Source organism: Actinoplanes sp. NPDC049668 (assembly GCF_044465445.1).
GTDB lineage: Bacteria > Actinomycetota > Actinomycetes > Mycobacteriales > Micromonosporaceae > Actinoplanes.
This window is the reverse complement of sequence record NZ_JBITLR010000005.1, coordinates 1-50,745: the sequence shown is the minus strand read 5'-3', so window position 1 is coordinate 50,745 and position 50,745 is coordinate 1. Positions and strand designations below refer to the sequence as shown.

Annotated in this window: 39 protein-coding genes; 19 read left to right on the top strand and 20 right to left on the bottom strand. The window is 72.6% G+C overall.

The window, feature by feature from the left end:
- Window positions 1-158 precede the first annotated feature (158 nt).
- Together ACIBSW_RS21480 and ACIBSW_RS21475 are read right to left on the bottom strand one after the other, a co-directional pair.
- A complete protein-coding gene (locus ACIBSW_RS21480) occupies window positions 159-1,175 on the bottom strand; it encodes a polysaccharide deacetylase family protein (protein ID WP_354723002.1) in 1,017 nt (338 codons plus the stop codon).
- A 195-nt stretch (window positions 1,176-1,370) separates the two neighbouring features.
- Complete coding sequence (locus ACIBSW_RS21475; RefSeq protein WP_354723000.1) at window positions 1,371-2,225, bottom strand: P1 family peptidase; 855 nt, start codon at window positions 2,223-2,225, stop codon at window positions 1,371-1,373.
- A gap of 130 nt (window positions 2,226-2,355) precedes the next feature.
- Here ACIBSW_RS21475 and ACIBSW_RS21470 point away from each other — a divergent pair, with 130 nt between their 5' ends.
- From ACIBSW_RS21470 to ACIBSW_RS21460, 3 genes are read left to right on the top strand one after another with little or no spacing between them, the layout of a single operon-like run.
- Window positions 2,356-4,026, top strand: a complete 1,671-nt coding sequence (locus tag ACIBSW_RS21470) for a DUF4331 domain-containing protein (RefSeq protein WP_354722998.1) — start codon at window positions 2,356-2,358, stop codon at window positions 4,024-4,026.
- A 56-nt stretch (window positions 4,027-4,082) separates the two neighbouring features.
- On the top strand, window positions 4,083-5,390 hold the full coding sequence (locus ACIBSW_RS21465) for a hypothetical protein (RefSeq protein WP_354722996.1): 1,308 nt from the start codon (window positions 4,083-4,085) through the stop codon (window positions 5,388-5,390).
- Window positions 5,387-6,814 carry a sulfite exporter TauE/SafE family protein gene (locus ACIBSW_RS21460; protein WP_354722994.1) on the top strand — a complete coding sequence of 476 codons (1,428 nt, stop codon included), beginning with the start codon at window positions 5,387-5,389 and terminating at the stop codon, window positions 6,812-6,814. The genes ACIBSW_RS21465 and ACIBSW_RS21460 overlap by 4 nt, the downstream gene beginning before the upstream one ends.
- A 73-nt stretch (window positions 6,815-6,887) precedes the next feature.
- Here ACIBSW_RS21460 and ACIBSW_RS21455 read toward each other — a convergent pair whose 3' ends face one another.
- Entirely contained in the window at window positions 6,888-7,175 is a 288-nt protein-coding gene (locus ACIBSW_RS21455) for a hypothetical protein (RefSeq protein ID WP_354722992.1), read from the bottom strand.
- Between the two features lie 145 nt (window positions 7,176-7,320).
- On the opposite strand from ACIBSW_RS21455, the gene ACIBSW_RS21450 reads away from it, so the two are divergent.
- The 3 genes from ACIBSW_RS21450 to ACIBSW_RS21440 all read left to right on the top strand — a co-directional run bounded on the left by ACIBSW_RS21450 (window position 7,321) and on the right by ACIBSW_RS21440 (window position 11,707).
- A complete protein-coding gene (locus ACIBSW_RS21450; protein ID WP_354722991.1) occupies window positions 7,321-8,709 on the top strand; it encodes a transaminase in 1,389 nt (462 codons plus the stop codon).
- 9 nt (window positions 8,710-8,718) lie between these two features.
- Window positions 8,719-9,741: a 5'-3' exonuclease H3TH domain-containing protein gene (locus ACIBSW_RS21445; RefSeq protein WP_354722989.1), complete on the top strand. Its 1,023-nt coding sequence runs from the start codon at window positions 8,719-8,721 to the stop codon at window positions 9,739-9,741.
- Between the two features lie 70 nt (window positions 9,742-9,811).
- Window positions 9,812-11,707: an endo-1,4-beta-xylanase gene (locus tag ACIBSW_RS21440; protein ID WP_354722987.1), complete on the top strand. Its 1,896-nt coding sequence runs from the start codon at window positions 9,812-9,814 to the stop codon at window positions 11,705-11,707.
- A 7-nt stretch (window positions 11,708-11,714) separates the two neighbouring features.
- Here the strand turns inward: ACIBSW_RS21440 and ACIBSW_RS21435 are convergent, their stop codons facing one another.
- On the bottom strand, window positions 11,715-12,080 hold the full coding sequence (locus ACIBSW_RS21435) for a hypothetical protein (RefSeq protein WP_354722985.1): 366 nt from the start codon (window positions 12,078-12,080) through the stop codon (window positions 11,715-11,717).
- A gap of 276 nt (window positions 12,081-12,356) precedes the next feature.
- On the opposite strand from ACIBSW_RS21435, the gene ACIBSW_RS21430 reads away from it, so the two are divergent.
- Together ACIBSW_RS21430 and ACIBSW_RS21425 are read left to right on the top strand one after the other, a co-directional pair.
- Entirely contained in the window at window positions 12,357-13,106 is a 750-nt protein-coding gene (locus ACIBSW_RS21430) for a DinB family protein (protein WP_354722983.1), read from the top strand.
- Window positions 13,107-13,232: 126 nt separating this feature from the next.
- Window positions 13,233-14,357 carry a hypothetical protein gene (locus tag ACIBSW_RS21425; protein ID WP_354722981.1) on the top strand — a complete coding sequence of 375 codons (1,125 nt, stop codon included), beginning with the start codon at window positions 13,233-13,235 and terminating at the stop codon, window positions 14,355-14,357.
- An 825-nt stretch (window positions 14,358-15,182) separates the two neighbouring features.
- On the opposite strand, the gene ACIBSW_RS21420 is transcribed toward ACIBSW_RS21425, so the two are convergent.
- The 3 genes from ACIBSW_RS21420 to ACIBSW_RS21410 form a co-directional block, all read right to left on the bottom strand.
- Complete coding sequence (locus ACIBSW_RS21420) at window positions 15,183-15,359, bottom strand: ribosomal protein L7/L12 (protein WP_354723079.1); 177 nt, start codon at window positions 15,357-15,359, stop codon at window positions 15,183-15,185.
- Window positions 15,360-15,584: 225 nt separating this feature from the next.
- A complete protein-coding gene (locus tag ACIBSW_RS21415) occupies window positions 15,585-16,046 on the bottom strand; it encodes a GNAT family N-acetyltransferase (RefSeq protein WP_354722979.1) in 462 nt (153 codons plus the stop codon).
- Window positions 16,047-16,106: 60 nt separating this feature from the next.
- Window positions 16,107-16,823, bottom strand: a complete 717-nt coding sequence (locus tag ACIBSW_RS21410; RefSeq protein WP_354722977.1) for a TetR/AcrR family transcriptional regulator C-terminal domain-containing protein — start codon at window positions 16,821-16,823, stop codon at window positions 16,107-16,109.
- A gap of 24 nt (window positions 16,824-16,847) precedes the next feature.
- On the opposite strand from ACIBSW_RS21410, the gene ACIBSW_RS21405 reads away from it, so the two are divergent.
- A complete protein-coding gene (locus ACIBSW_RS21405) occupies window positions 16,848-17,999 on the top strand; it encodes an FAD-dependent monooxygenase (protein ID WP_354722975.1) in 1,152 nt (383 codons plus the stop codon).
- On the opposite strand, the gene ACIBSW_RS21400 is transcribed toward ACIBSW_RS21405, so the two are convergent.
- Together ACIBSW_RS21400 and ACIBSW_RS21395 are read right to left on the bottom strand one after the other, a co-directional pair.
- Complete coding sequence (locus ACIBSW_RS21400; RefSeq protein WP_354722973.1) at window positions 17,960-22,189, bottom strand: WD40 repeat domain-containing protein; 4,230 nt, start codon at window positions 22,187-22,189, stop codon at window positions 17,960-17,962. The genes ACIBSW_RS21405 and ACIBSW_RS21400 overlap by 40 nt on opposite strands.
- A 54-nt stretch (window positions 22,190-22,243) precedes the next feature.
- Window positions 22,244-23,350, bottom strand: coding sequence for a glycosyl hydrolase 53 family protein (locus ACIBSW_RS21395; RefSeq protein ID WP_354722971.1), 1,107 nt, complete (start codon window positions 23,348-23,350; stop codon window positions 22,244-22,246).
- A gap of 159 nt (window positions 23,351-23,509) precedes the next feature.
- Between ACIBSW_RS21395 and ACIBSW_RS21390 the strand changes: the two genes are divergently transcribed.
- Entirely contained in the window at window positions 23,510-24,190 is a 681-nt protein-coding gene (locus ACIBSW_RS21390) for a GH12 family glycosyl hydrolase domain-containing protein (RefSeq protein ID WP_354722969.1), read from the top strand.
- 15 nt (window positions 24,191-24,205) lie between these two features.
- Here ACIBSW_RS21390 and ACIBSW_RS21385 read toward each other — a convergent pair whose 3' ends face one another.
- Complete coding sequence (locus tag ACIBSW_RS21385; RefSeq protein WP_354729162.1) at window positions 24,206-26,161, bottom strand: beta-galactosidase; 1,956 nt, start codon at window positions 26,159-26,161, stop codon at window positions 24,206-24,208.
- Window positions 26,162-26,206: 45 nt separating this feature from the next.
- Here ACIBSW_RS21385 and ACIBSW_RS21380 point away from each other — a divergent pair, with 45 nt between their 5' ends.
- Window positions 26,207-28,363, top strand: a complete 2,157-nt coding sequence (locus ACIBSW_RS21380; RefSeq protein WP_354729160.1) for a glycosyl hydrolase family 95 catalytic domain-containing protein — start codon at window positions 26,207-26,209, stop codon at window positions 28,361-28,363.
- Here ACIBSW_RS21380 and ACIBSW_RS21375 read toward each other — a convergent pair.
- The 3 genes from ACIBSW_RS21375 to ACIBSW_RS21365 are packed head-to-tail and all read right to left on the bottom strand — an operon-like array spanning window position 28,353 to window position 31,923.
- Complete coding sequence (locus tag ACIBSW_RS21375) at window positions 28,353-29,264, bottom strand: carbohydrate ABC transporter permease (RefSeq protein ID WP_354729158.1); 912 nt, start codon at window positions 29,262-29,264, stop codon at window positions 28,353-28,355. The two genes, ACIBSW_RS21380 and ACIBSW_RS21375, sit on opposite strands and share 11 nt — an antisense overlap.
- Entirely contained in the window at window positions 29,261-30,271 is a 1,011-nt protein-coding gene (locus ACIBSW_RS21370) for an ABC transporter permease (RefSeq protein WP_404799416.1), read from the bottom strand. Before ACIBSW_RS21370 ends, ACIBSW_RS21375 begins: the two co-directional genes overlap by 4 nt.
- Window positions 30,268-31,923, bottom strand: a complete 1,656-nt coding sequence (locus ACIBSW_RS21365) for an extracellular solute-binding protein (protein ID WP_354729156.1) — start codon at window positions 31,921-31,923, stop codon at window positions 30,268-30,270. The genes ACIBSW_RS21370 and ACIBSW_RS21365 overlap by 4 nt, the downstream gene beginning before the upstream one ends.
- Before the next feature lie 233 nt (window positions 31,924-32,156).
- Between ACIBSW_RS21365 and ACIBSW_RS21360 the strand changes: the two genes are divergently transcribed.
- The 5 genes from ACIBSW_RS21360 to ACIBSW_RS21340 all read left to right on the top strand — a co-directional run bounded on the left by ACIBSW_RS21360 (window position 32,157) and on the right by ACIBSW_RS21340 (window position 40,104).
- The gene (locus tag ACIBSW_RS21360; RefSeq protein WP_354729154.1) at window positions 32,157-33,332 is read left to right on the top strand and encodes an ROK family transcriptional regulator; all 1,176 of its coding nucleotides are present in this window, start codon (window positions 32,157-32,159) and stop codon (window positions 33,330-33,332) included.
- A gap of 157 nt (window positions 33,333-33,489) precedes the next feature.
- A complete protein-coding gene (locus ACIBSW_RS21355) occupies window positions 33,490-36,315 on the top strand; it encodes a glycoside hydrolase family 3 C-terminal domain-containing protein (RefSeq protein ID WP_354729152.1) in 2,826 nt (941 codons plus the stop codon).
- A gap of 87 nt (window positions 36,316-36,402) precedes the next feature.
- Window positions 36,403-37,806 (top strand): pectinesterase family protein, encoded by a 1,404-nt coding sequence (locus tag ACIBSW_RS21350; RefSeq protein WP_354729150.1) that lies wholly within the window; start codon window positions 36,403-36,405, stop codon window positions 37,804-37,806.
- 15 nt (window positions 37,807-37,821) lie between these two features.
- Window positions 37,822-39,231 carry an RICIN domain-containing protein gene (locus ACIBSW_RS21345; RefSeq protein WP_354729148.1) on the top strand — a complete coding sequence of 470 codons (1,410 nt, stop codon included), beginning with the start codon at window positions 37,822-37,824 and terminating at the stop codon, window positions 39,229-39,231.
- A 126-nt stretch (window positions 39,232-39,357) separates the two neighbouring features.
- Window positions 39,358-40,104: a hypothetical protein gene (locus ACIBSW_RS21340; protein ID WP_354729146.1), complete on the top strand. Its 747-nt coding sequence runs from the start codon at window positions 39,358-39,360 to the stop codon at window positions 40,102-40,104.
- Window positions 40,105-40,107: 3 nt separating this feature from the next.
- On the opposite strand, the gene ACIBSW_RS21335 is transcribed toward ACIBSW_RS21340, so the two are convergent.
- The 3 genes from ACIBSW_RS21335 to ACIBSW_RS21325 form a co-directional block, all read right to left on the bottom strand.
- Window positions 40,108-41,163 (bottom strand): pectinesterase family protein, encoded by a 1,056-nt coding sequence (locus tag ACIBSW_RS21335; protein WP_354729144.1) that lies wholly within the window; start codon window positions 41,161-41,163, stop codon window positions 40,108-40,110.
- A 124-nt stretch (window positions 41,164-41,287) separates the two neighbouring features.
- Window positions 41,288-42,361 (bottom strand): VCBS repeat-containing protein, encoded by a 1,074-nt coding sequence (locus tag ACIBSW_RS21330; protein ID WP_354729142.1) that lies wholly within the window; start codon window positions 42,359-42,361, stop codon window positions 41,288-41,290.
- Window positions 42,362-42,552: 191 nt separating this feature from the next.
- The gene (locus ACIBSW_RS21325) at window positions 42,553-43,059 is read right to left on the bottom strand and encodes an RICIN domain-containing protein (RefSeq protein WP_404799415.1); all 507 of its coding nucleotides are present in this window, start codon (window positions 43,057-43,059) and stop codon (window positions 42,553-42,555) included.
- Between the two features lie 148 nt (window positions 43,060-43,207).
- On the opposite strand from ACIBSW_RS21325, the gene ACIBSW_RS21320 reads away from it, so the two are divergent.
- Window positions 43,208-43,903 carry a TetR/AcrR family transcriptional regulator gene (locus ACIBSW_RS21320; RefSeq protein WP_354730347.1) on the top strand — a complete coding sequence of 232 codons (696 nt, stop codon included), beginning with the start codon at window positions 43,208-43,210 and terminating at the stop codon, window positions 43,901-43,903.
- Between the two features lie 39 nt (window positions 43,904-43,942).
- Here ACIBSW_RS21320 and ACIBSW_RS21315 read toward each other — a convergent pair whose 3' ends face one another.
- The 3 genes from ACIBSW_RS21315 to ACIBSW_RS21305 all read right to left on the bottom strand — a co-directional run bounded on the left by ACIBSW_RS21315 (window position 43,943) and on the right by ACIBSW_RS21305 (window position 46,777).
- Window positions 43,943-44,818 (bottom strand): hypothetical protein, encoded by an 876-nt coding sequence (locus ACIBSW_RS21315; protein WP_354730349.1) that lies wholly within the window; start codon window positions 44,816-44,818, stop codon window positions 43,943-43,945.
- 34 nt (window positions 44,819-44,852) lie between these two features.
- Window positions 44,853-45,509 carry a DUF6230 family protein gene (locus ACIBSW_RS21310; protein WP_354730351.1) on the bottom strand — a complete coding sequence of 219 codons (657 nt, stop codon included), beginning with the start codon at window positions 45,507-45,509 and terminating at the stop codon, window positions 44,853-44,855.
- 77 nt (window positions 45,510-45,586) lie between these two features.
- Entirely contained in the window at window positions 45,587-46,777 is a 1,191-nt protein-coding gene (locus ACIBSW_RS21305) for a helix-turn-helix domain-containing protein (protein WP_354730353.1), read from the bottom strand.
- A gap of 146 nt (window positions 46,778-46,923) precedes the next feature.
- Between ACIBSW_RS21305 and ACIBSW_RS21300 the strand changes: the two genes are divergently transcribed.
- Both ACIBSW_RS21300 and ACIBSW_RS21295 read left to right on the top strand, forming a co-directional pair.
- Complete coding sequence (locus ACIBSW_RS21300) at window positions 46,924-48,153, top strand: YncE family protein (protein ID WP_354730355.1); 1,230 nt, start codon at window positions 46,924-46,926, stop codon at window positions 48,151-48,153.
- Window positions 48,154-48,209: 56 nt separating this feature from the next.
- Complete coding sequence (locus tag ACIBSW_RS21295) at window positions 48,210-49,568, top strand: serine/threonine-protein kinase (protein WP_354730357.1); 1,359 nt, start codon at window positions 48,210-48,212, stop codon at window positions 49,566-49,568.
- On the opposite strand, the gene ACIBSW_RS21290 is transcribed toward ACIBSW_RS21295, so the two are convergent.
- Entirely contained in the window at window positions 49,560-50,570 is a 1,011-nt protein-coding gene (locus tag ACIBSW_RS21290) for a LacI family DNA-binding transcriptional regulator (RefSeq protein ID WP_354730359.1), read from the bottom strand. The genes ACIBSW_RS21295 and ACIBSW_RS21290 overlap by 9 nt on opposite strands.
- Window positions 50,571-50,745 lie beyond the last annotated feature (175 nt).

The window sequence follows — 50,745 nt, the reverse complement described above, 5'->3', positions numbered from 1 at the left end:
CCCGTGCGGCGCACCGGCCGCGGATTGCGGCTAGTGCAGGGTCGAACACCCCTCCAGCGCCGGCGTCGGGGTCTCCGCGGCGGCCGCCGCCGGCGGCCGGGGGGGGGGGGGGGGGGGGTGCCCGCCGCGCCCCGCGACCGGTGACCCGCCGGGCTGGGCTACCCGACGCGGCAGGACAAGGACGGCCAGGCCCAGTTGCCGCCGTGCTGGACGGTGAAGCCGAAGGTGTTCCCGCTGCCGTTGGGCCGCGCGGTCATCACGGTGGCGCTGCTCCAGCTGACCGACGCGTTCCAGGTTGCGATGATCTTCTGGGGTGACTGCAGGGTGACCGTCACGACCCAGTTGTTCGTGCCGGAGACCGCGACCTGGCCGTTGAAGCGGTCGCTCCACTTCTGGCCCTCGGTGTAGGTCGTCGTGCAGGTGCCGCCGGGCGGCGGGGTGGTCGGGCCGGTGGTCGGGGGTGTCGTCGGCGTGGTGCCGTCGGGCGCGACGGCCCGGCCCGTGGTCGGCGAGATCATGCCGGCGCAGAGGCCGCGGTTGCGCAGGCCGGCGGCGATCTGCGGGATCGCGGCGACGGTGGTCGCGTACTGGTCGTGCATGAGGATGGTCTGCCCGTTGGTGAGGGTCGAGGCGGCCTGCACGATCTGCGCGGTGCTGGCGCCGTTCCAGTCCTGCGAGTCGACGTCCCAGGTCAGCGTCCGCAGGCCGAGGGCGGAGGCCGCCGACTGCAGCGTCGCGTTGGTCTCGCCGTACGGCGGGCGGAACAGCCTGGGGGTGCCGCCGCCGGCGTTCTGGATGGCGGTCTGGGTCCGGGACAGCTCGGAGGACATCTGCGCCTGGCTCAGGGTGAGCATGTGCGGGTGGGTGTAGCTGTGGTTGGCGATCCACATGCCGGCGCTGCGCTCGGCGGCGACCAGGCCGGGGTTGGCGGCGGCGTTCTGGCCCGTGTTGAACATGGTGGCCCGCACGCCCGCCGAACGCAGCGCGTTGAGCAGGTTGTTGGTGTTCGACGGGTTGGGCCCGTCGTCGTAGGTGAGCCCCACGTAGCCGTTGGCGCAGTCGGCCGCCGCGTCGGCCGAGGAGGTCACGGCCAGCACGCCGGCCGCGGCGAGGACGCCGGCCAGGGCGGCGCTCAACAGACCGGCTCGCCGCCGTCCGCCAGGTTTTCCGATCATGTGGTCACCCTCCTGGAAACAATCGACGTCCGTCGTTCCCTTCATTGTTGAGAAGTGATGACAGCACAGTCAACAACAAATTTCCGGAAGTTTTCCGGTACGTACGGAGGCGCTCACGACCAGTGCAGTTCGACCATCGATGATCGCAATCGCGGTGTCGGCGGGCCGAATTACCGAAACTTCCGGAGCCCGCGATCAGGCGACGGCGGCCCGGATGGCGTCCGCGACCACCTCGGCGGCGACCGCCCGCAGCAGGTCCAGGTTCGCCTCCGCGCCGGCCTCGCCGGTGGCCAGCGCGACCACCGCGTCACCGTCGTAGCGCGAATGCGCCGGATGCAGGGCCCGCGCGAAGCCCGCGTGTCCGCTCTGCGCGAGCAGGAAGCAGTCGGACTTGGACAGCCGCGCGTCGGTCAGCACCACGGCGACGGTGGTGTTCTCCATGCCGAACGCGGCCGCCGGGCCCGCGGCGCCGTCGGCGGCGCCGAAGAGCGGCTCGCCGTCGCGGCCCAGCACGTCGCCCCAGGCGTTGACCACGACGAGCGCCGCGACCCGTACCCCGCCCGCGTCGCGCTGCGCCCGGCCCAGGCCGCCCGGGTCCGTACGGCCGCGCCACTTGCCCGTCGACGCGCCGGCGCCCGCGCCGACCCGGCCGACCGCGAGGTCCCCGCCGGACAGCGCCGCGAGCGCCGCCGCGCGCCCGCCCTGCGCGCCGGGCGGGCCGGTACGCACCGACCCGTCGAAGATCGACATGCCGACCACGATCGGCACCGGCCCGGCCGGGGTCGGAAAGCCCGCGCCGCGCTCGCGCAGCAGGGCCATCACGCCGTCGGCCGCGGCGAGCCCGAACGCCGAGCCGCCCGACAGGACCACGGCGTCGACGCGGTCGACCAGCCGGACCGGGTCGAGCAGGGCGAACTCGCGGGTCGCCGGCGCGCCGCCGCGCACCTCCCCGGACCCGACCGTGCCGGCCGGCGGCAGGATCACCGTCACCCCGGTGCCGTCGCCGGTCCAGTGCCCGGCCCGGGCCGAGAACAGGTCCGCGGTGCTCATCGGCCCATTCTCTCCCGTTCGGAGCCGCCGGCGCCGCGGATGGGTCACTGACGGGAACCCGACCCACACCCAGCCGCCACCGCCGGTGGTCCGAAGCCCTCTCGCACGGCACCCCATCGGGAGGACAGAGATGACCACGCAACCCCTGCACAAGCGGCGCAGAGTCGCGGCGGCAATCGCCGCGGCCGGCACCGTCCTCGTCGGCTCCCTCGCCGGCCTCGGCCCCGCGGCGTCGGTGGCGTCCAGCCACCGCGAGGCCCCGCTGATCGCCAGCGACCCGGCCGCCGACAACACCGACCTGTACGCCTTCGTCAGCCCCGAACGCCCCGGCTACGTCAACCTGATCGCCAACTGGATCCCGTTCGAGGAACCGGACGGGGGCCCGAACTTCTACCCGTTCGCCACCGACGCCGCCTACAACATCAACGTGGACAGCGACGGCGACGCCAAGGCCGACGCGGTGTTCCGCTGGACGTTCAAGAACGTCGACAAGCGCGGCGGCAACACCTTCCTGTACAACAACGGCCCGGTCACCTCGTTCAACGACAAGAACCTGCTGTTCAAGCAGACCTACACGCTGGAGTCGTCGTTCGGCGGCGCGCCGTTCAAGACCCGGATCAAGGACGCTCCCGTCGCGCCGTCCCGGATCGGCGCCGCGTCGATGCCGGACTACCAGAAGCTGCGCGACGAGGCCACCATCCAGCTGCAGGGCGGCTGGAAGCTGTTCGCCGGCCAGGCCGACGACCCGTTCTTCCTCGACCTGGAGGTCTTCGACCTGCTGTACGGCGGTGACCTGAGCGAGACCGGCAACGACACGCTCGCCGGCTACAACGTCAACACCCTGGCGCTGCAGGTGCCGTTCAAGGACGTGGCGCTGGGCGGCGACGCCAAGCGCAACCCGGTGATCGGCGTCTGGACCACCACCGACCGCAACCGGGTACAGGTGACCGGGCAGAGCAACCCGAAGCTGACCGACGACCGGGTGCAGGTCTCGCGCCTGGGCAACCCGCTGGTCAACGAGGTGGTCGTGCCGGCGAACCTGAAGGACGCCTTCAACTCGATCTCGCCCGACAAGGACGCCGGCATCCCGGCCGTCGTCAAGCGGGTCACCGACCCCGAGCTGCCGAAGCTGATCGAGGGCCTCTACGGCGTGCCCGCGCCGGCCACCCCGCGCAACGACCTGGTCGAGATCTTCCTGACCGGCATCACCACCAAGGCCGGCGGCCCGATCAAGGCCGACCTCAACTCGCAGCTCAACAACAAGGACGTCGACCCGAAGCGGTTCCGCCCGTCGGAGATGCTGCGGCTCAACCTGAGCGTCCCGGTCACGGCCCAGCCGAACCGGCTCGGCGTGCTCGCCGGCGACCTGCAGGGCTTCCCGAACGGGCGGCGCCTGGCCGACGACGCGCTCGACATCGCCGTGCAGGCCGTCGAGGGCGCCGCGCAGACCGGCAAGCTGGTCGACGCGCTCGCCGCGGGCGACAAGGTCGACAGCAACGACAACATGTTCGGCGGCGTCTTCCCGTACGTCGCGCTGCCGAACCAGGGCGCCGTCAACGCCCGGGCCGGCAACACCGCCGCCGCCGCACCGGCGCAGCTGTCCGCCAGCGGCCCGGCGATCGAGAAGCCGGCGCCGGCGCTGAGCCCCGCCTCGGCGCAGGCCTCGGACGACCGGGGACTCTCCGCGGTGGTCCTGGCGTCCGTGATCGGCGGAGGCGCCGTGCTGGCACTGCTCGGCGCCTCGTGGATGTGGCGCCGCCGGACAGTTCCGTCGCGCGGCGACGACACCGTCGCCTTCTGACCGATACCGGCTACGGGCGCGCCCACCGGGCGCGCCCGTACGGAAGGGAAGCTCCCATGCGTCATCCAGTTCGGACGGTCCTGGTGGTGTCCGTCTCCGCGCTCGCCCTGCTCGCCACCGGCGCCGTCTTCGGCCTGCGGGAGCAGCCCGCCCCGGCACCGGCCGCCGCGCCCGCCCGGGTGCGCACCGACCGTCTCGCCGACAGCATCACCCGCGCACAGGACCGGCTCCGCGAGCTGCCCCGCGACCACCAGACGTGGGCCGCGCTCGGACTCGCCTACGTCGAGCAGGCCCGGATCACCGCGGACCCCGGCCTGTACCCGAAGGCCGAGGGCGCGCTACGCCGCTCGCTCGCGGTGCGCGGCAAGGACAACCCGGCGGCCCTGGCCGGCCTCGGCGCCCTCGCCAACGCCCGCCACGACTTCGCCGCCGCGCGCCGGTTCGCCACCGACGCGCTGCGCGACAACCCCTACGACTCCTCCGCGTACGGCGTACTCGCCGACGCGCACACCCAGCTCGGCGACGCGGCCGCGGCGACGGCCGCGGTGCAGCGCATGCTCGACCTGCGGCCCGGCCTGGCCGCCTACGCCCGCGCCTCGTACGACCTGGAGCAGCGCGGTCGGCTCACCGAGGCGCGCGACCTGATGCGACGGGCCCTGGACGCGGCCGTCGACCCCGCCGACATCGCGTTCTGCCGCGCCCAGCTCGGCGACCTGGCCCTCTTCGCCGGCGACCTGCCGGGCGCGAGGGCCGAGTACGCCGCCGGCCTCGCCGCGGACCCCGGCTACCAGCCGCTGCTGCGCGGCCGGGCCCGCGTCGCCGCCGCCTCAGGCTTCCCGGCCGCGGCCCTCGCCGACGCCGCGGCCGTCGCGGCCCGCACGCCGACGCCGGACACCCTGATGGAGTACGCCGAGCTGCTGCGCCTCGCCGGGCGTACCGCCGAGGCCGACCGGCAGCTGACCCTCGCCGACGCCGCGCACCGGATCTTCGTGGCCAACGGCGGCCGCGACGACCTGACCGCCGCGCTGCTCGCGCTCGCCGAAGGCGACGCGAGCGCCGCGGTCACGGCCGCCCGGGCCGAGTGGCGGCGCCGGCCGTTCGCCGAGGTCGCCGACGTGCTGGGCCGCGCGCTGCACGCCGCCGGCCGCGACGCCGAGGCCCTGCCGTACGCCCGCCGCGCCGTCGCGCTGGGCCCGCGCAACGCCGCGTACGCGTACCACCTCGCCGTGCTGTCGCTCAGCGCCGGCGACAGCGCGGGCGCCCGGGCGCAGCTGCTGCGGGTCCGCGAGCTCAACCCCTACTTCTCCCCCGCCGACGGCCCGACGGCCGCCCGCGCGCTGTCCGCATTGGAGGCCCGGCCGTGAGGCGTACGCTGATGATCCTCGTGCTCGCGATCCTCGGGTTCGCCGCATGGCCGGCCGCCGCGGCGAGCGCGCACCCGCTGGGCAACTTCTCGGTCAACCGCTACGCGGGGCTGACCCTGTACCCCGACCGGATCGACGCCGTGGTCGTGGCCGACCTCGCCGAGCTGCCGACCCTGCAGGACGCGCCGGCGTCGTGCGACGAGGCGGCGGCCGCGCTGGCCGTGACGGCCGGCGGCGCCGCCGTGCGGTGGAGTGTCGCGGGCTCCTCGCTGGTCTACGCCGAGGGCGCGGGCGGGCTGCGGACCAGCCGGCTGGACTGCCGGCTCTCCGCGCCGGCGGCGCTCGGGCGGTCCGCCGAGGTGACCGTGGTCAACTCCTTCCGCGACGACCGGATCGGCTGGCGCGAGCTCGCCGCCGCCGGGTCCGGCATCGCGCTGACCGGCTCGTCGCTGCCGACGGCGAGCGTGAGCGACGAGCTGCGGGCGTACCCGGCGGACCTGCTCGCGTCGCCGTCGGACGTGCGGTCGGCCACGTTCACGGCCGCGCCCGGCGCGGGCTCCGCGCCGGCGGCCGACGCGCCGCGGGCGGCGTCCGGCGTCCGGCCGGCCGGCCTGACCGGGCCTCTCGCGGGCGCCGAGCGATGGCTGGAGGACGCGGTCGGCGGGCGGCGGCTCACCCCGCTGGTCGGGCTGCTGGCGGTGCTGTTGGCGCTCGTGCTGGGCGCGGGCCACGCGGCGCTGCCCGGGCACGGCAAGACGGTGATGGCCGCCTACCTGGCGGGCAGCCGGGGCCGCACGCGCGACGCGGTGGCGGTCGGCGCGACCGTGACGCTGACCCACACCGGCGGGGTGCTGCTGCTCGGGCTGCTGCTCACCACGGTCGCGGGCATCGCCGGGGAGGCGGTGCTGGGCTGGCTCGGCTTCGCCAGCGGCGCGCTGGTCACGGTGATCGGCGTGGGCGCCCTGACGTCGGCGATCCGCCGCCGGTACCGCCCGTCCGGCCACGACCACGGGCACTCGCACGGACACGACCACAGCCACGGGCACTCACACGGTCACGGGCACAGCCATTCACACGGTCACGGACACTCGCACTCGCACGATCACGGGCCGGGTAAGTGGGGCATCGCCGGGCTGGGCATCGCCGGCGGGCTGGTGCCGAGCCCGTCCGCGCTGATCGTGCTGCTGGGCGCGGCGGCGCTCGGGCGTACCGTGTTCGGCGTCCTGCTGGTCATCGCCTACGGCCTCGGGATGGCCGCCACCCTGACCGCGGCGGGCCTGCTCCTGATCCGGCTGCGCGACCGCCTCGAGGGCCGCCTGCGGCTGTTCGACCGGTGGCGCTCCGTCGCGCCCTCGGCGACCGCGGCGCTCATCCTCCTGGTCGGACTCGGCCTCGCCGGGCGGGCACTGGCCACCGTCGCCTGAGCCGACCGTCCGGCAGGGCTCCGCCACCCCCGTGTGCGGCGGAGCCCGCCGCGCGGGGAGGTCGTGCCGGGGTCTACCTGCCGCTGTCGGACTGGAAGTGGCTGGCCGGGAAGTAGCCGGCCTTGAACTCCATGACCGGCGGCCGGGCCGGCGGCGGGCTGATCGCCGCGAGGTTGACCGGCGGCGGCGCGGCGGCCGGGACGGCGGCCGGGCCGGACGGGGCTTCGGCCTGGAAGACCGGCGCGAGCAGCTTGCCGAAGATCATCAGCAGCGTCATCGCCCAGGCCCACCACGGCACCGTCGCTCCGGGCCCGAACAGCTCGCTGACCACGGCGTAAGCCGCGTCGATGGCGAGGTCCACTCCGCGGCTCCCTTCCTGAGTTCCGCACTGATCAGCGCCATGTCGATCGGCAGGCGCCGCCCGATGCTGAGGACTTTTCCGGAGGCCGGCGGAATCGGTCGTCCGGACGGGAGCCGAGACGCCGGTTCGTTGGTAGCGTCGCGCCATGCCGACGGGTTCCGGAGCCGACGACGTCATCGACCGCGACCGCCTCCGCGCCCTGACGGACCGCGAGCGGGCCACCTTCGCGCGGCGCAACCCCCGCTCCGCCGCCGAGTACGCGAGGGCGGGCAACCTCTTCGGCCGGGTGCCGATGACCTGGATGAACAAGAGCGCCGCCGGCTACCCGGTCTACGCCGACACCGCGCGCGGCGCCCGGCTGACCGACCTCGACGGCCACGAGTACGTCGACTTCTGCCTCGGCGACACCGCGGCGATGGCCGGGCACTCCCCCGCGCCCGTGGTCGCGGCCGTCACCCGGCGCCTCGGCGAGCTGGGCGGGGCCAGCACCATGCTGCCGACCGCCGACGCGGCGGCGGTCGGTGCCGAGCTGACCCGGCGGTTCGGCGTGCCGCAGTGGAGCTTCGCGCTGACCGCGACCGACGCCAACCGCTGGGCGATCCGGCTGCTGCGCGCCGTCACCGGCCGGCCGCGCGTCCTGGTCAACAGCTACTGCTACCACGGCTCCGTCGACGAGTCGCTGATCGTGACCGGCGCCGACGGGTACCCGCGCAGCCGCGACGGCAACGTCGGCGCGCCCTGCGACGTGACAGTGACCAGCCGGGTCGCCGAATTCAACGACCTCGACGGGCTGGCCCGCGAGCTGGCGCACGGCGACGTCGCGGCCGTGCTGATGGAGCCGGCGCTGACCAACATCGGCATCGTGCTGCCCGAGCCCGGCTACCTCGCCGGAGTGCGGGCCCTGACCCTCGAACACGGCACGTACCTGATCAACGACGAGACGCACACGTTCTCGGCCGGGCCCGGCGGCGCGACCGCCGCCTGGGACCTGACGCCGGACGTCGTCACGATCGGCAAGGCCATCGGCGGCGGGATACCCATCGGCGCGTACGGGCTGTCGGCCGAGCTGGCCGCCGCGCTGCTCGGCCGCGCCGACCTCGACCTGATCGACATGGGCGGCGTCGGCGGCACCCTGGCCGGCAACCCGGTGTCGATGGCCGCCGCCCGGGCCACCCTGGAGGAGGTGCTCACCGACGCCGCGTTCGCCACGATGATCGAGGTGGCCACCGCGTTCGCCGACGGCGCCACCAAGATCATCGACGCGCACGCGCTGCCGTGGTCGGTCAGCCGGCTCGGCGCCCGGGTCGAGTACCGCTTCGCCGCTCCCGCGCCGCGGACCGGCACCGAGTCCGCCGCCCGCGCCGACCCGGAGCTCGAGGACTTCCTGCACACCTACCTGCTGAACCGGGGCGTGCTGCTGACCCCGTTCCACAACATGGCGCTGATGTGCCCGGACACCACCCTCGACGACGTCGCCCGGCACCACGAGGTGTTCGCGGCGGCGCTCGGCGAGCTGCGGGGCGCGGCGGCCTAAGCTGTGCCGGTGGCACCCCCCGCACCGCTGCTGCTCGTTCTGGACGGCAACAGCCTCGTTCACCGCGCGTACCACGCCGCGGCCATGGACGGGCTGCTCGACCGCGCCGGCCGGCCGGTGTGGGCGCTGCGCGGCCTGATCGGCTACATCGCCCGGGCCGCCGCGCACCTGCGGCCGTCCGCCGTCATGGTCGGCTTCGACTGCCCCGAGGACTCCGCGCGGCGCACCGACTACCCGGCGTACAAGGCGCAGCGGCCGGCGAAGTCGGCGGACCTCGCCGAGCAGATCGCCGGCGCGCCGGAGCTGCTGCGCGCGGCCGGCATCTGCACGGTCGTCCCGCCGTCGTACGAGGCGGACGACGTGCTCGCCAGCTCGGCCGAGCTGGCCCGCGGCCGCGGCTGGCGCTCGGTCCTGATGACCAGCGACCGCGACGCCTTCGCCCTGATCGACGACACCACGTCGGTGCTGCGGGTGCGCAACGGCGGCTTCGACGAGGCGGTCCTGGTCGACCAGGAGGGCCTGGTCGCGCTCTGCGGCGTCCAGTCCTGGCAGTACCGGGACTACGCGGCCCTGCGCGGCGACCCGTCGGACAACCTGCCCGGCGTCCGTCGGTTCGGCTCCGCCCGGGCGGCCCGGCTGCTGGCGGCGTTCGGCACGGTGGACGCGGCGTGGGCGGCGCTCGACAACGGCGAGGCGTCGTCGGTGCGCGAGGCGGTCGGCGCACAGGCCGCCGAGCAGCTCGCCGCGCCGGCCACCCGGGAGATCGTCGAGCGCAACCGGCGGCTCATGCGGATGCGGGCCGACCTGCCGATGCCCGACCTGGCAGCGGCCCGGCTGCCGCTGCGCCGCTCGGTGATCCGGTGGGCGCTCTCCGGCCGGGGCATCCACCTCGGCCCGTCGCTGTGGGCCCTGACCGGCGAGCCGGTGCCGGCCGGCACCGAGGACCTGACCCCCGAGCTGCGGCCGTGGGTCTTCCGGCGCGGGCTGACCAGCGCGCGTGAGCCCACGCCGGGCCAGCTCTCGCTGTTCTGAGGTCGGCTCCATTGTCCTGGGAGCGCTCCCATGTAACGATGGTCGTCACTTTCTCGCGTGAGGACCAGTCATGCTCCTGCCCCTTCCGGCCGCCTGCGCCCTGTTGACCGCGGCGGCGCTGTTCACCGGCGTCGCGCCGGCCCACGCCGCGGACCCGGTGCCCGTCACCGTGGTCACCAGCGACTTCGAGGACGGCACCACGCAGGGCTGGGCGGCCCGCGGCGGCGAGACGGTCGCCGCGAGCACCGCCGCCGCGCACGGCGGCACGGGCAGCCTGGCCGTCACCGGCCGCACGGGCGGCTGGCAGGGGCCCTCGCTCGACGTGCTGGACGTGTTCGAGAAGGGCACCCAATACACGGTCACCGCCTGGGTGCGCCTCGCCGACGGCGCCGACGCGGACAGCGCGCGGCTGAGCGTGGAGCGCCGCACGGCGGGAACCGCGAGCTACGACCAGGTCGCCGGGAACACCGCCGTGAGCTCCGGCGCCTGGGTCGCCCTCAGCGGCCGGTACACGCTCGCCGCCGACGTCGACTTCCTGCGCGTCTACGTGGAGACCGCGAACACCACCGGGTCGTTCTTCGTCGACGACGTCACCGTCTCGTACGTGCCCGCGCTCCCGATCCAGACCGACATCCCGCGCATCCGCGACGTGGTCACCGAGTTCCCGGTCGGCGCGGCGATCACCGCCGCGGAGACCCTCGGCGTGCACGGCGAACTGCTGGCCCGGCACTTCACCTCGGTCACCCCCGGCAACGCGCTCAAGTGGGACGCCACCGAGCCGGCCGAGAACTCGTTCAGCTACGCGCAGGCCGATCCGCTCATCGCGTACGCGAAGGAGAATGAGCTGGCCGTGCGCGGCCACACCCTGGTCTGGCACAACCAGACGCCGGCCTGGGTCTTCACCGACGCGGCGGGCGCTCCGATGACCGCGACCGCCGAGAACCGGGCCCTGCTGCTGGCCCGCCTGGAGAACCACATCCGCAACGTCGCCGCGCACTACGGCACGGACATCGCGACGTGGGACGTGGTCAACGAGGCGATCGACGAGAGCCAGCCGGACGGGATGCGGCGAAGCACCTGGTACGCGATCACCGGGCTGGACTACATCCGGACCGCGTTCACCGTGGCCCGCGAGGTGGCGCCGCACGCCAAGCTGATCATCAACGACTACAACACCAACGTGCCGGCCAAGCGGGACGCCCTGTACAACCTGGTCGCCAAGCTCCGCGCCGAGGGCATCCCGATCGACGGCGTCGGCCACCAGGTGCACATCAACATCGGCTGGCCGACCGTCGCCGAGACGGAGGCGATGCTGCAGAAGTTCGTCCCGCTCGGCGTCACCCAGCAGATCACCGAGATGGACGTCAGCATCTACCGCGACGACTCGGAGTCCTTCCCGACCCCGCCGGCCGACCGGCTGCTCGCCCAGGCGTACGTCTACCGCGACATGCTCGCGCTGTTCCGCCGCTACGCCTCCGCGATCACGTCGGTGACCCTGTGGGGCCTCGCCGACGACAACACCTGGCTCGACACGTTCCCGGTCACCCGCAAGGACGCCCCACTGCTGTTCGACACGAGACTGCAGGCCAAGCCGGCGTACTGGGGCGTGGTGGACCCGTCGCGGATCACGCCGCCGCCCGCCTCGCCGGGCTGCTCGGTCTCCTACCGGGTCACCGGCAGCTGGCCGGGCGGCTTCCAGGGCGAGGTACGGCTCACCAACACCGGCGGCGCGGCGCTGACCGGGTGGTCGCTGTCCTGGTCGTTCCCCTCCGGACAGCGGATCACCCAGGCCTGGAACGGCACGGCCCGGCAGACCGGCGCCGACGTGACGGTGACCAATGCGGCGTGGAACGGCGCGATCGCGGCCGGGGGCACTGCCTCGTTCGGCTTCCTCGGCTCCTGGACCGGCGCCAACGCCGCGCCGTCCACCTTCACCCTCGGCGACACGACCTGCTCCGTCACCTGATCGTCGTTCATCTGTTGAGCCAGGACAGGTCCGGTGCCGGTAGCTCGGTGACGGCGGACTCACGGATCTGCCACAGCTGGGCACCCTCGTGTTCCTCCGCGGTGACCACGAACAACCCTGTGGGCCAGTCGTCGTCCTCGTCGACCGGTGGCATTCTGGCGAGCTGTTCGACCTGATCGCGAATCCAGGGGACTTCGCTCTGCCGGATGTCCCCGCCGTAGAACAGGTACAGCGACCAGTTGAACGGCACCGACGGAAAGGCCCACCCACCCGAGTAGAGGTCATGCCGGTGCTGCTCGATGATCCGCTCGGCGATGCCGCGCTGCTTGAAGTCGATCTCGAGCCACCCCCGGACCGACGCGTACATCCCCATGGCCGGCATGGTATGCGGTTGGACCACGTTCCTCGCCGGGAGGCGTCAATCCGCTTGAGTCTCAACCTTCTCAATGGACTCGAAATGTCGGCGGCGGAGCCATCCCAGCGTCCTAGATCGTTGACCGGTATTTCTCCTCTTCACTCGTGCAACGACTATCTCCTCCGCTCCCGGTCAATGGTCCCAAATGGAACCCCTGTCCAGAAAACTCCGGGCAGCCCAATGCTGGGATCTTGATTTGGTGGTCTTGTCGTACCAGGCCCCTACGATGTGCCGATGACGCGATTCGTGCAGCAGCCCGACTACGAGGGTGCGGAGTTCATCGACCTGTCAATGGCCAGCGCAACCTTCCGCGAGGTGGATCTCAGCGGCGCCCGGATGCGTGGCGTGCTGCTGTTGGACGCAGACATCGACGGGGCGATCGACGGCCTGCGCGTCAACGGCGTGGAGGTCATGCCATTGATCGAGGCCGAGCTGGATCGCCTGCACCCCGAACGGCTGCGAATGCGGCCAACCACACCCGAGACGATGCGCGACGCGGTGGATGTGATCGAGGAGCTTTGGCAAGCGACGCTCCGACGCGCAAGCGTGCTGCCAGAGGAAGCCGTCCACAGATCGGTGAACGACGAGTGGTCGCTTGCCCAAACCCTGCGCCACACGATCTTCGTCGTGGACGCGTGGTATGGCCACGCGGCGGCCCTTCGCCCGAACCCGTTTCATCCGATCGGTGTGCCCGCATCGTTTACCACCAATGGCGCCGAGTTGGGCATCGACGAGTCGGCCGCGCCCACCCTCGGCGAAATCCTCGCCGTGCGCGCCGAGCGGATCGCCGATCTGCGCGCATATCTGGCCGAGGTCACGCAGGAGGAGCTGGACCGCGTGCGGGGGCCGAACAACGCGATCGGCTGCCCGCCGCCCGCCGAACGGACGGCGGTCAAGTGCCTGCAAGTCATCTTCAGCGACGAGTGGAAGCACGTGCAGTTCGCCGACCGCGACCTGGCCATCCTGGAACAGGAGTATGCGTGATGCTCCGGGAGGTTGATAGGCCAAACGAAGAATTCGCCGGTGGTGTTGAGGTGGTCGGTGTGACACGTCGCGGTGGTTGCGTGACAGACGGATGAAGGGTGTCCAGTCAAGTAGGCCGCCACGCTGATGGAGGCCGCGCTGCGGTGGCTGGTCGAACACACCGATGCATCCGCTGAACCGCTACGCCTGATGGACGCCACCCCGATCCCCTGCGGGCAGTCACGCACCACCAGCCAACGCTCGGATCTGTTCGGCTGGGCCGGCTACGGCTACGAGTCGGCGCACAGCCGCTGGTACCGGGGGGTCAAACTGTTGCTGATCACCATCGCCGACGGCACCGTCACCGGGTTCGGCCTGGCCAACCCCAAACTGTTCAGCGAACGCGAAGCGACCCGCCAGACCCTGACCCGCCAGCCCGCCAACCAGCCCGCCCCGGGCGCCACCCGTGGTCACTCCCAGACCCTTCCCGAACTGGCTACGCCAACGCATCGAAGCGATCATCTGGACGTTAAAGAACCAACTCGGCCTGGAACAACACGGCGGGCGGGTACCGGCCGGCCTATGGACCCGTGTCCGGCAACGCCTGCTCGCCCTCAACGCCGCGATCTGGCACAACTGGACCATCGAGGCACCCGTCAAACGCTCCTCGATCGCCTACGACCATTGATGACCTGCCCAGAATTACCGGTCAACGATCTAGGTGTCGTATTCGCCGTTCCATGGCTCGTGGAACCCAAGTCCCTGTGGGTAGAGCTCGGCCCATGGCCCGCCGTGGCCCTCGTCTGGGTCGTCGGTGGTCTCATCGATGAGGCCGAAGACGACGTTGTCGAAGTCGACCCGGAAGGGTCGGATGGCGATATTGCAGTTCGTGACCGCCTCGAGGCCGGCCAGCCAGTCCGACAGGACCTGCTCGGCGGCCTCGACGGCTGCGGGGCTGTCGCCCCTGAAGCCGGTGAACCGGAGGTTCGAGCCGGTGTGGTGCCCGCTTCCGTCGAAGAGATGGAGCACCGCGTAGATCCGTTGCTGGTTCCGCCAGTCGTGACCTGGACTGACGCCTTCCGGGTAGGCGCCGGTGATGTCAGCGAAGAACTGTCCACCCGCATGCCGTCCGATGCGGTCCGTACGGTAATCGGGCTCGTACTTGATCGGGATGACGTCTGGGAGTCGCACAGCGCGGATCATAGCCAGCGTCGCCCGGCGTCCGCTCACGCCGCGATCCGCGTCGGCAGCGCCCTTCGCCTGGTGGCATAGCGTGAAAGGCGTCGCTCACCGCTGATCTTGAAGTAGCAACAGAGGATCGGAGCCAGCGCAGCTCCCCCGACGCCGGGAGCCGGTGGCAGCTGTTCGCCAGCTCCGAAATGCCGCGAACGTCAGGAGTCCGCCACCTTGCCCCGCCGCCAATGGCACGAACTGCCGCCTGCTGTCCGCGCCGAAGTTCAGAGGCACACCGGCCCGATCCTGCGGGTTACGCCGGTCGAAACGGGGTCGATCTCCGACTTCGCGGCGGTGTTGGACGGCCGCGGCAGCCGGTTCTTCTGCAAAGGCGTGGTCGCCGGTAACCCGGTGGGCTGGATGCATCGCAACGAGGCCCGGATCAATCCGTACCTGCCGGCTCGGATGCCGCGGCTGCGCTGGCAGGTAGAGGTCGATGGTTGGCTGCTGCTGGGCTTCGAGTATGTCGAGGGCCGGCATCCGGACTTGAGGCCGGGCTCGCCGGATCTACCTACGGTGGCCGCCACCCTCAACACAATGGCGGTGGCGCTGACGCCATGTCCTGTACCGAAAGTGCAGGCCGCTACCGTTCGATGGGCAGACCGGGTCGCACCCGAGGCGGTCGATGGTCAGACGCTGGCGCATACCGACGACGCCTTCGCCGCTGCTATCGCCGCGCTGAGCCGGCACCGGCAAACGGCAACGACCATCCGCCACCGATCTCGGCCCTCTCGCCGACGCCGCCGAGAGCTGGAACCACTACCGCAGCGGTACGACTGCCGGGGATACCCCTGGCAGACGACCGGGCGTTGCTGCGCGAGCCGACCGCCGAAGGTTCTCGACCTGATTCAGGTCGCGACGTTGTCAGGCCAGGCCGTGCTGTCTGGCGAAGAGTTCGACGGCGTCCTTGGCCTCCTTCAGACCGGTGCCGGTCGCCTCGCGGTATTCCTTGATGGCCTGGATCTTGCGGCCGGCGAGGAGTTCACGCAGGACCGGCCCGGGAATGTCGGGCTCGGGTTCCTGGATCTCCAGGTGGGCCATGATCAGGTCGAGCTTGCGCTCGACCGCCGCCAGCCTGCGAGTCTGATCATCGGGGGTGCGGCGGCGGCCGGTGAAGGCGATCAGGAGCACCAGCATCGGCAGCACCACGGCGAACGGCAGGATCCACTCCATGCCCGCCATTCAACACCGAAGGCCGGCGGTTGCCGGGCCTCGACCGGAGTCACCGAAGCGGACGCGGGCCGCACCCTCACCTGATGCGCTGAGCTACGGTCGCGCGCCTGGCAGAGGCTTTCGGAGGATGTGGTTCAGGCCGAACTCCGTCTCGCTGGTGCGCACATCGACGTATCCGAGCCGCTGGTAGAAGCCGTGCGCGGTGATGCTGGCGCCGGTTTCCATGTGGTCGTGTCCCTCGGCCGCCGCGAGCGCCTCGATGTGGTGCATGAGCTGCCGCCCTACCCCTCGGCCGATCGAACCCGGCCGGACGAACATCGTGAAGACCTTGTTGTCGTCACGGGAGACCGTGCCCACGACGGTCCCGTTCTCCACGGCGACGAACATCTGCCGCTCCCCGGCGAGCTGCTCGATCCGGGCGGCGGTGAAGTGCTCGCACATCAGCGTGATGATGTGCGACGGGTAGTCGCGGCTGTTGACCTCGCGCAGGCAGTGTCCGATGACGTCACTGACCACCGGGCCGTCGCCGGGCCGGAACGATCGGATCTCCGCCACGTCCGCATTCTGCCGCTCAGGAGCAGGCCTCGGCGAAACGACTCACCGGGTGCGTGGACCTCACGCGCCGGTGATGCCGTCCAGCATCGTGGTCAGGTTGTGGTGGAACGTCTCCGCGGCGTCGAGGTGGGCGCCGTCGGTGACGAGCCGGGCGATGGTGGGGTATCGGCCCGTTTCGAGCATGCGGGTCAGGTAGGGCCCGAGGGCGGCCTGCCAGGCCGGCACGTCGGTGCCGGTCGAGCGGGCGGTGCGCCGCTCGGTGATCTCCCGGCGGAGCGCTCCGACGATGAACGCGTTGAGGGCGCCCAGGGCCCGCTGTAGATCGTCGATGTCGCGCACGCCGGGCGCCTGGCCGAGCGCCGCCGCGGTCGATTCGCCGACGGCGAGCGCGTGGGGGCCCAGGTGCGGCCGCGCGCCGAGCAGGTCGGCGAACCACTCGTGGTCCAGGGCGGCGTCGCGGGTCCGGTGCACGATGGCCAGCACCGTGGCGCGCCACTCGGAGTGCTCGCCGCCCTCGGCGATCCGGGCGTACACGGCGTCGACCATCAGATCGAGCAGTTCAGATCTGTTGATCACGTAGTCGTAGAGCCGCATCGGACCGACGCCGAGTTCCTTGGCGATCTTGCGCACCGACAACCCGTCGAGGCCGTCCGCGTCGGCGATCCGGATCGCCGTGGCGGCGATCCGGGTGCGGCTCAGCGGCACCGGCGCCGCCCGCGGCGCCGGCTCGGGCCGTTCCCAGACGGGCAGCGGCGCGCTACCGTACGGTGTATCCATGAGGTACAGCGTACGGTAACGGAGATGACGATGCGAATTGCGATCGCCGGAGGCGGGCTCGGCGGCCTGACGCTGGCCCGGATCCTGCACCGGCACGGCATCGGCGCGGTGGTGTACGAACGCGAGGCGAGCCGGTCCGCGCGGTCACAGGGCGGCATGCTCGACCTGCACCCGGATTCCGGGCAACGGGCCCTGGCCGAGGCGGGCCTCGCCGACCGGTTCCGGTCCCAGGCGCGGCCGGAGGGCGAGGAACATCGCATCCTCGACCCGGAGGGGCGCACCCTCGTGCACCACGTGCCACGGCCGGGCTCGTTCTCCGGACGCCCCGAGATCGACCGCCGCGCACTGCGTGACCTGCTGCTCGATTCGCTACCCGGCGACGCGGTGGCCTGGCGGCACCGGCTCGTCGTGGCGCAGCCGCGGCCCGGCGGAGGCTTCACGCTGAGGTTCGACGGCGGACGGAGCGCCGACTGCGACGTCCTCATCGGCGCGGACGGCGCACGCTCGGTCGTCCGGCCGCTGCTGACCGACGCGCCGCTGTCCCCCGTCGCCACCCTGGCCGAGCTCAGCATCGGCGAGGTCGATCGGCGCCACCCGGAGCTCGCCGAGCTGGTCGGCCCCGGAAACCTCTGGTGCATCGGCGCGAACCGGATCCTCGCGGCGCAGCGCCTCGGCGACGGCGGCATCCGGGTCGGGATCTCCCTGCCCGCCGACGATCGCCACCTGGACACCTTCCGCAGCAAGCGCGCCCTGCTGGAGGTCTTCGACGGCTGGGAGCCGCGCCTCACCGCGCTCATCGAGGCCGGCGACGGCCCGCCGATCCCGCGCAGGATCGAGGCGATGCCGTCCGGCGCACGCTGGGCCCACCGGCCGGGTGTCACCCTCATCGGCGACGCCGCACACCTGATGCCGCCGGTCGGCGAGGGCGCCAACCAGGCGATGCTCGACGCCGCCGAACTCGCCGCCGAACTCGCCGCCGACCCCGACTCGGCGATCCGGGCGTACGAGGAGGCGATGTTCGCCAGGATCCACCCGATCGCCGAGATGTCCGCACGGGTTCAGGCGATGATGCTGTCCCCCACCGCGGCCGAGGACGTCGTCCGCTTCTTCACGACGGGGCCCACCGGCGACACCGTTCAGGAGCAGACCTCGACGAACGGCTCGCCGGGGGCGTAGGCGCGCCATTCGTCGGCGCTGATGGCCCCGGCGTGGGCGCACAGGCTTGCTTTCGGATCGAGGTAGGTCCCGGGGTCCCAGATCCACACGGTCCCGTCGGCGGCGGCGGTGGCCAAGCGCCGCCCATCCGGACTGAACACCACCTCCGATACGGAGTAGCCGCTCCCGATCATCGGAACGCCGACCGGTTCGCCGGTGCGGGTGTTCCAGAGCCGCACGGTCCCGCGCGCGCCGGCGGTGGCCAGGAGCCGCCCGTCCGGGCTGAACGCCACCTCCCGCACCTCCTCGGTGAGCCCGGCGAGTGTGACGCCGACGGGTCTGCCGGTGCCGAGGCCCCAGAGCCGCACCGCCCCGTCGTAGCCGACCGCGGCCAGGAGCCGCCCCTCGGGACCGAACCTCAGCGCCTGCGCCTCGCCGGTGAGCCCGGCGATCGGGGCGCCGACCGGCTCGCCGGTCCGGGTGTCCCAGCGCCGCACCGTCCTGTCCACGCCGGCGGTCGCCAGGGTTCGGCCGTCGGGGCTGAACGCCATCGCGGACGCCGGGCGGGCGTGCCCGGTGAGCGGCGTACCGACGAGTCGTCCCGTGGCCGGATCCCACAGCCGGATCCGCCCACCGGTGTCCGCGGTGGCGACGAGCCGGCTGTCCGGGCTGAACGCCGTCGCCGTCGACTTGGTGCCGGTCAGCAATCGGCCCGCGGGTCTGCTGCTGTACGGGTCCCACAACCGCACCGCACCGTCGTGGGCGATGGTGGCCAGCAGCCGGCCGTCCGGGCTGAACGCCACAGTGGACATCTGACCGTCGTAGTAGGTGAGCGGAGTCCCGACGAGGCTTCCGGTGGCCGGATCCCACAGCCGGAACTGCCCGCGCACGCCCGCCACGGCCAGCAGCCGGCCGTCCGGGCTGAACGCCATCGTCCACAGCGCGGCGTTGTTCAGCAGCGGGCCCGAGGGTCTGCCGCTGGACGGGTTCCACAACCGCACCGTCCCGTCGTCGCCGGCGGTGGCCAGATACCGGCCGTCCGGGCTGAACAGCACCGCCGACCCCCGGCCGGCGCCGATCGGTGCGATTGTGTCGGGCGCCTCGGCCGGGGTGCAGCTCCCGGAGCACAGTGGCCGCGTCGGCACGTGCCACAGCCGTACCGTGTGGTCGCCGCCGACGGCGGCCAGGAGTCCCCCGCCCGGGCTGAACGCCAGCGCCGCGACCGAGCGGTGGTTTCCGGCCAGCGGGGCGCCGACCTCCCGGCCGGTGCGCGGGTCCCACAGCCGCACCGTCCGGTCGCCGTCGGCGGTGGCCAGGAGCCGCCCGTCCGGGCTGAACGCGACCTCCTTCACCGAGTCGCCGTGGCCGCGCGGGGTGCCCACCGTGCCGAGGGGCCTGCCGGTGGTCGGGTCCCTGCGGAGAACCGTCCCGTCGTCGCCGGCGGTGACCAGCAGGCGCCCGTCCGGGCTGAACGCCACGCCGCGCACCACGGCGGTGTGCCCGGTGGCCGGCGCGCCGACGGGTACCCGGGTTCGCGGGTCCCACAGCCGCACCGTACCGTCGCTGCCCGCGCTGGCCAGGAGCCGCCCGTCCGGGCGAAATGCCAGCGCCTCCACCCAGCCGCTGTGCCCGGTGAGCGGCGCGCCGACGGGTTCGCGGGTTCGCGGGTCCCACAGCCGCACCGTACCGTCGTCGCCGGCGGTGGCGAGGAGCCGGCCGTCCGGGCTGAACGCCACCGCGTGCACCTTCTTGGCGTGGCCGGTCGACACGGTGCCGGCGAGCCGGCCGGTGTGCGGATCCCACAGTCGGACCAGCCGGCCGTCGGCGGTCGCGAGGAGCCGCCCGTCCGGGGCGAACGCCATCGACCTCACCAGTTCGGTGTGCAGGAGGGTGTTGCGACCGTCCGCGAGCAGTTGGCCCGCCGCCGCGGCGGCCTCGTCGGTGTGCGCCACGTGCAGGGCGGCCGCCGCCAGGCGTTCGGCGGTGGCGCGGTCGGCGGAGGTGATCTGGTCCCGCGACCTGATGGCGCGGCTCTGCGCGGCGAGCTGGCGGGACAGCGCCGCGGCATGTTGCCGGTCCGCCCGGGCGGCGTTGTCGACGGCGACGACCGCCGCGCAACCGGTGGCGAGCAGCAGCACCGCCATGACCGCGGCGACCGTTCGGTAGACCCGCCGACGGCGGCGGTCGCGGCGGCGGCCGGCGGTGAGGAAGTCGGCGGTGGTGCGGTCCACGCTCAGGCGCTTCGCGGGGTCGGCCGCCCAGCGCCGGGTGGCGTGCCGGACGGCGAACAGCTGGCTGCCCCGGTACAGGTAGGAGGGGTCCCGGTCGTGGTCGTTCCAGGCCTGGGCGTCGTCGATGAGCGCCCGGTGCAGGGCCTGGTCCGCGATGCTCGGGCGGAGCCAGTCGTGCAGCCTGGTCCAGGAGCGCAGCAACTCCTCGTGGGCGACGGCGACGATGTCGTCGCCGGTGCGGATGATCAGCCGCTGTTCGGTGAACGCGTCGAGGATCGCGTCGAGGTCGGTGTCGTCGCAGGCGGCCGCGGCGCGCAGGGCCGCGCGGGTGGCGGGGCGGCGGGTGGGCCGGCCGGTGGTCGTGACGATGAGGTGTGCGAAGACCTTGACGGTGAGCCGGCGCTGATCGTCGGTGAGCGCGTCGAAGGCGCGTTCGGCGCTGGTGTTCACGATTCCCGCGATGCCGCCGGTGCGGTGGTAGCCGGCCGCGGTGAGGCGGTGTTCGGGGTCGGCGTGCCACATGACGTACATGACCTGGGACAGCAGCGGCAGCGCGCCGCTGTCGAAGCCGATGGGCAGGTCGCGGTCGCGCAGGTCGTCGAGGATCTTCCCGGTGAGGTCGTCCGGCACGGCGACGCCGGCCTCCGCCGCCGGGCCGGTGATCGCCTCGGCCAGTTCGGACTCGGTGACGGCGCCGACGGCGAACGGCCCGGCCTCCAGCGCCTGCTTGAGCGGCGCGAAGGAGGTGGCATGGTCGAGGAAGTCGCTGCGGATGCTCGCCACCACCAGGGCGTTGGGCGGCCGGTGGGCGGCCATGGCGTGCAGGGCCGTCAGGAACACGGCGCGCTGGTGCGCGTCGTCGACGAGGGTGAACAGCTCCTCCAGCTGGTCGACGACCAGGACGAGCCGGTGCTCGGGCCGCCTGGCCACCGCCTGGCCGGACAGCAGGTGTGCCTGTTCGGGATGTTCGGACAGGGACCGGTGGACGCCGACCACGTCGGCGCCGGCGAGGTCGGCCAGGTGGGTCGCGAGCTGCCCCACCGGGTCGGCGGTGGGGGTGATGACCCGGCGCGGCCAGGTCCGGCAGCCGGGTACCGGACGGTCGTCGGCGAGGGCGGCCAGCAGGCCGGCCCGCAGCAGCGACGACTTGCCCGCCCCGGACGCCCCGAGCACCAGCAGGATGCCGCCGCCGGTCGGCTGGTCGGCCAGGCGCCGCAGCAGGGAGAGGGTCAGCTCGCGGCGGCCGTAGAAGATCGCGGCGTCGCGTTCCTGGAAGGGGAACAGCCCGAGGTAGGGACAGCCGGGCCAGCGCGGCTGCCGGTCGGCGGGGCCGGCGGCGGGCGGCCGGCGGGTCCGCAGCTCGCGCAGCGCGTCGAGGACGCGGACGAGGTTGGCGTCGGCCTCGCGGGCGCGTTCCCGGTCGGCGCTCTGCCGTGCGATCTCGCGGCGCAGGTCCTGGTGTACGGCCTCCATGCCGAGGCGGGAGTTGACCAGCACGAACGCGAACTCCCCGAACAGGGCGGTGAGTTCGGAGAACGCGCCGACCAGGCCCGGCAGCAGGTCGGGGCCGTCGAGGGTGGCCGCGGTCCGCAACGCGGTGCCGGCGATGTCGACCGCCTGGAAGAGCGCCATGACCTCGCCGCGCAGGTCCCGGTCCGCGGGGTCGGCGGAGGCGAAGGCGGCCTCGATCCGCTCGGCGACGGCGTGCCGCACCTGCGCCGGGTCGTCGTCCGGGCGCAGGCGGGCGACGGCGTCGGTCACCACGCCGGTGAGGACGTTCGCACCGACCGAGCCGAGTGCCGCGGCGCCGGCGGTGATCACGGCGCCGGTGCCGGCCGCCGCCGCGATGACCGGTGTCAGCGCGGAGGCCGAGAGCAACCCGATGAGCGCCGGGGCGGAGATGTTGCGGAGCCGCGTCGCGTTGTTCGTGATCGTCTCGGCGACCGCTGCCCGTATCGCACCTGGTTCGGCTGTTGTCACCTGGCAGTTGATAACAGCCGATCGGACGTCAGGTTCGCACCACGCGTGTGGGCTTCAGCTGATCCACTTCACCGCGCCGTTGAAGACGTTGGTCCAGTTGAAGACGGCCATGTTGTCCCAGCCGTCGCCGGAGGAGGCGATGTTCGCCGGGTCCCAGCCGTTGCCGGGCACCGCGGTCCAGGTCGGCTCCCAGTAGAAGACGCCGATCGCGCCGCCCGCCTTGGCGGCGTTCTGCACCGCGGTGAACGCCGCGCCCTGGCCGTTCCAGGTCGCCGCGTACCCGGAGCAGGCCGTGTTGATGCTGTTGCCGGTGCCGTCCGCGTTGCTCAGGGTGAACGGCGCGGCGGTCTCGGCCAGGATCGTCGGCTTGCCGTAGCGGGAGATCATGTCGGCGATCACCGAGGTCATGTTGGCCATCGTGCCGTGCCAGTTGCAGTAGTACGACAGCGCGGTGACGTCCCAGACGACGCCCTTGGCCCTGATCCCGTCGTAGAACCAGCGGGCGTGCGCGTCGCTGTCGGAGTTGGCGGTGTGAATGACGACCTGGGTCGAGGAGTTGCAGGCCTTGGTGGCGTTGTAGCCGGCCTTGAGCAGCAGGCTCAGGTTGGTGAAGTCGTTGTTGACCACCTTGCCGTCGTTCCACAGCATGCCGACGTTGATCTCGTTGCCGATCTGGACGCTGTCCGGGGTGGTGCCCTGCGCCTTGAGGCTGTTGCAGACGCCGTACGTGTAGTCGTAGACGTCCGTGGTGAGCGCGGAGATGCCGTGGCTCGACCACGCCGCCGGCTTGTACTGCTTGCCCGGGTCGGCCCAGGTGTCGGAGTAGTGGAAGTCGATCAGGAGCTTGAAGCCCTTGGCCTTGACGGTCCGCGCGTACGCGAGCACCTTGGCGGCGTTGTTGTAGCCGCTGCGCGGGTTGTTCCACACCCGGAGCCGGACGTAGTTGACGCCGGCGGACTTGAGGATGTCGAGCGGGTCGGCGACGGCGCCCGCGGCCGTGTAGTACTTCGCGCCCAGGTCGACGGCCCGCTGCAGCGTGGAGACGTCGGCGCCGCGCATGGAGAGCGTGCTGGCCCGCGCCGGCGCCGGCACCGCGAGGGCGGCGGCGGACAGGACGACTGCGAGGAGGGCTCCGGTCCGCTTGCGTTGGAGGGGGAACATGCGCCACCGCCTTCTGTTCAACACTGGGAGCGCTCACAGTAGACCGCCAGCCGATGCGAGTAAAGACATGGTAAGAGCACTGGGAGCGCTCACAGCTTCCTGTTTGGATATCGACGTGTATCATTCGACTTAGTTGTGAGACCAAACTAAGGAGGGCTCATGAGACGCGTGATCGCGGCCGTGCTGGTCGCCGCCGCCCTGACCCTGGTCGCGGCGCCCGCCCAGGCGGCGGTCTGGTGGTCGAGCGACCGGTGGGGCACCTGGTCCAGCAACGGCTACACGCTCTACAACAACGTCTGGGGCTCGGGCTACGGCCCGCAGACCATCTGGGCCAACTCCGCCTCGAACTGGGGCGTGTGGGCGAACCACCCGAACACCGGCGGCATCAAGTCGTACCCCAACGCGACCCGCTACCTCGGTAAGCGGGTCAGCGCGCTCGGCACCACCACGAGCAGCTTCAACGTCACCGTGCCGACCAGCGGCGTCGCCTTCACCACCGCGTACGACATCTGGTCCTCCGACAACGCGCACGAGATCATGCTGTGGATGAACAAGTACGGCGCGGTCGGCCCGCTGGGCAGCCTGCAGACGACCACCTCGGTCGGCGGGCACACCTGGGCGATCTACCGCGGCTCGAACGGCGCCAACCAGGTCTACTCGTTCGTGCGGACCAGCAACACCAGCTCCGGCACCGTCGACATCCGGGCGATCGCGCAGTGGATCCGGGCGCGCGGCTGGTTCGGCGACGTGACCATCGGCAACGTCCAGCTGGGCTACGAGATCACCTCTGCGTCCGGCGGCCGGGACTTCGTCACCAACTCGTTCTCGGTCACCGGTTGACGGCCGGCGCCGCGGTCAATCCTGGATGACCGCGGCGCCCCCGGCCGCGATCCGGACGACGCCCTCCACGGGCTCCCCGCTCAGCAGTTCCACCCCGGCGGCGGGCACCTCGTGGTCCTCCCCCGTGTGGTTCAGCAGGAACAGCCAGGACCGGTCGCCGGCGCGACGCCGGACCGCCTCGACACCCGGCGGCAAGCCCTCGCACTCCGCGGCCACTCCGGCCTCGGCCGCGACGGCACCGAGCAGCGAGCCGTAGCGATCCGCGGGGAGCCGGGTCGAGACGTACCAGGCCACCCCGTCGCCGACGGCGTTCCGGGTGACCGCCGGCCGACCGTCGAGGACGCCGCCGACATAGTGGACGACGGCGCTCGCCCCGGCGAGATGCACGGTCTCGCTCCACAACTCACCAGAGCCCGGATCGTCCGGGCCGAGCGGATGGAACTCCTCCACCCGTACGCCGAGCAGGTCCCGCAGCGCGCCGGGGTAGCCGCCGGTGCGGACCCGGCCGTACTCGTCGGCGACGCCGCTGAGGAACGTCGCGACGAGGTGGCCGCCCGCGGCCACCCAGGACCGCAGCTCCCCGGCCTGCGCGTCGGACATCAGGTAGTGCCCGGGCAGCACGATCATCGCGTACGCGGAAAGCTCGCCGAGCGTGCCGATCACGTCCGCGACGATGCCCCGCCGCCACAGCGCGCCGTGCGCGTGCCGCGCCTCGGCCAGGTGGTCGAGGCGCCGCGACGGCAGCCCGGGCGCCTGCAACGCCCACGCCGACGGCTCGTCGTAGGCGACCGCCGCCCGTGCGCGCACGGCACCCCGCGCCGCATCGGCGATCCGCTCGAGCCGCCCGCCCAGCTCGACCGCCTCGCGGAAGACCCGGCTGTCCGGCCCGGCGTGCGGCACCAGCGCCGAGTGGAACAGCTCGGCGCCGCCGCTCGGCGCCCGCCACTGGAAGAACAGCGCGCCCCGCGAGCCCCGGGCGACCGCCGCGAGGGCCTGCCGCGACATCCGGCCCGGCTCCTTGGTGTGCATCCGGTCGGCGGCGTAGATCAGGTTCGGCGCCGTCTCCATCAGCAGCCAGTCCGGGCGCCCGGGGCTGTGCCGGGCCCAGCCCCGGGCCAGGTCCGCGGCGAACGCCGCCTCCTGCTCCGCGCCGGCGCCCGGGTCGCCCGGGTAGTGGTCGATGGCGACCAGGTCGACCTCGCGGGCCCAGCGGGCGTGGTCGACCGGCACCCAGCCGCCGAGCACGAAGTTCGTGGTGACCGGCACGCCGGGCGTCGCGGCCCGCAGGACGTCGCGCTGCTCGGTGTACGCCGCGAGCAACTCGTCGGAGGTGAACCGCCGGAAGTCCAGCACCTGCGCGGGGTTCGGCAGGTACCGGGTCGCCCGGGGCGGCAGGATCTGCGACCAGTCGCCGTACCGCTGGCTCCAGAACGCGGTCGTCCACGCGTCGTTGAGCCGGCCGAGGTCGCCGTAGCGCGCCCGCAGCCAGCCGCGGAACGCCTCGGCGGCCAGGTCGCAGTGGCAGGCGGAGCTGTACTCGTTGTGCACGTGCCACATCGCGAGGGCGGGGTGCCCGCGGTAACGCCCGGCGAGCGCGGTCGCGATCCGCAGCGCGGCCGCGCGGTACGCCGGCGCGCTGGCGCAGTAGGTGTCGCGGCTGCCGTGGCTCAGGCGCACGCCGTCGGCGGTGACCGGCATCGCCTCGGGGTGCGCGAGCCCGAACCACGGCGGCGGCGACGCGGTCGGGGTGGCCAGGGCGACCGAGACGCCGCCCGCGGCCAGGCGGTCGAGCGTGTCGTCGAGCCAGCCGAACTCGTACCGGCCGGGCGCGGGTTCCAGTTCGGACCAGGCGAACACCCCGACGGTGGCCAGGTTCACCCGGGCCCGCCGCATCAGCTCGACGTCCTCCGCCCGTACCCGTTCCGGCCACTGCTCCGGGTTGTAGTCACCGCCGTACAGCAGCCGCGGCATCCCGCTCCCTTGTAGTTAGTTGGGAATCCCGCCAAACTAGGGCCGGTGCGGAAGGCTGTCAATTGGGAGCACGCGCTGGTGACCGGCAACGGCCGGCAGGGCGCGCTCTGCTGGGGCGGCCGGGAGGCGCTGCGGCTGACCGTCTCGCACGAGCGCCTGTTCCTGCCGGCGGGTCCGCGCCTGGACGCGCCGGACACCGCCGCGATCCTTCCCCGCCTGCGCGAGCTGCTCGCGGCGGGCCGCTACGCCGCGGCGGCCGAGGCGGTCTGCGGGCACGCGGCGGCGGCCGAGCCCGCGTACGCGGAGACGGTCTGGATCGATCCCCTGGTCGGCGCCGCGACGCTGACCGTGCGCCCGCGCCGGCCGGGCGACGGCTCCTGGCGCGTCGACCTGGACACCGGGCTGGTCGAGCACCGCTGGGCGGACGGCCGGCTGCGGGTGTTCGCCTCGCGGGCGTCGGACGCGATCGTGGTCGCGCTGTCGGCGCCGGGCGGCTTCCGCGGCACCCTGGACCTGTCCCTGATCGAGGGCGCGCCGCCGATCCCGGTGACCGGCCGCGTCGCGACCGGACCGACGCTGAGCGTGGACTTCGGCGCGGCGCCGGGTTACCGCGTGCGCTGCCGGGTGCTCTCCGGCGACGTCGACGGGTGCGAGGTGCGCTCCGACGCGGTGCTCGCGATCCGCACGCTGCTGCCCGGCAACGCCGATCCCGCCGTACCGGATGAGGATTTCGAGGCCCTGCTCGCCGCGCACCGGGACCTGCACGGCGAGCTGATGGGCCGGGTGCGGGTGGATCTCGGTGCCGGCCGCGCCGCGCGGGCGGCGCCGACCGCGGAGCTGCTGGCCGCGCCGGTCGGGCCGGCGCTGGTCGAGCGGCTGTTCGACGCCGGCCGGTACGCGATCATCAGCAGCACCGGCGACCTGCCGCCGACCCTGCAGGGCGTGTGGAGCGGCACCTGGACGCCGCCCTGGTCCAGCGGCTACACCCTGGACGGCAACCTGCCGGCCGCGGTCGCCGCGCTGCTGCCGACCGGCACGCCGGAGCTGCTGCTGCCGGTCTTCGACCTGCTCGAGTCCGTGCGCGACGACCTGCGCCACAACGCCCGCCGGCTGTACGGCGCCCGGGGCCTGCTCACCCCGCTGCACCTGTCGACGCACGGCCGGCAGAACCACTTCGGCCCGCGGTGGTGCCAGACGTTCTGGACCGCCGGCGCGGCCTGGATGAGCCGGCTCTACTTCGACTACTGGCGCTACACCGGCGACCGCGCCTTCCTGCGGGACCGGGCCTTGCCGTTCCTGCGCGAGTCCGCGGAGTTCTACCTCGACTTCGCCGAGATCCGCGACGGCGTCGCGACGTTCAGCCCGTCGTACTCGCCGGAGAACGCGCCGGCCAATACCGGCTCGCAGGCGTGCGTCGACGCGACGATGGACGTGGCGGTGGTCCGCGACCTGCTGACGAACCTGCTGCGGGTCGCGGCCGAGCTGGACCTGGCGGACCCGGACGTCCCGCGCTGGCGTGCGCTGCTCGGCGCGCTGCCCGGCTACCGCGTCGCGGCGGGCCGGCTCGCCGAGTGGTGCCACCCCGGCCTGGACGACCAGCCGGCGCACCGGCACGCCTCACACCTCTGGCCGCTGTGGTACGAGCCGGACCCGCTCATCACCGGCGACCCCGGCCTGCGCGCGGCGGCGATGGCGACCGTACGCGGCCGGCTGGCGTGGTGGCTGGGCGCGGAGGCGGACGAGATGGCGTACGGGCTGGCCCAGCTCGGGCTGGCGGCGGCCGCGCTCGGCATGGCCGAGGAGGCGTACGCGACGGTGGAGCGGATGGCGGGCCGCTACTGGCGGGCGAGCCTGGTCCCGACGCACAACCGCGACGCGATCTTCAACGTGGACATCGCGGGCGGCCTGCCGGCGGTCGTCGCGGCGATGCTGCTGCGCTCGGCGCACGGCCGGCTGGACCTGCTGCCGGCGCTGCCCGTGCAGTGGCCCACCGGACGGGTGACGGGCCTGGCCGCCCGCGACGCGGTGCGGATCGACGAGCTGCGCTGGGCGCCGGGCCGGGCGGAGGCGGTGCTGACGGCCCGGCACGACGTGCGGCTGACCGTGGGCGCGCCGCCCGGCATGCTGATCGACGGCGCGCCGTCGCGCGAGGTCGCACTGACGGCCGGGCGGCCGCACCGCGTGCCGGCGGTCAGCCCTTGACCGCGCCGACGATGACGCCGCGGGTGAAGTGGCGCTGGACGAAGGGGTAGACCAGCGCGATCGGCGCCACGGTCACCACCACCACGGCCATCTTGATCGCCAGGGTCGGCGGCAGCGACGCGGACGCCGCGCCCGATTGCTGCGGCGCCTGCCCCGCCAGGATGTAGCTCTGCAGGACCCGCTGGATCGGGAACTTCTCGTTGTCGTCGATGTAGAGCAGCGCGTTGAACCAGGTGTTCCAGTAGCCGACCGCGTAGAAGAGGCCGACCACCGCGATCACCGCCTTGGACAGCGGCAGCACGATCCGCCACAGGATCCGGAACTCCCCCGCGCCGTCGACCCGGGCGCTGTCCAGCAGCTCGGCCGGGATGTTCTGGAAGAACGCGCGCACCACCACCAGGTTGAACACGCTCACCGCGGTCGGCAGGATCAGCGCCCACAGGCTGTCCTTGAGGCCGACCCCGGTGACCACCAGGTAGTGCGGCACCAGGCCGGGATAGATCAGGAACGTCAGCAGGAAGTAGAAGAGCAGGCCCCGGTGCATCAGCGAGCCGGGCCGGGACAGCCCGTACGCCGCCAGCACGGTCACGAACAGGCTCAGCGCCGTGCCGACGACCGTGACCACCGTGCTGACCAGCAGCGCCTTGCTGATCTGGCCGCCGGAGAAGACGATCTGGTACGCGGAGAAGTCCAGGTCCCGCGGCACGACGACCAGGCCGCCGGCCGCGTTGATGGCCTCCCGCGACGAAACGCTGGTCACCAGCACCACCCAGAGCGGCACCAGCACGGCGAGCACGACCAGGGTGAGCACCGTGCCGCGGGCGGCCTGCGTCGCGGCGCCGGGCTCCTCCTCCCAGGCCGGCCGCGACGGATGGCGGCGGCGCGTCGTCGTGGTGGTCATGAGCGTGAGTACACCCCCCGCTCGCCCAGGGCGTGGGCGAACCTGTTGGCGGCGAGGATCAGCACCAGGCCGACCAGCGCCTTGAAGAGGCCGGCGGCCGCGCCGAAGCCGTAGTCGCCGGTGGCGATGGCGTGGTGGTAGACGAACGTGTCGAGCACCTCGGCGGCCTGCCGGCCGACCGCGTCGCGCTGCAGCAGGAACTGCTCGAAGCCGACCGACAGCGCGTCGCCGAGCCGCAGGATCAGCAGCAGGACGATGACCGGCCGCAGCCCGGGCAGGGTGATGTGCCACAGCCGGCGCCAGCGGGAGGCGCCGTCGACGGCCGACGCCTCGTACAGGTTGGTGTCGATCGCGGCCAGCGCGGCGAGGAAGACGATCGTGCCCCAGCCGAGGTCCTTCCAGACCGCCTCCGCGGTGACCAGGACGATGAAGGTGTCCGGGTTGGACATGATCTCCGGCGGCGTGATCCCGGCGTCGCGCAGCTCCTGTGCCAGCAGCCCGGCGCCGCCCAGCATCTGCACGAAGAACGTCACGACCAGCACCCAGCTGAAGAAGTGCGGCAGGTAGACGACGGTCTGCACGAAGCCGCGCAGCCGCCCGGACAGGATGCTGTGCAGCAGGATGGCCAGCGCGATCGGCAGCGGGAAGAAGAAGACCAGCTGGAACGCGGTGATGGCCAGGGTGTTCCAGAAGGCGTCCCAGAACGCCGGGTCGGCGAAGAGGTCCCGGAAGTTGTCCAGGCCGACGAACGGGCTGGCGGCCAGCGCCTGCAGGGCGCCGTCGCCGAGGTAGGGGTTGTAGTCCTGGAACGCGACGACGTTGCCCAGCGCCGGCAGGTAGTGGAAGACCGCCAGCAGCAGGGCCGCCGGCGCGACCATGACCAGCAGCGGCCAGTCGCGCCGCAACCGGGCCCGCAGCGGCGAACGCCGCCGGGCCGGGGGCGGCGGAGTCGCCGGCGGCAGTGGTTCGACCGCCGGCTCGACGCGGGTGGCTTGGTCGTTGCTCATCTACCGCTGTCGGCCAGCGCCGAACCCATCAGTTGTCGAGCCTCGTCACCGCCCGCCGCACGCCACTCCTTGACCACGACGTCGATGTCGGAGATCGGGCGCCGGCCCCGGACGATGTCGGTCATCTTGTCTTCGGTCGGCTGCATGCCGGCCTTGTACTTGGCCGGCATCTCGAACTTCAGGCCCTGCCACGGGTCCTTCTCCAGGTTCTTCACGGTCTCGTTCGAGTACGCCAGCAGCTGCGGCACGTACTGCGGCGTCTGCGGGTACGGCTGCACGACCGGGCTGCGCCCGCTGATGAAGAAGTACTGGTTCTGGATCTCCTTGAAGCCCAGTTCGGTCTTCACCGGGCCGTCGGCGCCGCGGGTCTGGTGCTTGCCCTCGACGCCGTACTCGCGCAGGTCGAACTCGGTGGTGCCGAACGGCGCGGAGCACCAGTTGATCACGCGCAGGATCTCCTCGACCCGCGCCTTGCCGAGCCCCTTCTTGATGAACGTGTAGGAGATGGGGTCGTCGTCGCCCCAGGCGAGCGGGCTGCCGCCGGTGGCGGAGAAGAGCGGGACCGGCTGCACCTCGAAGCCGGGCGTGATCTTCTGCTGCTCGGCCTGCATGACCTGCCACATGCCGATGCCGTCCTGGTGAAACATGATCTTGCCGCTCTTCAGCAGCTGCTGCGCGTCGGCGCCCTTGCTGGCCACGATGTCCGGGTGGACCATCTTGGCCTCGTACAGCCGCCGCATGAACTCGGCGGCGGCCTTGAACTCCGCCGTCTCGTACTTGAACTCGGGGGTGCCGTCGGCCCGCAGGCGCCAGCCGTCCTTGGTGCCCGGCACCTTGTGGAACATCTGCACCATCGCGAAGATGTCGGAGAAGGCCCAGACGCCCTTGTCCGCGTTGGTCGCCTGCTTGCCGACGTTGTACAGCTCGTCGATGGTCGTCGGCGCGGCCACCCCGGCCTTGGTGGCCAGGTCCTTGCGGTAGAAGAGCGCCCACGGGAACGGGCCGTCGGTCGGGTTCGGCACCGACATCAGCCGCTCGTTCCAGCAGGCGTTGCGCCACGCCCCGGTCGGGAACGTGCCGAGCATCGGATAGGCCGCCACCGCGGCGCCGGCCAGGTACGGCGTGAGGTCCTCGAAGTTCGCCTTCACCGCGTCGCCGAAGCGGGCCAGCTTGGACACCTCCCAGTGCGGCACGCAGAGCAGGTCCGGCACGTCGCGGGCGGCCAGGATCGCGCCGAGCTTCTCGGCGTAGGTGATGCCGTCCTGGACGCTGAAGTCGACCGGGGTGCCCAGCTCGGCGTTGATCGCGGTCAGGTAGGCGTTGCTCGCGCCGGCGGGCGGCGCGGGTCCCCAGACCGGGGTCATCGCCCGGATGGCCGCGCCGCCGGCGCCGGGCTTCTCGGCGATCGCGTCGACCAGCTGGGCCGGGAACTTGGTGTAGCCGTCGGCGACCGGCCGGGTGCCGACGATGTCCGGCTTGGGCACGGCGACGGTGAGCGCCCGCTGCTCGGGCAGCACCCCGGCCAGCTTGTCGAGCTCCTGCGTCGCGCCGCCCCGGGTGGCCTTGTCGCCGCAGCCGGCGAGCGAGCCCCCGGCGGCGACGGCCGCGGCACTCAGGCCGACCAGGCTCAGGAAGGTCCGGCGATCGGTCACGGCGTGCTCCTCATAAACGGTCGACGGGAGCGACAGCTTCCCGCTAGAGTTTGTTTGGCTTATAGCCAAACAAACTAGCCGACGGTGGTGGGGCCCACAAGAGATGACCGTGCCCGCGCGACGGGGTACGGCATGATGGACGGGCCAGCCCGGGGACGTTGGCGGCGGGAGGCAGGACTGACGTGATCGGTACGCACGGCATGACGCAGCCGGCGGACTTGTCCGACGTGAGAATGACGAATCTGGCGGTGGTACTCAGGTACGTACGCACCAACGCGCCCTGTTCAAGGGCGGACATCGCCGCCTCGACGGGGCTCAACAAGGCCACCGTCTCCAGCCTGGTCGCCGACCTGCTGGAGCGGCAGCTGCTGCGCGACACCGGCCTGGCCGAGAACCGGATCGGCCGCCCCGCCGCGATGCTGACCCTGCAGAGCCGCCCGTACGCGGCGGTGGGCATCGAGGTCGCCGCCGACCATCTCGCCGCGGTGGCGGTCGACCTGACCGGGGAGCGGCTGCTGACCTGGCGGCGGGCGTACCCGGGGCTGGACGGCGTGCCCGGCAGGGCCGAGGCCGCGATCGCGGCGCTGGCCGGCCGGGTGGTCGCGAAGATGACCGGCCAGCAGCGCCGGGTGCTCGGGCTGACCGTCGCCGTGCCGGGCCAGGTCGGCGCCGACGGCGGCGTCCATTTCCCCGCCCATCTCGGGCTGCCGGATCTCGACCTGCGCGCCGCCCTCGAGCGCGGCCTGCGCCGCCCGGACTTCGAGGTGGTCGTCGACAACGCCGCCAACCTGGCCGCACTCGCCGAGTACCGCACCGGCGCCGAGGCCGACACGCCCGACCTGATCACCCTCGTCGGCGGCGCCGGGGTGGACGCCGGGATCATCACCGACGGGCGGCTGCTGCGCGGCGGGCGCGGCTTCGCCGGCCAGGTGGGTCACCTGCGGGTCGACTGCGACGGCCCGGTCTGCCGGTGCGGGCGGCGCGGCTGCCTGGAGGCGGTCGCGGGGCTGCCCGCCCTGGTGCGCCGGGCGCTGCCGGACACCGAGGCGGACGGCCCGGTCACCGACTACGCGCCCGAGCTGGAACGGATCACCGCCCTCGCTCGCGCGGGCGACGCGCGGGTCACCGAGGTCCTCGCCGACACCGGCCGGCTGCTCGGCCGCGGCGTCTCGATCCTCGCCGAGCTGCTGGACCCCCTCGCGGTCGTGCTCGGCGGCACGTTCGCGACGCTGGCGCCCTGGCTGCTGCCCGCGGTGGAGGCGGAGGTGAAGTCCCGCACGGCCGCGCCGGGCGACCTCGGCTTCCGGGTCACGGTCTCCACGCTGCACGCGGACGCCGCGGCCACCGGCGGCGCCATGCTCGCCCTCGACCGCCTGGAGGCCGGCCACCTGCCCGCGCCACCCGGGTGAGGCATCGAGGAATCTAATTGTTTCTCTTGACCGGCGTCGATGCCGGGTGTCAACCTCGAAGGGCTCCGCCGTAACACGTGTGAAATCGCACGTCGGCGGAGCCTTTTCGACATCTTCATCGAAGCGCTTCGACAGCCTCCTCGGGAGAGCACCCGCCATGGACGACACCGCCCGTCGCACCTTCGAGGACCCCGGCGCGCCGCTGCCGGCCCGGGTGGCCGACCTGCTCGCCCGGCTGACCCTCGCCGAGAAGGTCGACCTGCTGCACCAGCACCAGGCCGCGGTCCCCCGCCTCGGCGTCGGGCCGTTCCGCACCGGCACCGAGGCGCTGCACGGCGTCGCCTGGCTCGGCGAGGCCACCGTCTTCCCGCAGTCCGTCGGCCTCGGCAGCACCTGGGATCCCGACCTCGTTCGCCGGGTCGGCGCGGCGGTCGGCGACGAGGTGCGCGGGCTGCACCACAAGGACCCCGTCCGCACCGGGCTCAACGTCTGGGCGCCGGTGGTCAACCCGCTGCGCGACCCGCGCTGGGGGCGCAACGAGGAGGGCTACGCCGAGGACCCGTGGCTCACCGGGGTGCTCGGCACCGCGTACGCGGCGGGCCTGCGCGGCGACGACCCGCGCTACCTGCGCACCGCGCCGACGCTCAAGCACTTCCTCGGCTACAACAACGAGACCGACCGGCACCTGACCTCCAGCGACCTGCCGCCGCGGGTGCTGCACGAGTACGAGCTGCCCGCGTTCCGCGCGCCGATCGCCGCCGGCGCCGCCGTCGCGGTCATGGCGTCCTACAACCTGGTCAACGGCCGGCCCGCGCACCTGAGCCCGCTGCTCGCCGCCGAGCTGCGCACCTGGACCGACGACGACGTGCTGGTGGTCGGCGACGCGGGCGCCTGCACCAACCTCGCCGGCGACCAGCGCTACCTGCCCGACCACGCCTCCGGCTTCGCCGCCGCGCTGCGGGCCGGGGTGGACTGCTTCACCGAGGATCCGCACACCACCGCCGGCCTGCTGCGCGAGGCGCTCGACCGCGGGCTGCTCACCGAGTCCGACGTGGACACCGCGGTGCGGCACATCCTGGCGATCCGGCTGCGGCTGGGCGAGTTCGACCCGGCGGAGCTCATCCCGTACGCGGCCACGACCGCCGACGTCGTCAACTGCCCCGAGCACCAGCGGCTCGCCCGGGAGGCGGCGCGGGCCGCGATCGTGCTGCTCAAGAACGGCGACGGCCTGCTGCCGCTGCGCGCGCCGCGGACGGTCGCCGTGATCGGGCCGCTCGGCGACACCCTCGCGGCGGACTGGTACAGCGGGAGCCTGCCGTACGCGGTCACGGTGCGCGCCGGGCTCGCCGGGCGGCTCGGCGAGCACGCCGTGCGCGGCCTCGAGGGCGCCGACCGGGTCCGGCTGCGCACGGCGCGGGGCGTGGTGGTCGCCGGCCCCGACGGCGCGGCGCTGCGGATCGCCCCCGCCGGGGACGACCTCTTCGACGTGCTCGACTGGGGCGGTGGCACGGTGACGCTGCGCGCCGCCGTCAACCGGCGCTACGTCCGCGCGGGCGAGGACGGGGTGCTGGTCAACGACCGGGCCGAGCCCGGCGAATGGGTCGTGCGCGAGACGTTCGAGCCGGTCCGGCGCGGCGGCCGGATCGCGCTGCGGCACCTGGCCGGCGACACCTACGTCGCGGCCGGCGCGGACGGCGTCCTGCGCGCCGACGCGGCCGCCGAATCGGCCACCGAGTTCGAGGTCGAGCTCGTCGAGGACGGGCTCGAGGCGGCCGCGGCGCTGGCCCGCGACGCCGACGTCGCGGTGGTCGTCCTCGGCAACCACCCGATGGTGGCGGGGCGCGAGACGCAGGACCGCGACGATCTGGCCCTGCCGCCGGGGCAGGACGCGCTGCTGCGGGCCGTCCGGACGGCCAACCCGAGCACCGTGCTGGTCCTGACCAGCAGCTACCCGTACGCGATCGGCTGGGCGCAGGAGCACCTGCCGGCCGTGCTGTGGTCGGCGCACGGCGGGCAGGAGTCCGGCGCCGCCGTCGCCGACGTGCTGCTCGGCCGGGACGCCGACGGCGCGCCGGTCGAGCCGACCGGGCGCCTGCCGCAGACCTGGTACCGCGGCGCCGACGAGCTGCCGGACCTGCTCGACTACGACATCATCGGCAGCGACGCGACCTACCTCTACTTCCGCGGCAGCCCGCTGTACCCGTTCGGGCACGGCCTCGGCTACACCCGCTTCGAGCACCGGAACCTGCGGCTGGACGCCGTCTCCGTGCGGGCCGGCGACCCGGTGGAGATCAGCGTGGACGTCGTCAACGTCGGCGACCGGCCGGGCACCGAAGTGGTGCAGTTCTACACCCGCCAGCGCCGGTCGCGGGTCAAGCAGCCGCTGCGCCGGTTGCGGGGCTTCCGGCGGGTCCGGCTCGCACCCGGCGAGCAGGCCACTGTCACGCTCACCCTGGACACCGCCGACCTGGCGTTCTTCGACGTGGTGCAGGACCGGCCGCTGGTCGAGTCCGCCCGGCACACCGTCATGGTGGGCCACTCCTGCACCGACATCACCGCGACCGGCACCCTGACCGTACGGGGCGAGACGGTCCCGGACCGCCCGGCGGCCCGCCTGCGGGCGGCGAGCCGGGACGCCGAGTACGGCACGGCCCTGACCGACGAGGGCCCCGAGCGCGGCGACGCGGTGATGGCCGTCCGCGACGGCGCCTGGCTCGCCCTCGACGGGGTCGACCTTCCCGCGGGCCCGGCCCGGATCACCGCCTCGGCCGCGGCGCCCGCCGCCGGCGCCCGGATCGAGGTACGGCTGGACGAGCCGCTCACCGGCCCGGTCGCCGCGGTGCTCGACGTGCCGGCGGTCGCCGGCCGGCACGACTGGGCCGAGGTGACCGCCCCGCTGACCGCCGCCACCGGCCGCCACGACCTGTACCTGGTCTTCGACACCGCCGGCACCCGCGTGAGCGTCGTCGGCTTCGGCGCCTGATCGGCCATCCCCCCGCTTCGTCTGCCCGCGTTCGCGTTCGCCCGCGCCGTCCCCCACCGGCGGCCCATTCGAGAGAGGCACCGAACCATGAGACAGACACGTTGGTGGCTTCCGCCGGCGGCGCTCGTCCTCGCCGCCGCGGCCGCCCTGGTCGGCGTGACGACGTCCCCGGCGCAGGCGGCGCCGGCCGCCGGGGTCGCCTATCAGCTGAAGGTGACCAAGTCCGGGATGTGCCTGGACGTGCCGGGCGCCTCCACGGGCAACGGCGCGCTGCTGCAGCAGTGGGGCTGCACGGCGAACTCGGCGTGGCAGCAGTTCACGCTGGTCGCCAACGGCTCGAACTACCTGCTGCGCAACGTCAACAGCGGCAAGTGCGTGGACGTGCCCGGCTGGTCCACGGCCTCCGGCGTGCAACTGCAGCAGTACACCTGCGTCGGTAGTCAGGCGAACCAGCAGTGGTCGCTGACCGCGAGCGGGTCGGGCACGTATCAGATCGTCAACGTCAACAGCGGGCTGTGCATCTCGGACAAGGACGCCTCGACCACCTCAGGCAACGCGATCATTCAAGAGACGTGCTCCGCGAACACCAACAAGCAGTGGGCGTTCGTCGGCGCGGCGGCGGCCGCCACCGTGGCGGCCGACGGCAGCGGCCAGTACACGACCGTGCAGGCGGCGATCGACGCGGTCCCGGCGAACAACACCACCCGGCGGGTCATCACCATCAAGGCCGGCACCTACCGGGAGATCGTCACGGTCCCGTCCAACAAGCCGTACGTCACGCTGCAGGGCCTCGGCTCCGCGGCGAGCCAGACGGTGATCGTCAACAACCACAGCTCCGCCGGCGGGTACGGCACCTCCGGCAGCGCCACCTTCTTCGTCAACGGCGCGGACTTCGCCGCGTCCAACCTGACCATCTCGAACGACTACGGCGAGGGCAGCCAGGCGGTCGCCGCCAACCTCAACGGCGACCGGTCGGTGTTCGACAACGTCCGGTTCCTCGGCGCCCAGGACACCCTGCTGATCAACAACTACCGCGCGTACGTCAGGAACTCGTACGTCGAGGGCACTGTCGACTTCATCTTCGGCGGCGGCACCGCGGTCTTCAACGCCACCTCGATCTACGAGAAGCGCAGCACCGGCGGACCGATCACGGCCGCGAGGACCGACGCCGCGAACGCGTACGGCTTCCTCTTCTACCGGTGCACCATCACCGGCGCGACCGGCAACACCACCCAGCTCGGCCGGCCGTGGGGCCCGAACGCCCAGGTGCTGTACCGGGAGTCGAGCCTGAGCGGCACCATCGCCACCGCACAGCCGTGGACCGACATGTCGTCGAACTCGTGGCGGAACGCCCGCTTCTTCGAGTACCGCAACACCGGTTCGGGCGCGACGACCAACGGCAACCGGCCGCAGATGAGCGACGCGACGGCCGTCAACTACACCCCGCAGAAGTATCTGGCCGGAACCGACGGCTGGAATCCGGTCGGCTGAGAGGACGGTGTGAACATGCGAAGGCTACTTTCGCTCGCGGCGCTGTTGATCGTCGCGGCAACGGTGCTGGTCGGCCACCCCGCGCAGGCGGCGCCGGCCGCCGGGGTCGCCTATCAGCTGAAGGTGACGAAGTCGGGAATGTGTCTGGATGTGCCGAGCGCGTCCACAGCCAACGGCGCTCTGTTGCAGCAGTGGGGCTGCACGGCGAACTCGGCGTGGCAGCAGTTCACGCTGGTCGCCAACGGCTCGAACTACCTGCTGCGCAACGTCAACAGCGGTAAGTGCGTGGACGTGCCCGGCTGGTCCACGGCCTCCGGCGTGCAACTGCAGCAGTACACCTGCGTGGGTAGTCAGGCGAACCAGCAGTGGTCGCTGACCGCGAGCGGCTCGGGCACGTATCAGATCGTCAACGTCAACAGCGGGCTGTGCATCTCGGACAAGGACGCCTCGACCACCTCAGGCAACGCGATCATTCAGGAAACCTGCTCCGCGAACACCAACAAGCAGTGGGCGTTCGTCGCGACCGGGCGGTCCTGGCCGTCGACGCCGGACGGCTTCGCCTCCACCGGCGGCGGCACCACCGGCGGCGCGGGCGGCACCACGGTCACCGTCACCACCCAGGCCGACCTGGCACGGTACGCGGCCACGTCCGGCTCCTACGTCATCCGGGTGGCGTCGGCGATCAGCATCTCGCCGAAGGGCACCGAGATCCCGGTGACCTCCAACAAGACGATCGTCGGCGTCGGCACCTCGGGCCAGATCGTCGGCGGCGGCTTCTTCCTCGGGACCGGCGTCACCAACGTGATCATCCGGAACCTGACCATCCGCGACACCCGGATGGCCGACGACGACCCCGACGACAAGGTCTACGACTACGACGGCATCCAGCTGGACACCGCCGACCACGTGTGGATCGACCACAACACCATCGAGCGGATGAACGACGGGCTGATCGACAGCCGCAAGGACACCACGTACCTCACCGTGTCGTGGAACGTGCTCGCCGAGAACAACAAGTCCTTCGGCATCGGCTGGACCGACAACGTGACCGCCCGGATGACGATCCACCACAACTGGATCCGGGACACCAACCAGCGCAACCCGAGCACCGACAACGTCGCGTACGCGCACCTCTACAACAACTACCTGCAGAACGTCGCGTCGTACGGCAACTACGCACGCGGCTACACGAAGATGACGCTGGAGAACAGCTACTTCGAAAACGTGAAGGACCCGTACTACCCGGACTCCACGGCGCAGCTCAGGCAGTCCGGCAGCATCCTGGTCAACTGCACCGGCAAACAGACGACCCTCGGGTCCGCCTTCACGCCGAGCAGCTTCTACTCGTACACCCTCGACCCGGCGGCGGACGTACCCGCACTGCTTCGCACGAACGCCGGACCGCAGGCCGGCATCGGCCTCTGACGATCGCGAGCGGTCCGGCCGGTCCCGCCGGCCGGACCTAGGCGAGCACGGTCGGTTTACAAGCCTGCACAGGGTGTGGTTCGATGCCGCGATTGATCTTGGAGACGCCGGCTCGGGGAGACGATCATGGCGGGTTACAGCCTCGGGATATTGGCCATGGACGACTGGACCGACGTGGCCGAAGTCGCGGCGATGGTCGATCGTTGTGCTGGTCGCCGGCATGTCGACGGAGAGCTGGACGAGCGGGTCGTCGGGTTCTACGAGCGGTTGCGGTCGCGGTTCCCTGACCAGCCGCCCCTCATTGATCCGGACGAGGACCCGTGGATGGACATGCCGCTGGATACCGGTATCGACCACGTGTTCGTGACGCTCTGCTCGGGGCCAAGCAGCGACCCGGCCCTGGCTCTGATCAAGGAGCTGGCGGCCGAGTACGGGCTGACCATCTGGGATCCGCAGGACGGATCGGCGTACCGGCCGGTGATACCGCCCGCCCGCGAAGAGGTCGAGGCGTGGTGGCTCGATCTGCTCGACGACCGGTGCGGGCGGGAGGCGACCCACGAACGCGTCCGGACGTGGGTCGAGGAGACGTCAGAGGCCATCGACGATCCGATCACCACGATGGGCGTTCAGCAGCTCTACAGCCTCACCATGGGTGACGTCTCCGCGGCACGCACCATGTTCGAGCAGTGGCTCGTGCACGGCGAGCGGTTCGACGCCGATCCCGAGGGCTGGGTGCGCGACCGCACGATCCAATCCGTGCTGGCGGTCCGGCGGGACCAGGGTCCCGAGCGGGCGCGGGCGCTCGCGCTCCAACTGGCGGCCCGCGGGTCGTTGAGCGACGAGGACGTCGCCCGCATCATCGGGCCGGCCTGAGCGTCAGCACTGCGGGGACCAGCCGTCGGTTCCGGCCAGGTACGCCGCAGGGCGGTAGCCTTCGGCCTCCGCGTCGGTCAGTTGCGGGCGGTCCGGCGTCACCAGCGCGCCGGGGCCGCGGTTGTGGTACTCCGCGAAGCGGGCGTCGCGCCAGGACCAGGTGCCGAAGTCGGTCCAGGGCGCCGGGCCGATGTGCGCGCCGAGCACCGAGTCGCGGATCACCGTCTGGCCGATGGCGTTCGGGTCCTGGCTCGGGTGCCAGGGCCGGCCGAGGTGGACGCTGGCGGCGGGCGCGTCGGAGGTGAACCCGCAGCCCGTGAAGAGCAGGCCGTACGGGTTGGCCACGCTCGTGCTCGGCGCGGTGACGTAGCCGTTGTTGGTCGCCGAGCCGCGGGTGAGGGAGTGGATCCGGCAGCGGTCGAGGACGGCCGTGCCGCGGCCGAAGATGAAGTCGACGTCGCCCTCGACGTAGCAGCGGCGCAGGTAGATCCGCGACGGCACGTCGGCGGCGGGGCTGTTGAGGTAGAGGGTGTCCTGGTTGCCGAGGAAACGGACGTTGTCGAAGGCGAGCCGGTCGGCGCGGCTGAGCAGCGCCACGGCCTGCCGCGCGGTGATCTCCGGGTGCGCGGCCTCGTCGAACGAGTTGGCGATCGTCAGGTTGGCGGCGGTGAAGTCCGCGCCGTCGACGGTGACCGAGGCGCTGCCGGAGGTGCCCCAGGTGCCGCCGTCGGGGCGGGGCGTGCCGCTGGCGCGGTCGTCGGTGATGACGACCTGGCCGGGGTGTGCGCCGCGGCCGCGCAGCAGGATGTGCGGCCGGTCCGCCGGGACGATGACCTGGCCGGCGTAGACGCCGGGCTCGACGTCGATGGTGAAGCGGGCGGCGTTGCCGAGCGGCACGGCGTCCACCGCCGCCTGGATGGTCGCGACGTCGCCGCTGCCGTCGGCGGCGACGACCAGCCTGGCCCGCTCGCGCGCCCCGGCGGCGCCCGGGTGTGCGAGGCCGGCGGCGAGCGCGGCGCCGGAGGTCGCGGCGAGCCGGATGAGGGTGCGGCGTTGCATGGGACCTCCCGAGGTAAGCGCTTACCTCGGACCATAGGGCTGGCAGTTATGTTCGTCAATGGATACGCGGGTGGCCGAGCCCCCGCGGGTGGGGACTCGGCCGGGTGTCAGGCGCCGCGTGCGGTCACCAGAGGACGCCGGGCTGCGGGATCTCCGAGCCGACGGCGAAGAAGTCGTGCCATTTCCAGCCCGTGCCCAGGAAGGCGGAGCCGGTGGACCGGGCCACGTAGACGTCGGCGGCCGCGCCGCGGGTGAACGTCACGATGTCGTCCCGCCCGTCGCCGGTGAAGTCGCCGGTGCCCGGGATCTCGGAGCCGACGGCGAAGAAGTCGTGCCACTTCCAGCCCGTACCGGAGAAGCGGGTGCCGGTGGACAGCGCCACGTAGGCGTCGGCGGCCGCGCCGCGGGTGAACGTCACGATGTCGTCCTTGCCGTCACGGTTGAAGTCGCCGACGGACGGCAGCTCCGAGCCGACCGCGAAGAAGTCGTGCCACTTCCAACCCGTACCGACGAAGCCGGAACCGGTCGACCGGGCCACGTAGACGTCGGCCGCCGCGCCACGGGTGAAGGTCACGATGTCGTCCTTGCCGTCGCCGGTGAAGTCGCCCACCGCCGGGATCTCCGAGCCGACGGCGAAGAAGTCGTGCCACTTCCAGCCCGTACCGGAGAAGCGGGTGCCGGTGGACAGCGCCACGTAGACGTCCGCGGCCGCGCCGCGGGTGAACGTCACGATGTCGTCCCGGCCGTCGCCGTTGAAGTCGCCGACGGCCGGGGTCTCCGAGCCGACCGCGAAGAAGTCATGCCATTTCACGCCGGTGCCCCGGAACGACGAGCCTGTCGACAACGCGACATAGACGTCGGCCGCCGCGCCGCGGGTGAATGTCGCGATGTCGTCCTTTCCGTCGCCGTTGAAATCTCCGACCAATGGCGTTTCCGTGCCGGCCGCGAAATAGTCGTGCCATTTCACGCCGGTGCCGCGGAAGGACGAACCGTTCGACAACGCGACGTACACGTCGGCGGACGCACCGCGGGTGAACGTGACTATGTCGTCGCGACCGTCACCGTTGAAATCCCCCGCCACGCCGCCGAATCCGCCGCCGGGCGGCGGCGCCGCGGCCGCCGGAAGGCTCTGCAGGCCGGTCGCGACGGTGACGGCCGCGATTGCCGAAAGCGCCAGGAGGCGCCGGTTCCCGAACATCTCTCTCCCCGTTCTCGTGATGGACGTCCGATTGGCGGACGCCCATAAACTAGCTCCGAACGGGGCCGATAGAGTTATTCAGTCTGCTAGCCGTCTATACCAGGGAAAATCCGCATAACGGAGATGGCGACGGTAGGCTCGCCCGCGCGAAATGGGCGGAGGATTCCCTCCGCCCATTCGCCGGGGTGCCCCTACGGCTGGTTGCCGCCCTGCGCCTGCCCGTGCCAGCGCCGCGAGGGGATGTCGGCGCAGGTGCCCTGCGCCACGGCGCCGGCGCCGGCGGCCGTCACGCAGCGGCCGGTGGCGACGCTGCGCATGAGGAACGTGTCCCCGGCGCCGTCGAGCAGGCGCCAGCGGCGCTGCGGCGCGTCGTCGCAGCGGAACTGGACGACCGCCGGTCCGCGGGCGGCGGTCAGGCAGCCGCCGCTGCGCACATTCTGGATCTGGAAGAGCCCGTCCATGGTGGCGAGCCGCATCCGCCACAGCGCGGACGTGTCCGGCCGGCACGGGCCCTGCACGGCCCGGCCGGCGATCACCCGCAGGCAGTTCCGGCTGCCCAGGTTGACCAGCAGGAAGCCTTTGATGGCGTCGGTCGGTCCCGGCGGCGGCCCGGCCTGCGCGGCGGCGCCCGGCGTCAACAGGCCGGCGGCGAGCAGAACGGTCACCGCGGTGGACAGGAAACGGCGGCGAACTGACATGACGGTACCTTTCAGCCGGGAATCGGTCGCATCGCACGTTATCCCTAGAACCCATTGTATTCGGTGATATCGGGCGGATCGCCATTCGCGTTTCGACCGTCGGGTTTGCTCTAGGCTGATCGGCAGCGGCGACAGTGGAGGGAGAACGGTGTCCGAGACGACTCGTTTCGACCAGCGCATTCCGGGATCCCGGTCGGCCACCGATCCGGACCGGCTGCTGCCCCGGGGACGCCACGATCTGCCGCGCGAGTTCGTCAGCCGGACACAGCGCGACCGGCTCATCGACGCGATGGCCCGCACCGTCGCCGAGCGCGGATACGCGAATGCGTCGCTCGGCGACGTCTGCGCGGCCGCCGGAGTGTCCACCCGCGCGTTCTACGAGCATTTCGTGGACAAGGAGGCGTGCTTCCTGGCCGCCTTCGACCTGGGCGTCTCGCTGCTGCAGCGCGCCGTCGCGGAGGCGTACGCCCGGCCGGCCCGCTGGCCGCAGCGGATGCACCACGGGCTGGGCACCCTGGTGCGGATCCTCGCCGCGGAGCCGGCCTTCGCCTCCCTCGCGGTGGTCGAGGTGCTCGCCGCGGGCCCGCGGGCCCGGGCCTGCCGCCGGCGGCTGCTGGACGCCTACAAGGTGTTCTTCACCGAGGCGCCGCAGCGGGCCGGCGCGGCGCCGCTGCCGCCGGGGGTGATCGACGCCGTCATCGCGGGCGTGTACGGCGTCATCTACGAATTCGTGTCGACGGGCCGGGCGACGGAGCTGCCCGAGCAGCTGCCGGCCCTGACCTACCTGGTCGTCGTCCCGTTCCTGGGCCCGGCGGCCGCCGCCCGCGCGGCGGACGGGCAGTAGGGTCCGCCCCGCCGGTCGGCAGGGCGGACCCGCACAGATCTATTCGGTCGGGGTGGGCTCGGCCGTCGGGGTGGGCTCCTCGGTGGGAGTCGGCTCCTCGGTCGGGGTCGGCTCCTCGGTGGGAGTCGGCTCCTCGGTCGGGGTCGGCTCGGCCGTCGGGGACGGCTCCTCGGTCGGGGTCGGCTCGGTGGTCGGGGTCGGCTCGGGGACTACGGCCGCCGAGACGGTGATCTGCTGCGTCGCGTCCGTGGTGTCGGTGACCGCGTAGCGGGCGCTGAACGTCGCCGAGGTCGCGCCGGTCGGGCAGGTCAGCCCGCCGGTGACCCGGATCGGCAGCGCGACGCCGGCCGAGAAGTCGAGCACCGGCGAGGCGGTCGCGGTGCCCGGGACCCACGGCCCGGTGATCGACGCGGGCCCGTCCGGTGCCACGGTGACCACGCAGGACGCGAGGCCGGAGATGGTGGTGACCACGCCGGCCTTCGGGATGGTCATGGTGCCGGTGGAGCCCGCCGGGTCGTACTGCAGCGCGATGGTCCAGGCGCCGTTCGTCGAGTTGGAGACCGTGCGGGCGGTGGTGAACAGGACGTTGGTCGGGCAGGCGCCGCCGTTGTTGGCGAAGGTCGGCGGGGTCAGGTCGGAGACGACCGGGCCGTCGGTGCTGGAGTTGGCGGGCTCGGCGGGCACCGCGCCGGTGTTGACCGACTGGTTGCACGTCACGGTGGTGGTGCTCACCTTGAAGGTCGCGGTGCTGCCGGCCACCAGCGAGGCGTTGTAGCTGTGCCCGGCCGGGCCGACCGTGGTGGCGGCGGCGGCCTGCGCGGGGCCGGCCTGCAGCGTCGTCAGGCCGGCGCCGGCCAGGACGGCGACGGCGACCAGCGCCGACCGGCGCACGGTACGGGAACGGGGAGGGACCATCTCGATCTCCTTGGATCGTGGTGGAGGTACGGGCTCAGAAGCACTCGTCCTTGCCCCAGCGCAGCCGCAGGGACAGGCCGGTGAGGTTGAATTCGCCGGCGGTCGTCGCCCAAGCCACCTGCTTGAGGTCGGTGATGACGACCGTGTCGGCCTGCTGGCTGAAGAAGCCCTGGCGGCGCTGGGCGATCTCGGCCGGGTCGTTGACCGGCCCCTTGTCCAGGGTGGCCGCGTCGCGGCCGATCTCCATGCCGCGGAAACTGGCGTTACCGTCGAGGGCCGACATGTCGACCACCATGTTCGTGGCGGTCACCGGGTCCCGCCCGGTGCCGGCCTTGATCTTCAGGGTCACCTGGCCGAAGTCGCCGAGATCGGTGACGACCGACTGGCAGAGGTTGGTCAGCTTCGCGGTCCGCATGGCCGAGACCGCGACCGGCTCCGGCTGCTGTGACGACGGGTCGCTGCCGGGCTCGGTGCGGGCGTCGACAGTGCCGTACTGCACGAAGCCGGTCGCCTCGAGCCGGTCCGCGCTGACCTTGAACTGCTGTCCGGACACGGAGAACGAGGCCGCGATCGCGCCGTTGGACATCAGGGTCAGCAGGCCCAGCACCGCCGCGGCGCTGAGTCCGAACAGGATCCCGAACCGGCCCCAGCGGGTGCGGCCAACGGTCTCGGTCTGATGGGAAGCGAGCATTGGTCCCCCCAGCGAATGATCCAGAAAAGGCAATTGTTCTGGATGGGAGGCACGCTAACCCCGGTCACAATGCATCGTCAAGCATTGAAGTCCGCGGATATCTTCGCACCGGCGGCCGGCGATTCCAGCCAGGTTCGCAGCGCCCACCACAGTTGCAGCAGCTCCAGCACGGTACGGCCGTCCCCCGGCTCGCCCGCGCCGATGGGCACGCCGGTCAGCTCGGTCAGGCGGCGCAGCCGGTAGCGGACCGTGTTCGGATGCACGTGCAGGGCGGTGGCGGTGTGATCCAGGCGCTGACCGTGGTCCAGATAGGCAAGCGCTGTCGACGCCAGCTCCCGGTGGAAGTCGTCGGCGGCCCGCAGCTCGCCGAGGAACGCCGCGCTGGTCAGGCCGGCCAGCAGCGGCTGCGCCGTCAGGGCGAGGTCGACGGCGTGGTCGACGAGCAGGTGCAGGCCCCGGCGCGGGGAACGGGCCGCGAGCGGCAGGGCGGCCAGGCAGAGGCGGTACAGCGACGGGAGCTCGCCGAGCGGACCGGCGGGAGCCGCGACCACCAGCACGTCGGTCTCGCACCCCGCCGGCAGCCGGTGCGTGAGCGCGGCGAGCCTGCCGCCGACCGTGCCGCAGACCCCGCCCTCGGCCGCCAGCCGGCGGCCCGCCGGGCGCAGCCGCGCGGGGTCGCCGACCTCGGCGACCAGGCAGTGGTAGCGGCCGTCCGGGCGCAGGCCCAGCCGGGCGAGCTCTGCCGGCGACGGTCCGGGCTCCTCGCCGAGCAGCAGCCCGCGCAGCACCCGGTCGCCGGCCTCCGCCCGGTCGCCGGCCAGGTCCCGCTCCGCCGCGCGGTAGCCGGCGATCACGTGGCGCTCGAGGGCGCCCAGGTAGCGGTCCATGTCCAGCAGCACCTCGAGCAGCAGGCCGTCGGGGATGTCCGCGGCCCGGGCCCGCTGCACGGCGATCTCCAGCGCCCGGGTCCGCCCCGCCTGCACGGCGCCGAGCAGCCCGCCGATCGAGATGCCCTGGGCGGCCCGGTCGGCGCCGAGCCGGGCGGCGTCGGCGAAGTCGCGCTCGCTCGGATCGCCGGACTGCTCGAACGAGGCCAGCCCGGCGGCGAACAGGATCGCGACGTGGCGCCGGGTCTCCGCCGGCGGCAGCCGGGCCACCTCCGGCGCCTGCGCCCGGGCCGCCGCGACCAGGTCGTCGACGATCCGCTCGTCGGCCGCCATGTCCCACAGCACCTTGAGGAACACGTCGCCCCGCGTCGTCAGCGCCATCGTCGCTCTCCCGGGAAGCCGGCCGGTTGTCCGCGCCGCACAACGGCCGGCCCGAATGTTGGCGACCGGCGCCTATCGATGGGCGCCGATTCATTATTACCTATTCGTTACCGCAAGGTAACATCGCCGGCGTTCGGGAGAATCCCATGGCACTCAGATCGTCCGCGCTCATCGCCCTCGTCGCCGTCCTCACCGCGGCGCCGCTGCCGGCCTCCGCCGCGCCGCCGCCGCTGCGGGAGGTGATGTTCGTCGGCAACAACTGGGAAGGCACCGTCGACGTCATCGGGTCCAGCGGCGGCTACGGCAAGCTCGGCCGGATCAACGTGATCCCGGACAAGGACGCCCGGCTCTGGGAGATCTACCTGAACCCGGTCCGGCTCGCGTTCTTCCTCGGCATCCGCTCGGGCCCGGGCGAGGGACACGACCAGCTGGTCGACGACATGTACACCACACCGGACGGCGGCGCACTGGTCGCCTCGCGGCCGAGCTTCGCCGACGTGGTCTCCATCGACCTGCGCACCGGGGCGATCCGGTGGCGCTTCGCGGTCTCCGGCTACCGCGCCGACCACATGGCGGTCAGCCCGGACGGGACGAAGGTCGCGGTGTCGGCGTCCACCTCGAACACCGTGCACGTCCTCGACATCGCCACCGGCCGGCAGCTCGGCTCGTTCGCCACCGGCGACAAGCCGCACGAGAACATCTACTCCGCCGACGGCCGCTACCTCTGGAACATGTCCATCGGCGAGGTGAACACCGACCTGGACGACCCGATCTGGGACTGGACCAAGGGCAACCGGCGGATCACGGTCGCGGACACCACGACCTTCGCGACGGTACGCACGATCGACATGCGCGCCCGGCTCGACGCGTTCGGCCGCCGCGACCTGTCGAACGCGATGCGGCCGACGGTGTTCAGCGCCGACGGCTCCAAGCTGTACTTCCAGGTGTCGTTCTTCAACGGCCTGGTCGAGTACGACATCGCCACCGACCGGATCACCCGGGTGAAGACGCTGCCGAAGAACCCGGCCACCAGCGACGACCGCACCACCTTCGTCAACGACTCCCGGCACCACGGCCTGGCGTTGAGTCCCGACGGCGGCCGGCTCTGCGTGGCCGGGACCATGGACGACTACGCGACTGTGGTCGACCGTGCGACGCTGCAGGAGGGTGAGCTCGTACCGGCGGCCAAGCCGTACTGGGCGACGGTGAGCGGCGACGGCCGCGACTGCGTGATCTCGGAGTCCGGCGCGGACCAGGTCTCCGCGATCAGCTTCGCGACCGGCCGCCGGGTGGCGACGGTGGCGGTCGGCGACCACCCGCAGCGCGTCCGCATCGGACACGTGCCGGACAGCTGGGCGCCGCCGAACGCCCGCTGAGCGCGCCGGCGGCGGCCCCGGTTGACACCTCGGTCCGGCTGGGCGAGTGTTCCGAGATGAACGTTGACTGGCCCTCGGCAGGCACCCTCATGGCCTCCCGCTACCGGCTGGTGTCACGCCTGGAGACCGGCGGGATGGCGCAGATCTGGCACGCCGACGACGAGTTGCTGGACCGCCCGGTCGCGCTCAAACTGCCCGCCGGGCTCGACCCGGCGAGCGCCGACCTGCTGCACCTGGCCTGGAAAGAGGCGAGGATGGCGGCCCGGTTGTCGCACCCCAACATCGCCGCCGTGCACGACTACAACGCCGCGATGCGGCCCGAGGGTTACATGGCCCCGTTCGTCGTGATGGAGCTGCTGGCCGGCGAGTCGCTCGCGGCGCGGCTGGCCCGTTCCCCGCTGACCTGGCGGGAGGCGGCCGGGGTCGGCGCGGCGGTCGCCGACGCGCTGAGCGCGGCGCACTCCAGCGGCGTGGTGCACCGCGACATCAAGCCGGGCAACGTCATGCTGACGCCGACCGGCGTCAAGATCCTCGACTTCGGGATCAGCGCGGCGACCGGCGAGCCCGACGACGACGAGACCGGCGCGACGTTCGGCACCCCCGCGTACGTGGCCCCGGAGCGGCTCGACGGCAAGCCCGCGGAACCGGCCACCGACGTGTACGGCCTGGGCGTGCTGCTCTACGAGATGGTCACGGGCGAGCCGCCGTACCCCGTGGACACCTGGGAGGAGCTCGACGCGGCCCGCACGGCCCCGCCGCGCGCGCTGCCGGCCGGCCTGCCCGTGGCGTTCCGGGACCTGGTCGAGTCGTGCCTGCTGGAGGAGCCGGACCAGCGGCCGACCGCCGCGCACGTCGGCCACGGTCTGGCCGGCCTCACGCCGCCGCCGCCCGCCACCCGGCGCCGACCGGCTCGCCGGCGCCTGGCCCTGTTCTCCGGGCTGACCGCGCTGGTCGTGTCGATCATCGCCCTCTTCGCCGCGCTGGGCTCGTCGCGCCAGACCCAGGACGCCACCGGCGAACCCCCGGCGACCGCCGCGCCGACCGCCGCGCCGCCGAGCCCGGCACCCACGAGGCCGGGCACCCTCTCTGCGCCGGGCACCGCCGCGGCGCCGCGCCGCACGACCGCCGCCCCCGTAGCGCCGCTGCGCGTCAACGACGCGATCGACCGGGTCCGGGCGGCCGTCGTGGCGGGCCGGGAGCTGGGCGAGATCCGGCCCGACGTCGCGCAGGACCTGATCAATCTGCTCGGGCCGCTGGGCCGGGCCAAGGCCGCGGACGTGCTCCAGCGCGCGAAGGAGCTGCAGCGCAAGGTGCTCGAACGCGTCGAGGAGGGCAGCGTCGACGACGCCCGGGCCGACGTGCTGCGTTCGCGGCTCGCCGACCTCGAACGGGCGGCCGAGCGCGGCTCAGGCTGAGCCGCGCAGGACCAGGCGGGTGCTCAGCACGAGCCCGCCCTCCTCGGCCTCCTCGCCGTCGATCTTGGCGAGCAGCAGCCGGACCATCTCCTGGCCCATCTCCTCGATGGGCTGGTGGACGCTGCTCAACGGCGGGTCGGTGTGCCGGGCGATGACCGAGTCGTCGAAGCCGATGACCGCGATGTCGCGCGGCGCGGCCAGCCCGCGCTCCCGCATCACCCGCAGTGCGCCGGCCGCCATCATGTCCGCGGCGGCGAAGACGGCGTCGACGTCGGGGTGCCGGTCGAGCAGCCACCGCATGGCCGCGGCGCCGCTCTCCTCGCTGAAGTCGCCGTTCGCGACGATGCCCTCGCCGACCACGTCGCGATAGCCGTCGAGGCGTGCGATGCCGGCCGCCATGTCCAGCGGGCCGGTGATGGTCGCGATGCGCCGGCGTCCCAGCCGGGTCAGGTACTCCACCGCCTCCCGCGCGCCGCCGCGGTTGTCGGCGTCGACGAAACAGCCGGGCTCGGCCTGGGTCGGGCGCCCGGCCCGCACGGTCGCGACGCCGCGCTGCTCGAGCGTGGACAGCAGGGTGTCGGCGCCGTGCAGGGAGAGCAGGAGCGCGCCGTCGACGTGCTGGCGGGTCAGGTAGCCCTCGAGGCGCTCACGCTCCTGGCGCGACTGCGAGATCATCAGGACCATCTGCAGGCCCCGGTCGACCAGGCCCGACGAGATCGACTGCACGATCCGGCCGAAGAACGGCTCGGCGAAGAACCGCTCACCCGACTCGAAGATGACCAGGGCGATCGAATCGGTCCGCTGCGTCACGAGCGTGCGCGCGGCCCGGTTCGGCACGTAGCCCAGCTCGGCGATCGCGTCCTTGACCGCCGCGCGGGCGGCGGGGCTCACCTGGTCCGAGCCGTTCACGACCCGGGAGACCGTTCCGCGCCCGACTCCGGCCCGGACCGCGACCTGGTCCAGCGTCGGTCTTCCCGTGCCCCGGGTCCGCTCCCCCGTCATCGGGTCCCCTCCTGGTCCAAGCTGCGCCAGACACAACTTATCTCCCACCCGTTTCGCGGTGCCGTGCGGCCCGCCGCAGTTTTGTGTCCGGTATTACCCGTCTGGCGAGGTTTCCCAGCGCCGAAATCCTCAAGTCACACCGTTCGGGCCGTTCGCAACCGGCCGGCACCGGTTC

Bases quoted from the DNA above. Each gene is read 5' to 3' on its own strand.
- ACIBSW_RS21470 (WP_354722998.1), top strand. From the start codon at position 2,356: ATGACCACGCAACCCCTGCACAAGCGGCGCAGAGTCGCGGCGGCAATC.
- ACIBSW_RS21410 (WP_354722977.1), bottom strand. From the start codon at position 16,823: ATGGATACACCGTACGGTAGCGCGCCGCTGCCCGTCTGGGAACGGCCC.
- ACIBSW_RS21475 (WP_354723000.1), bottom strand. From the start codon at position 2,225: ATGAGCACCGCGGACCTGTTCTCGGCCCGGGCCGGGCACTGGACCGGC.
- ACIBSW_RS21435 (WP_354722985.1), bottom strand. From the start codon at position 12,080: ATGGGGATGTACGCGTCGGTCCGGGGGTGGCTCGAGATCGACTTCAAG.
- ACIBSW_RS21430 (WP_354722983.1), top strand. From the start codon at position 12,357: ATGACGCGATTCGTGCAGCAGCCCGACTACGAGGGTGCGGAGTTCATC.
- ACIBSW_RS21300 (WP_354730355.1), top strand. From the start codon at position 46,924: ATGGCACTCAGATCGTCCGCGCTCATCGCCCTCGTCGCCGTCCTCACC.
- ACIBSW_RS21395 (WP_354722971.1), bottom strand. From the start codon at position 23,350: ATGTTCCCCCTCCAACGCAAGCGGACCGGAGCCCTCCTCGCAGTCGTC.
- ACIBSW_RS21465 (WP_354722996.1), top strand. From the start codon at position 4,083: ATGCGTCATCCAGTTCGGACGGTCCTGGTGGTGTCCGTCTCCGCGCTC.
- ACIBSW_RS21350 (WP_354729150.1), top strand. From the start codon at position 36,403: ATGAGACAGACACGTTGGTGGCTTCCGCCGGCGGCGCTCGTCCTCGCC.
- ACIBSW_RS21450 (WP_354722991.1), top strand. From the start codon at position 7,321: ATGCCGACGGGTTCCGGAGCCGACGACGTCATCGACCGCGACCGCCTC.
- ACIBSW_RS21480 (WP_354723002.1), bottom strand. From the start codon at position 1,175: ATGATCGGAAAACCTGGCGGACGGCGGCGAGCCGGTCTGTTGAGCGCC.
- ACIBSW_RS21295 (WP_354730357.1), top strand. From the start codon at position 48,210: ATGAACGTTGACTGGCCCTCGGCAGGCACCCTCATGGCCTCCCGCTAC.
- ACIBSW_RS21370 (WP_404799416.1), bottom strand. From the start codon at position 30,271: ATGAGCAACGACCAAGCCACCCGCGTCGAGCCGGCGGTCGAACCACTG.
- ACIBSW_RS21290 (WP_354730359.1), bottom strand. From the start codon at position 50,570: ATGACGGGGGAGCGGACCCGGGGCACGGGAAGACCGACGCTGGACCAG.
- ACIBSW_RS21360 (WP_354729154.1), top strand. From the start codon at position 32,157: ATGACGAATCTGGCGGTGGTACTCAGGTACGTACGCACCAACGCGCCC.
- ACIBSW_RS21305 (WP_354730353.1), bottom strand. From the start codon at position 46,777: ATGGCGCTGACGACGCGGGGCGACGTGTTCCTCAAGGTGCTGTGGGAC.
- ACIBSW_RS21315 (WP_354730349.1), bottom strand. From the start codon at position 44,818: ATGGTCCCTCCCCGTTCCCGTACCGTGCGCCGGTCGGCGCTGGTCGCC.
- ACIBSW_RS21335 (WP_354729144.1), bottom strand. From the start codon at position 41,163: ATGCAACGCCGCACCCTCATCCGGCTCGCCGCGACCTCCGGCGCCGCG.
- ACIBSW_RS21375 (WP_354729158.1), bottom strand. From the start codon at position 29,264: ATGACCACCACGACGACGCGCCGCCGCCATCCGTCGCGGCCGGCCTGG.
- ACIBSW_RS21440 (WP_354722987.1), top strand. From the start codon at position 9,812: ATGCTCCTGCCCCTTCCGGCCGCCTGCGCCCTGTTGACCGCGGCGGCG.
- ACIBSW_RS21310 (WP_354730351.1), bottom strand. From the start codon at position 45,509: ATGCTCGCTTCCCATCAGACCGAGACCGTTGGCCGCACCCGCTGGGGC.
- ACIBSW_RS21325 (WP_404799415.1), bottom strand. From the start codon at position 43,059: ATGTCAGTTCGCCGCCGTTTCCTGTCCACCGCGGTGACCGTTCTGCTC.
- ACIBSW_RS21340 (WP_354729146.1), top strand. From the start codon at position 39,358: ATGGCGGGTTACAGCCTCGGGATATTGGCCATGGACGACTGGACCGAC.
- ACIBSW_RS21425 (WP_354722981.1), top strand. From the start codon at position 13,233: ATGGAGGCCGCGCTGCGGTGGCTGGTCGAACACACCGATGCATCCGCT.
- ACIBSW_RS21405 (WP_354722975.1), top strand. From the start codon at position 16,848: ATGACGATGCGAATTGCGATCGCCGGAGGCGGGCTCGGCGGCCTGACG.
- ACIBSW_RS21355 (WP_354729152.1), top strand. From the start codon at position 33,490: ATGGACGACACCGCCCGTCGCACCTTCGAGGACCCCGGCGCGCCGCTG.
- ACIBSW_RS21420 (WP_354723079.1), bottom strand. From the start codon at position 15,359: ATGGCCCACCTGGAGATCCAGGAACCCGAGCCCGACATTCCCGGGCCG.
- ACIBSW_RS21345 (WP_354729148.1), top strand. From the start codon at position 37,822: ATGCGAAGGCTACTTTCGCTCGCGGCGCTGTTGATCGTCGCGGCAACG.
- ACIBSW_RS21385 (WP_354729162.1), bottom strand. From the start codon at position 26,161: ATGCCGCGGCTGCTGTACGGCGGTGACTACAACCCGGAGCAGTGGCCG.
- ACIBSW_RS21390 (WP_354722969.1), top strand. From the start codon at position 23,510: ATGAGACGCGTGATCGCGGCCGTGCTGGTCGCCGCCGCCCTGACCCTG.
- ACIBSW_RS21330 (WP_354729142.1), bottom strand. From the start codon at position 42,361: ATGTTCGGGAACCGGCGCCTCCTGGCGCTTTCGGCAATCGCGGCCGTC.